The 55,000-nt window shown below is 67.1% G+C and carries 60 protein-coding genes and 1 tRNA gene (2 of these 61 cut by a window edge); 29 read left to right on the top strand and 32 right to left on the bottom strand.

Features of this window, described 5'->3' with window-relative positions; all coding sequences use genetic code 11:
* Positions 1-11, top strand: a tRNA-Ile gene (locus KIT25_03570) (it extends 65 nt beyond the left edge of the window).
* A gap of 100 nt (positions 12-111) precedes the next feature.
* Here KIT25_03570 and KIT25_03565 read toward each other — a convergent pair.
* From KIT25_03565 to KIT25_03530, 8 genes are all read right to left on the bottom strand, one after another.
* Positions 112-1,329, bottom strand: a complete 1,218-nt coding sequence (locus tag KIT25_03565; protein UYN96034.1) for an MFS transporter — start codon at positions 1,327-1,329, stop codon at positions 112-114.
* A 6-nt stretch (positions 1,330-1,335) separates the two neighbouring features.
* Complete coding sequence (locus KIT25_03560; GenBank protein ID UYN96033.1) at positions 1,336-1,974, bottom strand: trimeric intracellular cation channel family protein; 639 nt, start codon at positions 1,972-1,974, stop codon at positions 1,336-1,338.
* On the bottom strand, positions 1,971-2,501 hold the full coding sequence (gene ppa / locus KIT25_03555) for an inorganic diphosphatase (GenBank protein ID UYN96032.1): 531 nt from the start codon (positions 2,499-2,501) through the stop codon (positions 1,971-1,973). The genes KIT25_03560 and ppa overlap by 4 nt, the downstream gene beginning before the upstream one ends.
* The gene (locus KIT25_03550) at positions 2,498-2,884 is read right to left on the bottom strand and encodes a hypothetical protein (protein UYN96031.1); all 387 of its coding nucleotides are present in this window, start codon (positions 2,882-2,884) and stop codon (positions 2,498-2,500) included. The genes ppa and KIT25_03550 overlap by 4 nt, the downstream gene beginning before the upstream one ends.
* A 90-nt stretch (positions 2,885-2,974) precedes the next feature.
* Positions 2,975-3,289, bottom strand: coding sequence for a hypothetical protein (locus KIT25_03545; protein ID UYN96030.1), 315 nt, complete (start codon positions 3,287-3,289; stop codon positions 2,975-2,977).
* A gap of 1 nt (position 3,290) precedes the next feature.
* Positions 3,291-3,608 carry a YggT family protein gene (locus KIT25_03540; protein ID UYN96029.1) on the bottom strand — a complete coding sequence of 106 codons (318 nt, stop codon included), beginning with the start codon at positions 3,606-3,608 and terminating at the stop codon, positions 3,291-3,293.
* 88 nt (positions 3,609-3,696) lie between these two features.
* Positions 3,697-5,499 carry a cation acetate symporter gene (locus KIT25_03535; protein ID UYN96028.1) on the bottom strand — a complete coding sequence of 601 codons (1,803 nt, stop codon included), beginning with the start codon at positions 5,497-5,499 and terminating at the stop codon, positions 3,697-3,699.
* A 17-nt stretch (positions 5,500-5,516) separates the two neighbouring features.
* A complete protein-coding gene (locus KIT25_03530; protein ID UYN96027.1) occupies positions 5,517-5,783 on the bottom strand; it encodes a DUF4212 domain-containing protein in 267 nt (88 codons plus the stop codon).
* A gap of 229 nt (positions 5,784-6,012) precedes the next feature.
* On the opposite strand from KIT25_03530, the gene KIT25_03525 reads away from it, so the two are divergent.
* From KIT25_03525 to KIT25_03510, 4 genes are all read left to right on the top strand, one after another.
* Entirely contained in the window at positions 6,013-6,618 is a 606-nt protein-coding gene (locus tag KIT25_03525; protein ID UYN96026.1) for a hypothetical protein, read from the top strand.
* Positions 6,615-7,277: a 3'-5' exonuclease gene (locus KIT25_03520; GenBank protein UYN96025.1), complete on the top strand. Its 663-nt coding sequence runs from the start codon at positions 6,615-6,617 to the stop codon at positions 7,275-7,277. Before KIT25_03525 ends, KIT25_03520 begins: the two co-directional genes overlap by 4 nt.
* 3 nt (positions 7,278-7,280) lie before the next feature.
* Entirely contained in the window at positions 7,281-8,738 is a 1,458-nt protein-coding gene (locus KIT25_03515; GenBank protein UYN96024.1) for a CBS domain-containing protein, read from the top strand.
* Between the two features lie 74 nt (positions 8,739-8,812).
* Complete coding sequence (locus KIT25_03510) at positions 8,813-9,400, top strand: response regulator transcription factor (GenBank protein UYN96023.1); 588 nt, start codon at positions 8,813-8,815, stop codon at positions 9,398-9,400.
* Positions 9,401-9,427: 27 nt separating this feature from the next.
* Here KIT25_03510 and KIT25_03505 read toward each other — a convergent pair whose 3' ends face one another.
* On the bottom strand, positions 9,428-12,820 hold the full coding sequence (locus KIT25_03505; GenBank protein ID UYN96022.1) for a PAS-domain containing protein: 3,393 nt from the start codon (positions 12,818-12,820) through the stop codon (positions 9,428-9,430).
* Between the two features lie 76 nt (positions 12,821-12,896).
* On the opposite strand from KIT25_03505, the gene ettA reads away from it, so the two are divergent.
* A complete protein-coding gene (gene ettA, locus KIT25_03500; GenBank protein UYN96021.1) occupies positions 12,897-14,573 on the top strand; it encodes an energy-dependent translational throttle protein EttA in 1,677 nt (558 codons plus the stop codon).
* Between the two features lie 144 nt (positions 14,574-14,717).
* On the opposite strand, the gene KIT25_03495 is transcribed toward ettA, so the two are convergent.
* Complete coding sequence (locus KIT25_03495) at positions 14,718-15,359, bottom strand: rRNA adenine N(6)-methyltransferase family protein (protein UYN96020.1); 642 nt, start codon at positions 15,357-15,359, stop codon at positions 14,718-14,720.
* A 152-nt stretch (positions 15,360-15,511) separates the two neighbouring features.
* Between KIT25_03495 and KIT25_03490 the strand changes: the two genes are divergently transcribed.
* From KIT25_03490 to KIT25_03475, 4 genes are all read left to right on the top strand, one after another.
* Complete coding sequence (locus KIT25_03490) at positions 15,512-15,688, top strand: hypothetical protein (protein ID UYN96019.1); 177 nt, start codon at positions 15,512-15,514, stop codon at positions 15,686-15,688.
* A 63-nt stretch (positions 15,689-15,751) separates the two neighbouring features.
* The gene (locus tag KIT25_03485; GenBank protein UYN96018.1) at positions 15,752-15,979 is read left to right on the top strand and encodes an isoprenylcysteine carboxylmethyltransferase family protein; all 228 of its coding nucleotides are present in this window, start codon (positions 15,752-15,754) and stop codon (positions 15,977-15,979) included.
* A 135-nt stretch (positions 15,980-16,114) separates the two neighbouring features.
* A complete protein-coding gene (locus KIT25_03480; protein UYN96017.1) occupies positions 16,115-17,872 on the top strand; it encodes an NAD(P)/FAD-dependent oxidoreductase in 1,758 nt (585 codons plus the stop codon).
* A gap of 11 nt (positions 17,873-17,883) precedes the next feature.
* Entirely contained in the window at positions 17,884-18,210 is a 327-nt protein-coding gene (locus tag KIT25_03475; GenBank protein ID UYN96016.1) for an NIPSNAP family protein, read from the top strand.
* A gap of 85 nt (positions 18,211-18,295) precedes the next feature.
* Here the strand turns inward: KIT25_03475 and KIT25_03470 are convergent, their stop codons facing one another.
* Positions 18,296-19,102, bottom strand: a complete 807-nt coding sequence (locus tag KIT25_03470) for a sugar phosphate isomerase/epimerase (GenBank protein UYN96015.1) — start codon at positions 19,100-19,102, stop codon at positions 18,296-18,298.
* Between the two features lie 92 nt (positions 19,103-19,194).
* On the opposite strand from KIT25_03470, the gene KIT25_03465 reads away from it, so the two are divergent.
* Entirely contained in the window at positions 19,195-19,830 is a 636-nt protein-coding gene (locus tag KIT25_03465) for an NAD(P)H-binding protein (protein ID UYN96014.1), read from the top strand.
* 12 nt (positions 19,831-19,842) lie between these two features.
* Here the strand turns inward: KIT25_03465 and cysE are convergent, their stop codons facing one another.
* The 3 genes from cysE to KIT25_03450 all read right to left on the bottom strand — a co-directional run bounded on the left by cysE (position 19,843) and on the right by KIT25_03450 (position 22,206).
* Positions 19,843-20,652 (bottom strand): serine O-acetyltransferase, encoded by an 810-nt coding sequence (gene cysE, locus KIT25_03460; protein UYN96013.1) that lies wholly within the window; start codon positions 20,650-20,652, stop codon positions 19,843-19,845.
* 101 nt (positions 20,653-20,753) lie between these two features.
* On the bottom strand, positions 20,754-21,368 hold the full coding sequence (locus KIT25_03455; GenBank protein UYN96012.1) for an ABC transporter substrate-binding protein: 615 nt from the start codon (positions 21,366-21,368) through the stop codon (positions 20,754-20,756).
* Between the two features lie 34 nt (positions 21,369-21,402).
* Positions 21,403-22,206, bottom strand: a complete 804-nt coding sequence (locus KIT25_03450) for a VacJ family lipoprotein (GenBank protein UYN96011.1) — start codon at positions 22,204-22,206, stop codon at positions 21,403-21,405.
* Between the two features lie 184 nt (positions 22,207-22,390).
* On the opposite strand from KIT25_03450, the gene KIT25_03445 reads away from it, so the two are divergent.
* Genes KIT25_03445 through KIT25_03425 form a run of 5 tightly spaced genes read left to right on the top strand, consistent with a single transcriptional unit; the run spans position 22,391 to position 28,712 of the window.
* Positions 22,391-23,374, top strand: a complete 984-nt coding sequence (locus tag KIT25_03445) for a methyltransferase domain-containing protein (GenBank protein ID UYN96010.1) — start codon at positions 22,391-22,393, stop codon at positions 23,372-23,374.
* Positions 23,371-24,294, top strand: a complete 924-nt coding sequence (metF, locus tag KIT25_03440; protein UYN96009.1) for a methylenetetrahydrofolate reductase [NAD(P)H] — start codon at positions 23,371-23,373, stop codon at positions 24,292-24,294. Before KIT25_03445 ends, metF begins: the two co-directional genes overlap by 4 nt.
* On the top strand, positions 24,291-25,358 hold the full coding sequence (locus tag KIT25_03435) for a homocysteine S-methyltransferase family protein (GenBank protein ID UYN96008.1): 1,068 nt from the start codon (positions 24,291-24,293) through the stop codon (positions 25,356-25,358). The genes metF and KIT25_03435 overlap by 4 nt, the downstream gene beginning before the upstream one ends.
* Positions 25,358-27,982 (top strand): methionine synthase, encoded by a 2,625-nt coding sequence (metH, locus tag KIT25_03430; GenBank protein ID UYN96007.1) that lies wholly within the window; start codon positions 25,358-25,360, stop codon positions 27,980-27,982. The genes KIT25_03435 and metH overlap by 1 nt, the downstream gene beginning before the upstream one ends.
* Complete coding sequence (locus tag KIT25_03425; GenBank protein UYN96006.1) at positions 27,972-28,712, top strand: sulfite exporter TauE/SafE family protein; 741 nt, start codon at positions 27,972-27,974, stop codon at positions 28,710-28,712. The genes metH and KIT25_03425 overlap by 11 nt, the downstream gene beginning before the upstream one ends.
* 110 nt (positions 28,713-28,822) lie before the next feature.
* On the opposite strand, the gene KIT25_03420 is transcribed toward KIT25_03425, so the two are convergent.
* Positions 28,823-28,981 carry a hypothetical protein gene (locus tag KIT25_03420; protein ID UYN96005.1) on the bottom strand — a complete coding sequence of 53 codons (159 nt, stop codon included), beginning with the start codon at positions 28,979-28,981 and terminating at the stop codon, positions 28,823-28,825.
* A 148-nt stretch (positions 28,982-29,129) separates the two neighbouring features.
* Positions 29,130-29,915: a fumarylacetoacetate hydrolase family protein gene (locus tag KIT25_03415; GenBank protein UYN97811.1), complete on the bottom strand. Its 786-nt coding sequence runs from the start codon at positions 29,913-29,915 to the stop codon at positions 29,130-29,132.
* A gap of 85 nt (positions 29,916-30,000) precedes the next feature.
* On the opposite strand from KIT25_03415, the gene KIT25_03410 reads away from it, so the two are divergent.
* Positions 30,001-30,708, top strand: coding sequence for a hypothetical protein (locus KIT25_03410; protein ID UYN96004.1), 708 nt, complete (start codon positions 30,001-30,003; stop codon positions 30,706-30,708).
* On the opposite strand, the gene KIT25_03405 is transcribed toward KIT25_03410, so the two are convergent.
* A complete protein-coding gene (locus KIT25_03405) occupies positions 30,709-31,338 on the bottom strand; it encodes a MarC family protein (protein UYN96003.1) in 630 nt (209 codons plus the stop codon).
* Entirely contained in the window at positions 31,339-32,142 is an 804-nt protein-coding gene (locus KIT25_03400) for an HAD-IIB family hydrolase (GenBank protein ID UYN96002.1), read from the bottom strand.
* Here KIT25_03400 and purB point away from each other — a divergent pair.
* On the top strand, positions 32,141-33,610 hold the full coding sequence (purB, locus tag KIT25_03395) for an adenylosuccinate lyase (GenBank protein UYN96001.1): 1,470 nt from the start codon (positions 32,141-32,143) through the stop codon (positions 33,608-33,610). The two genes, KIT25_03400 and purB, sit on opposite strands and share 2 nt — an antisense overlap.
* A 25-nt stretch (positions 33,611-33,635) precedes the next feature.
* Here purB and KIT25_03390 read toward each other — a convergent pair whose 3' ends face one another.
* From KIT25_03390 to KIT25_03375, 4 genes are all read right to left on the bottom strand, one after another.
* Complete coding sequence (locus KIT25_03390; protein ID UYN97810.1) at positions 33,636-34,952, bottom strand: TRAP transporter large permease; 1,317 nt, start codon at positions 34,950-34,952, stop codon at positions 33,636-33,638.
* Positions 34,952-35,431: a TRAP transporter small permease subunit gene (locus tag KIT25_03385; GenBank protein UYN96000.1), complete on the bottom strand. Its 480-nt coding sequence runs from the start codon at positions 35,429-35,431 to the stop codon at positions 34,952-34,954. The genes KIT25_03390 and KIT25_03385 overlap by 1 nt, the downstream gene beginning before the upstream one ends.
* A gap of 21 nt (positions 35,432-35,452) precedes the next feature.
* Positions 35,453-36,502, bottom strand: a complete 1,050-nt coding sequence (locus KIT25_03380) for a TRAP transporter substrate-binding protein (protein ID UYN95999.1) — start codon at positions 36,500-36,502, stop codon at positions 35,453-35,455.
* Between the two features lie 74 nt (positions 36,503-36,576).
* Positions 36,577-36,903: a DUF1476 domain-containing protein gene (locus KIT25_03375; protein ID UYN95998.1), complete on the bottom strand. Its 327-nt coding sequence runs from the start codon at positions 36,901-36,903 to the stop codon at positions 36,577-36,579.
* A 155-nt stretch (positions 36,904-37,058) separates the two neighbouring features.
* Here KIT25_03375 and KIT25_03370 point away from each other — a divergent pair, with 155 nt between their 5' ends.
* The 3 genes from KIT25_03370 (at position 37,059) to KIT25_03360 (ending at position 39,379) form a co-directional block, all read left to right on the top strand.
* The gene (locus KIT25_03370; GenBank protein UYN95997.1) at positions 37,059-37,595 is read left to right on the top strand and encodes a hypothetical protein; all 537 of its coding nucleotides are present in this window, start codon (positions 37,059-37,061) and stop codon (positions 37,593-37,595) included.
* A gap of 117 nt (positions 37,596-37,712) precedes the next feature.
* Complete coding sequence (locus tag KIT25_03365) at positions 37,713-38,669, top strand: glycosyltransferase family 2 protein (GenBank protein UYN97809.1); 957 nt, start codon at positions 37,713-37,715, stop codon at positions 38,667-38,669.
* Positions 38,670-38,674: 5 nt separating this feature from the next.
* Positions 38,675-39,379 carry a class I SAM-dependent methyltransferase gene (locus KIT25_03360; GenBank protein UYN95996.1) on the top strand — a complete coding sequence of 235 codons (705 nt, stop codon included), beginning with the start codon at positions 38,675-38,677 and terminating at the stop codon, positions 39,377-39,379.
* Here KIT25_03360 and KIT25_03355 read toward each other — a convergent pair.
* Positions 39,376-40,497, bottom strand: coding sequence for a ferritin-like domain-containing protein (locus tag KIT25_03355; protein ID UYN95995.1), 1,122 nt, complete (start codon positions 40,495-40,497; stop codon positions 39,376-39,378). The genes KIT25_03360 and KIT25_03355 overlap by 4 nt on opposite strands.
* A gap of 140 nt (positions 40,498-40,637) precedes the next feature.
* Here KIT25_03355 and KIT25_03350 point away from each other — a divergent pair, with 140 nt between their 5' ends.
* The 6 genes from KIT25_03350 to grxD all read left to right on the top strand — a co-directional run bounded on the left by KIT25_03350 (position 40,638) and on the right by grxD (position 45,222).
* Positions 40,638-41,402, top strand: coding sequence for a phosphoribosylaminoimidazolesuccinocarboxamide synthase (locus KIT25_03350; GenBank protein ID UYN95994.1), 765 nt, complete (start codon positions 40,638-40,640; stop codon positions 41,400-41,402).
* A gap of 8 nt (positions 41,403-41,410) precedes the next feature.
* Positions 41,411-41,653, top strand: coding sequence for a phosphoribosylformylglycinamidine synthase subunit PurS (gene purS, locus KIT25_03345; GenBank protein UYN95993.1), 243 nt, complete (start codon positions 41,411-41,413; stop codon positions 41,651-41,653).
* Positions 41,653-42,342 (top strand): phosphoribosylformylglycinamidine synthase subunit PurQ, encoded by a 690-nt coding sequence (gene purQ, locus KIT25_03340; protein ID UYN95992.1) that lies wholly within the window; start codon positions 41,653-41,655, stop codon positions 42,340-42,342. Before purS ends, purQ begins: the two co-directional genes overlap by 1 nt.
* Before the next feature lie 113 nt (positions 42,343-42,455).
* Positions 42,456-44,594 (top strand): phosphoribosylformylglycinamidine synthase subunit PurL, encoded by a 2,139-nt coding sequence (gene purL, locus KIT25_03335; protein UYN97808.1) that lies wholly within the window; start codon positions 42,456-42,458, stop codon positions 44,592-44,594.
* A gap of 16 nt (positions 44,595-44,610) precedes the next feature.
* Positions 44,611-44,847, top strand: coding sequence for a BolA family transcriptional regulator (locus tag KIT25_03330; protein UYN95991.1), 237 nt, complete (start codon positions 44,611-44,613; stop codon positions 44,845-44,847).
* A 33-nt stretch (positions 44,848-44,880) separates the two neighbouring features.
* Positions 44,881-45,222 carry a Grx4 family monothiol glutaredoxin gene (gene grxD / locus KIT25_03325; protein UYN95990.1) on the top strand — a complete coding sequence of 114 codons (342 nt, stop codon included), beginning with the start codon at positions 44,881-44,883 and terminating at the stop codon, positions 45,220-45,222.
* A gap of 40 nt (positions 45,223-45,262) precedes the next feature.
* Here grxD and KIT25_03320 read toward each other — a convergent pair whose 3' ends face one another.
* The 4 genes from KIT25_03320 to KIT25_03305 all read right to left on the bottom strand — a co-directional run bounded on the left by KIT25_03320 (position 45,263) and on the right by KIT25_03305 (position 48,740).
* Positions 45,263-45,613, bottom strand: coding sequence for a hypothetical protein (locus KIT25_03320; protein ID UYN95989.1), 351 nt, complete (start codon positions 45,611-45,613; stop codon positions 45,263-45,265).
* Positions 45,614-45,924: 311 nt separating this feature from the next.
* Entirely contained in the window at positions 45,925-46,788 is an 864-nt protein-coding gene (locus tag KIT25_03315) for an IclR family transcriptional regulator (GenBank protein ID UYN95988.1), read from the bottom strand.
* Between the two features lie 46 nt (positions 46,789-46,834).
* The gene (locus KIT25_03310) at positions 46,835-47,749 is read right to left on the bottom strand and encodes a dihydrodipicolinate synthase family protein (protein ID UYN95987.1); all 915 of its coding nucleotides are present in this window, start codon (positions 47,747-47,749) and stop codon (positions 46,835-46,837) included.
* 223 nt (positions 47,750-47,972) lie between these two features.
* On the bottom strand, positions 47,973-48,740 hold the full coding sequence (locus tag KIT25_03305; protein ID UYN95986.1) for a dioxygenase: 768 nt from the start codon (positions 48,738-48,740) through the stop codon (positions 47,973-47,975).
* 67 nt (positions 48,741-48,807) lie between these two features.
* Between KIT25_03305 and KIT25_03300 the strand changes: the two genes are divergently transcribed.
* Positions 48,808-50,379 (top strand): ABC transporter substrate-binding protein, encoded by a 1,572-nt coding sequence (locus KIT25_03300; protein ID UYN95985.1) that lies wholly within the window; start codon positions 48,808-48,810, stop codon positions 50,377-50,379.
* 46 nt (positions 50,380-50,425) lie between these two features.
* Here the strand turns inward: KIT25_03300 and KIT25_03295 are convergent, their stop codons facing one another.
* Complete coding sequence (locus KIT25_03295) at positions 50,426-51,010, bottom strand: flavodoxin family protein (protein UYN95984.1); 585 nt, start codon at positions 51,008-51,010, stop codon at positions 50,426-50,428.
* 143 nt (positions 51,011-51,153) lie between these two features.
* On the opposite strand from KIT25_03295, the gene KIT25_03290 reads away from it, so the two are divergent.
* Positions 51,154-51,534: a helix-turn-helix transcriptional regulator gene (locus tag KIT25_03290; protein UYN95983.1), complete on the top strand. Its 381-nt coding sequence runs from the start codon at positions 51,154-51,156 to the stop codon at positions 51,532-51,534.
* 9 nt (positions 51,535-51,543) lie between these two features.
* Here the strand turns inward: KIT25_03290 and KIT25_03285 are convergent, their stop codons facing one another.
* The 4 genes in view from KIT25_03285 to KIT25_03270 are tightly spaced (at most 18 nt apart) and all read right to left on the bottom strand, a layout consistent with a single transcriptional unit that may run on beyond the window.
* Positions 51,544-52,929: a TRAP transporter large permease subunit gene (locus tag KIT25_03285; GenBank protein UYN95982.1), complete on the bottom strand. Its 1,386-nt coding sequence runs from the start codon at positions 52,927-52,929 to the stop codon at positions 51,544-51,546.
* Positions 52,929-53,501: a TRAP transporter small permease subunit gene (locus tag KIT25_03280; GenBank protein UYN95981.1), complete on the bottom strand. Its 573-nt coding sequence runs from the start codon at positions 53,499-53,501 to the stop codon at positions 52,929-52,931. Before KIT25_03280 ends, KIT25_03285 begins: the two co-directional genes overlap by 1 nt.
* A gap of 18 nt (positions 53,502-53,519) precedes the next feature.
* Positions 53,520-54,905: a TRAP transporter large permease subunit gene (locus KIT25_03275; protein UYN95980.1), complete on the bottom strand. Its 1,386-nt coding sequence runs from the start codon at positions 54,903-54,905 to the stop codon at positions 53,520-53,522.
* Positions 54,906-54,917: 12 nt separating this feature from the next.
* Positions 54,918-55,000: the end of a TRAP transporter small permease subunit gene (locus tag KIT25_03270; protein UYN95979.1), read on the bottom strand. It continues 478 nt past the right edge of the window; only the last 83 of its 561 coding nucleotides appear in the window; the start codon falls outside the window, past its right edge — the gene reads right to left on this strand; its stop codon occupies positions 54,918-54,920.

The following is a 55,000-nucleotide window of genomic DNA, read 5'->3' as shown; positions in this document are numbered from 1 at the left end:
CGGGCCTACCATTCGCCCTGGCGTGCCTATAGGCGCCCGGAGATTGGGTTTGGGAGCAGCATGGCGCGCGTTGCCACTCGTCGATGCCGTCGGAACAAAACATCCACCCCATCAGATCCGGCGCCACAACGGAAAAGTCGCGGCGAGCACGACCAGGCCTAGGGCGCCGGTCAGCGCCGTCGCGTGGTGCGCGCCGATCCGATCGGCCAGCCAGCCCAGCCAGACGAAGCCGAGCGGCCCGGTGCCGATGCAGACCGAAAGCACGCCGAGGACCCGCGAGCGCATGTCGGGCGGTGCGGCAAGATAGACGATGGTCGCCTGCAGGGTGGCGAAGGCGGCGCCGCCCAGCCCGGTCACGACCAGGGCGATGCCGGCCCAGACCGGGTCGGTCGCCATCGCGAAGACGATCAGTGCCACCATGTAGCAGGCGACTCCGCCGACATAGGTGCGCGCATACCAGCGCGTGCTGAGGACGACGGCGAGGATCATCGCCCCGAGGAAGGCACCGAGCCCGTCCAGGCTCGCCAGGATGCCGACGCCCTCCGGGCCGAGCTGCAGCCTGTCGCGCCCGATCACCGGGATCATGCTGGTGAACGGCCAGGCGAAGACGTTGTAGATGACGGTGACCACCAGGGTCGCCGTCAGCCGCTTGTCGGCCAACACCATGGTCAGCCCCTCGCGCGTGCTGGCCAGCATGCCGGCGCCGGCGGGCGACGAGGGAATGCGCGCCCTGACCGCGAGGCAAGCCGCGATTGCCGCGGCATACATCGCCACACTCAGAAGGAAAGCCCCCTCGATGCCGATCGTCACCAGCAACACGCCGCCGACGGTCGGGCCGACCATGCGACTGGCGTTGCTGGCGCCGACGTCGAGCGACATCGCCCGGCTCATCTGCTCGCGACCGACCACTTCGCCGATCATCATGCGTCTCAGCGGATTGTCAGTTGCCCAGCCGCAGCCGTTGACGAAGCTGGCCACCGCCAAGTGCCAGACTTCGAGCGCGTCGAGCCAAGCGACCGTGGCGAGGATCCCCGAGGTCGCGGCCATGAGAGCGATCACGGCGATCAGCGTCAGGCGCCGGTCGAGGCGCTCGGCGAGGGTGCCCAGGAACGCGCCGAACAGGCCCATGGGCAGCAGCCTCAGCATGGTCATCATGGCGACCAGGAAGGCCTGCTCGGTGATCTGGTAGACGACAATGCCGACCGCGACCGTCTCGAGCCAGCGCACCGTGAAGACGATCAGGCCGACAAACCACAGCCGCCAGAAATCCGGCGCACTGGCGCCCAGCATGCGCCGGAGGCCGGGCGAGGGATTCTTGCGAACGGCCACGGGGGTCTAGCTGCCGTCGCCGCCCCAGCGCGAGACCGGCGCGCGCCAACCGCGAAAGACCGCCATCAGGCGCAGGAAGAGGCAGGCCGACGCGCCGACCAGCATCGCCACCGCGGCGTCGACGTCGAAAGCATCGCCCAGAGCCACGGTGGCGCCGGCGGCGAGCGCCGCGACGGCATAGAGGTCGGTGCGCAGCACGAACGGCACGTCGCCGGCGAGCAGGTCGCGCAGCATGCCACCGCCGATGCCGGAGATCATGCCCAGCATCGCCGCCAGCAGCGGGTTGATGCCGAAATCGAGCGCCTTCTGCGTGCCCGTGACGGCGAACAGCGCGAGCCCGACGGCATCGAGCACCAGCACCGGCCGGTTGAGGGTGCGCACCACGGGATAGAGGAAGAAGGCGACCAGGCCGCCGACGGCGGCGATCGCCAGCACATGCCAGTGCCTGATCGCCATCGGCGGCACATCGCCGATCAGCAGATCGCGCGTCACGCCGCCCGCCACCGCGGCGATTCCGGCCAGGAACAGCACGCCGAAGACGTCGAAGCGCTTCTGCACGCCGAGCGCCCCGCCACTCAGCGCGAAAGCGAAGGTTCCCGCAGCATCGACCAGCGGCAGGAGGAGCGGCGCATGCGGCGCGCTCATCGCCGCCGAGCCCTCTCGATCGCCTCGGAAATCAGCCGCCTCGCCTCCTCGGCGTCGCCCCAGCCGAGCAGCTTCACCCACTTGCCGGGTTCGAGATCCTTGTAGTGGATGAAGAAGTGCTCGATCTGCTCGCGCGTGATTTGCGGCAGATCGGCGAAGCTCCTCACGTGGACGTAGCGCTGCGTGAGATGCGGCGAGGGTACCGCGATGATCTTCTCGTCACCGCCGCCGTCGTCTTCCATGCGCAGGACCCCGATCGGCCGCACGTTCATCACCGCGCCTGGGAGGATGGGGCGGGTGTTGGCGACCAGCACGTCGATCGGATCACCGTCGTCGCTGAGCGTGTGCGGCACGAAGCCGTAGTTCCCCGGGTAGCGCATCGGCGTGTAGAGGAAGCGGTCGACGACCAGCGTGCCCGCTTTCTTGTCCATCTCGTACTTGATGGGCTCGCCGCCGATCGGCACCTCGATGATGGTGTTTACGTCGTCGGGCGGGTTGCGACCGATGGCGATGGCATCGATGTTCATGGCGTACCAGTCCGCAGCGGACTGCCGACGGCGAGACTGATGGCGCACGTCACCAGCGCGACGTACGCCGCCAGCCGGGCATGGCGGAAATAGACGTCGGCCAGCGCGCCGCCAATCATCGTCTGCAGCCGCTCTCGCGGCAGGGCCGGGGCGTCCTCGATCATCAGCCACACTTCCGTGTGGCGGTAGTTGCGCGAACGCGCCCGCCAGCCGCGCCAGAACAGCACGACGGCGGCGATCGTCATCGACAGGGCGCCGACGCGCACGGCGATGCGCGGCTCTCCGGAGAAGCCGACCATGGCGGTGACAATGGCCATCAGGCCGAAGCCGCAACCGCGCCGCACCGACAGCTCGGCGTAGCGCCTGATGTCGTCGTAGCTCATGACGCGACGATAGCGCGGCCGCCCGCCCGGACCAACGACATCACGACTCCCTGAACGTGCACGGGCAAACTGCGTTGGGCGTGCAGAGAATCAGCCCAAGGCGTGCCGCAATGCCGGCGCCGCCAGCAGTGCTGCGCCGGCGATCCAGATGTACATGGCGACGTTGCTGTCGGCTGCGGGCTTGGCCAGGCGTTCGTAGAGCGCGGCCGGTATCCCGGAAAACAACAATGTGCCCGAGGCGACCAAGATCGAGCTGAAGAACAGCACCCAGCCGACCGAGCGCGGGAAGATTTCCGGCATCAGCACGGCCGCAATCGGCAGGGCGACGGCGAGGAACGGCGAAAACAGGCCGTTCAACGCACTGATCCCAACCACCGTGAACAGGAGAAAGTTGCGATCCATCACGTCAACCGCCCGTCCCCGGCCGCGGCGTCAGCCCAAACTGGTAGAGCACCATGAAGAACACGACCCGCAGCATCGCCACCCAGAAAGCGGCGGCGGGCGCGATCGCGATGGGCGGCAGCGCCGACGGCGTCACGTACGCCACCGGCCGGTAGATCCAGTCGGTCAGCCAGCGGAACGAACGGTAGATGTAGTTGGGGCTGTCCGGCGGCAGGAAAAAGCCCAGCATCAGCCGGCCGAACAGGCAGTAGAAGACGAGCGACAGGAAGTAATTGGGCAGATGGAAGTACCAGTAGCTCCACCAGATGTCCTGCGATGCCAAGTGCCGCTCCCTTGCACCGACTGTAGCGCGATGCCCAAAAAAGAACAGGACCCCGAAGGGCCCTGTTCGCTCGGTCTTGGTCCTGCGTTCAGGTGGTCACGCCCCTGGGTACGCGGATCGAGTCGACGAAGTCCTGCATCTCCTTCGACGGCTCGGGCGTCATCAGGCTTACGATCCAGGTGACGATGAACGCCACCGGCAGGCCGAACAGCGCCGACGAGATGTTGCGGATGCCCCACCACAGGTCGGTGCCGAACATGCCCTTGAAGGTTTCCGGCGCGTACCGGGTCATGACCAGGTAGAAGAGACACACCGCGAAACCCGACATCATGCCGACGATGGCACCTGTCTTGGTCGTGCGCTTCCACCAGATGCCGAGCACCAGCGGCGCGAACAGGCCGGCCGCCGCGAGCGAGAAGGCCCAGGCCACCATCTGGATGATGCCCGAGGGCCGCGTGCCCGCCACCGCCGCCGCGATGATCGCGACGATGACCAGCAGCGAGCGCGCCACTAGCAAACGACGGGCCGTCGAGGCCTTGGGGTCGATCATCTTGTAGTAGACGTCGTGGCTGAGCGCGTTGGCGATGGCCAGCAGCAGGCCGTCGGCGGTGGAAAGCGCCGCGGCGAGGCCGCCCGCCGCCACCAGGCCCGACACCACGTACGGCAAGCCGGCGATCTCCGGCATCGACAGCACGATGATGTCCTGGTGGATCCTGAACTCGGCGAGCTGGAGGATGCCGTCCTTGTTGGTATCCGTGATGGTCAGCAGGCCGCCGACCTGGGACCAGTTCTGGACCCACGCCGGGAGCTGGGCGATCGGCTGGCCGATCACGTTCTGGTAGACCTCGAGCTTCGCGAAGGCGGCATAGGCCGGCGCCGTGAAGTAGAGCAGGAAGATGAAGAAGATCGACCATGCCACCGAGGTGCGCGCCTCGCGGACGCTGGGCGTGGTGAAGTAGCGCATCAGGATGTGCGGCAGCGATGCCGTGCCGACCATCAGGCAGAGCACCAGTGCCCAGAAGTTGTTGAATTCGGTCCAGGTGAACTGGCCTTGAGCGTTGGTGAAGGACCCGACGAAGTGCTTGGCGACACCGAGCTTGTTCTCGAGCTCGGTGATCTGCTCGAGTGCCCGGCCGTAGGTCAGTTCGGGGATCGGGAATCCGTAGTGCGAGGTCGACAGCCAGACCACCGGTACGAGGTAGGCGATGATCAGGATGATGTACTGCGCCACCTGGGTCCATGTGACGGCCCTCATGCCGCCCAGCATCGAGCACACCAGGATGCCGAGCAGGCCGACGAAGATCGCGACCTCGAAGGGAATGCCGAGGAAGCGCGAGGTAATGATGCCGATGCCGAAGGTCTGCGCGACGATGTAGGTGAACGACGCCGCGAACAGCACGATCACGCCGCACAGCCGCGCGGCATTGCCCTCGTAGCGCGTGCCGAGGAAGTCGGGCACGGTGAACTGGCCGAACTTGCGCAGGTAGGGCGCCAGCAGAATGCCGACCAGCACGTAGCCTCCGGTCCAGCCCAGCACGTAGCCCAGAGCGTTGTAGCCGCCGAGATAGATGCCGCCGGCCATCGAGATGAAGGAGGCGGCGCTCATCCAGTCGGCACCGGTGGCCATGCCGTTGTACAGCGCCGGCACCTTGCGGCCGGCGACGTAGTACTCTGACAGGTCCATGGTACGCGACAGGATGCCGATATAGGCGTAAACGGCGATCGTCAGGAACACGAAGGCGTAGCCGATGATCTTGTTCGGCACACCCATCTGCTCCAGCACGGCGAGGATCAGCGTGAAGCCGATGAAGCCGCCGGCGTAGCCGCCGTAGATCTTGCCCAGATTGTTGATGAAACTGCCGCCGGAAGCGGTGGTGTTGGTATTGGCCATTTCTCCCCTCCTCCGGATCAGTCTTCCTGGACGCCGAATTCTTCGTCGATCTTGTTCTGCGAGATCGCGTTCCAGGCGCACAGCACGACGAAGGCGATCAGCGATCCCTGCGCGGCCATGTAGAAGCCCATCGGGAAGCCCAGGATCTTGATACCGTTGAGCTGCACCGCGAAGAAGTGCACGACGAAGCTGAAGAAGATCCACAGCACGAAGATCGTCCACATCAAACGCGATGTCTTGGTCCAGTACTTCTGCATTTGCGCAGCGTCGAGTTTCTGAGCCATGCCCGTTACTCCTCCTCAGTTCCTTGTTGCGTCAGCCACAGGGGCGCGTGTCGTTGCGTCGGAAACGGCCGACGAAGAAAGACGAAATCTGGACACGCAGCGCATGCTCTGCCTTGTCCTCCCACAATCGATGGCGCCGTGACGCGGCGCTCCTAGCTTCTTGGCCCGAAAAGAGTACTCTGCCTCGGCGTCGCCACAATCAGACCAAAGTCGAACACTGATCCACACGATGCTGTCGTTCTTCAAAGCGTTCCTGCCCAGGCCGAAGGTCCGCAACGTCGCTGCGTTGCAACAATTCCTCGACGGCGAGGCGGCCCATCTGGCGCAGCGCACCGTGATCGACTTCGCCCGTAACGAACTGGGCAGTCTCAGCGCCCATGCGTTCGCCGATCCGCGCTTCCAAGCCAAGCTCGCAGTGTCGCGCTGGGAAGGCTTCGCCAGCGCGCTCGCCGACATGATCGTGCTCGTGCACGCTTGCCTGCAGGCGGCGGGGGCTCCGCGCCCACAACTCGACGTGCGCCTGGGCGATCTCTACGCGGCGATCTTGGCCGACCATCCCGTGCCGGAGCACCGACCGCAGGGATGGGACGCTGAGATCACGACCCTCCGTGGCCGTCTTTCCGCGCAAGCCGGAACGATCGATCCGCAGGGGTACGCCGCGAAGACAGGCGGGCTGGTGTTCAAGACCCTGCCCTTCGCGCCACGCGATCCGGTCGAGAACCGCATGGTGCTGTGCAACGCCTTTGCCTTCGGCCTGATCGCCTTCAACGATCGCCTGCGCCGGCTGCTGGTGGCGCCTTCGGTTTGCGACGACCTCGTCGCCGCGGGGCCGTGACCCTCGCCCGCTTGTTCGGCCGCTATCTGCGGCGTGCCGACCCGTCGGGGCACTGGAACGGCCTCGCCCACACGCCGCTCGATCGCCTGCCCATGGTGGTGATCGACTGCGAAACCACCGGCCTCGACGCCCGCCGCGACCGCATCGTCTCCTTCGCCGCGGTCCGCATCGCCGAAGGCCTGCACATCGTCGAGCCGCCGACGCTCGACCTGCTGGTCGATCCTGGCATCGAGATCCCGGCGCGGGCCACCGCGATCCACGGCATCGAGCGCTCGCATCTCGCCGACGCGCCGACCTTTTCGCAGGCCTTCCCGTCGATCGCGGCGGCCCTGTCCGGCGCGGTCGTCGTGGGCCATTTCGTCGGCTTCGACCTCGCGATACTCGGCCGCGAGGCGGCGCGCGCCGGCCGGCCGTGGCGCGAGCCGCCGAGTTTCGACACCGCAAGTTTGGCGGCAGCGTTCGGCCACCGGCCCGAGCACAACGACCTCGAAGCCCTGCTCGGGCAGCTTGGCGTCGATCCTGCGGGACGCCGCCACAATGCCGCCGACGACGCGCGCATGGCCGCCCGCCTTTTCGTCGCCCTCGCCCATCGGCTGATCGGCCAGGGCCGCGGCACATACGGCGGCATCGCCGCCGCCCATCGCGCGCCGCCGCGTTGAACCATGGACACCGCGGCGCTCGAGCGGCTCGACTCGTTTCCCTACCGCCACCACGCGGCGGAACTGATGACGCAGCCCGTCGTCACCATCGCGTCGACGCTGCCGATCGCCGATGCCGCGCGGATGATGAGCGAGCGGCGCATCAGCTCGCTCGTGATCGTCGACGGCGACGGGCGCCTGCACGGCATCCTGACCGAGCGCGACGTGCTCAGGCTCGCCGCCGGCCACGCCGCGCTGACCGGCCCGGTCTCGTCGGCGATGTCGAGTCCGGTACACGCCATCGAGCCCGACGCGCCCATCTACCGCGTCATGGCGCGCATGGCGCGGCTGGTGGTGAGGCACCTCGTCGTGGTCGACGATCACAACCGGCCGGTCGGCATCCTGACCGCGGCCGGCCTCCTGAAGCAACGCGCCCAGATCGCCCTGACTCTGGGCGACGAGATCGCCGTGGCGCCCGACAGCGCGAGCCTGCGCGCCGGCCACGACAAGCTGCCCGGCCTGGTGCGCGCGCTGCACCGCGAGGAGGTGACGGCAAGCCAAATCTCGGCGGTGGTCGCCGGCATTACGCGCGACCTCACCGCGCGCGCCGCCGAGCTGGCGCTCGCGGAGATGAAGTCGACCGGTCAGGGCGAGCCCCCCGCGCCGTGGTGCCTTCTGGTGCTGGGTTCGGCCGGCCGCGGCGAGTCGCTGCTGGCGCCCGACCAGGACAACGCCCTGATCCACGAGGGCGGCGAGCGCGACGATACCTGGTTCACGACCTTCGCGGAGCGCCTCAACCGGGTGCTCGACGAAGCCGGCGTGCCCTACTGCAAGGGTGGCGTCATGGCCAGGAACGCGCCGTGGCGCCACTCGCTCGGCGCTTGGTGCAACCTGATCGATGAGTGGATCGCGCGGCCACAGCCCGCAGCGCTGCTCGGCGTCGACATCTTCTACGACTTCGTCGGCGTACTGGGCGACCGGCGGCTGGCCGGCGCGCTGCGTCAGCATGCCGTACGCGCCGCCGCGCGCTCGCCGACGTTCCTGCGCCTGCTCGCCGCCGCCAGCGAGGAGGTGCCGAGCGCCACCGACCTGCTCGGCCGCCTGCGCACCCAGGGAGGGCGCATCGACCTCAAGCTCCACGGCCTCTTTCCCATCGTTGCCACGGCGCGGGTCGCGGCGTTGGCCTGGGGATCGAGCGCGACCTCGACCGACGCACGGCTTGCCGAGGCGGCGGCGAAGGGCGCACTCGAGGAGGAAGCCGCCCGGTCGCTCGTCGAAGCGCGCGGGGTCATCGTGGAGACCATCCTCGAGCAGCAGCTCGCCGACATCGCCGCCGCCCGCACGCCCGACAATCGGGTCGATCCGGGCCGGCTCGGCCGGCGGGCGGCCTCGCGGCTGCGCAGTGCCCTGGCGGTGGCCGCCAGAACGCCCGCCCTCCTGCACGATATCCTGAGCAATCGTCCGATCGCGGGCACGTCTTGACGTTGTATGGCCGCGAAGACCAAGCTTCGCCCATTGTGGAGGCTCCCTCCTTTCTGATCGCCGACGATCATCCCATGGTGCGGGATGCCCTCGCCTCGGCGCTGGCGCAGGCTTTCGCGGGCGCCCGCATCGCCACCGTCGCGACGCTGGCCCAGGTGCAGGCCGAACTTGACCGCGAGCCCGAGACCGACGCCCTCTTGCTCGATCTCGACATGCCGGGCATGGCCGGGCTGACCGGCCTCGCCCTGCTGCGCGCCGAGCATCCGATCGTTCCCATTATCGTGGTGTCGGCGGCGCGCGAGACGCAAACGGTGCGCCGTGCCTACGAGTTCGGCGCATCGGCCTACATCGACAAGTCGGCGTCGCTCGACGAGATCGTGGGCACCGTGACGGCGGTCCTCGACGGCGAGGTTTTCGCCCCGCCGGCGGAAGCCGAGCCCGCCGACAGCTTCGCCCAGCGCGCCGCCCAGCTCACGCCGCAGCAGTGGCGCGTGCTCGCGCTGATGGTGCACGGCGACCAGAACAAGCAGATCGCCCACAAGCTCGGCGTCGGCGAGGCCACCGTGAAGGCGCACGTGACGGTCATCCTGCGCAAGCTCGGCGTGCGCTCGCGCACCCAGGCCGTCATCGAGGCGCGCGGTCTCGCCTTGCCGGCATCCTGAGCCGCCGGCCGCAGGGCGCGCCACGCCTCAGGCGGTCATGCCGATCATGCGGCCGCGCAGACGCAACAGCGCACGCAGCGATGCCGGCTTGACCGGCTTGTGCAGCAGCTCGACCTGCTGGGCGCGCGCGCGCAGGCGCAGGGTCGGGTCACGGTCGGCGGTGACCAGGGCGGCGGTCACCGGCTGGCCCCACTTGCGGCGCAATACGGCAACAACCTCGAGCCCGTCGGGTCCCTCGTCGAGATGCAGATCGGCAAGGACGAGATCGGGCAGTCGCCCGATCCTCGCGATCTGGTCGAGTGCGTCCTGCAAGGTGGCCACGCTGACGACCCTGCAGCCCCAACCGCCGAGCAGCGCCGCCATCGCCTCGCGCACCCTCACCTCGTTGTCGATGCACAGCACGAGGCTCTCCGACTCGATCGTCGGCGTCGTCTTCATGACGGGGGCGCTGACCGGCGAGGCGACGACGGCGGCGACGCGCGGCACCGTCACGGAGAAGGTCGAGCCCTCGCCCGGCGCCGAGGCGATGCCGATCGGCAGATCGAGCATCCGCGCGATGCGATCGACGATGGCGAGGCCGAGACCCAGCCCGCGCTCCTCGCGCGGTGCCTCGTCCTCGGGCTGCAGGCGCACGAACTCGTCGAAGATCACCGACTGCTTGTCGCGCGCGATGCCCGGCCCGTTGTCGCGTACCTCGATGCGAAGTTCCTCGCCGACACGCCGGCAGCCGACCAGCACGCGCGGCGGCCGCCCCTCGGAACGGCCGTAGCGCAGGGCGTTGCTCAGCAGGTTCTGCAGGACGCGGCGCAGGAACGCCGGGTCGGTCAGCACGAAGGCCCGGGTCGGCACGACCACCAGCTCGATGCCACGCTGCGCGGCGACCGGCGCGAAGGCGGTGGCGAGCGATTCGAACAGCGGCTGCAGGGCGAACGGCCGCTTCTCCGGCTTGAAGGCGCCGGCGTCGAGCTTGGAGATGTCGAGCAGCGCGTCGAGCAGCGATTCGACCGCGCCCAGACTGGTGTCGATCTTGCCGCCGAGATCGTTGCCGGGGTCGCGGTCGAGCAGCGCCGCAGTGAACAGGCGCGCGGCATGCAGCGGCTGCAGCAGATCGTGGCTGGCGGCGGCGATGAACCGTGTCTTGCCGAGGTTGGCGGCCTCGGCCTCGGCGCGACTCGCCTCGAGCTCGGCGGTGCGCTCGATCACGCGCTGCTCCAGCGTCTCGGCCGCCTGGCGCAGCTGACGGTCGCTGTCGCGCAGCGCCTGGGCGGTGCGGACGCGCGCTGTCACGTCGTTGCAGGTGGCGACGAAGCCGCCGCTGGGCAGCGGGTCGAGGCGCAGCTCGACGACGCCCCCGCCGGGCGTGGCGACCTCGTGTGTCTCCGACGCATGGGGCCGCCGCAACAGCGGATGGTCGAGGGCGAGCAGGGTCGCGAAGCGGTCGTTGGAGATCTCGAGCCGCCCCTCGTTGTCGAAGGCGGCAATCCCCATGCCGACATGGTCGAGCGTGTTGCGCAGGATCTCGTAGTTGTAGCTGATCGCCTGCGAAGCCTCGTCGATGATGGCGCGCGCACTGCGCGGCAGCAGCAGGCCACGCCTGCCGAAGGCGGCGACGATGATGCGCGCCGACGCCGCGCCCAGGGTGCCCGACAGCAGCCGCTCGGTCCGGCCGAGCGCCGTCTCGAGCGAGAGCGCTTCGCCCGACAAAGCCGCGGCCGCCCGCTCGACGCCGACGAAGCGCGCGAGCAGCTGGCGCAGTTCCTCGATGCGCGCCATGTCGGCGGGCGAGCGCGGCGCCGGCTGCTCGGTTCCCGTTTCCGGCGCCTCGGGGCCCAGCACGAAGGCCTCGGCCTGCTCGCGATCGCGCGCCAGCGGCCGCACCAGCAGCGACACGCCGACCAGCAGCGCGGTGTTGACCAGAATGCAGACGACGAAGCCCTGCCCGACCGAATCGAGTTCGGCGAAGGGGCCGGGCAGGTAGGGTTGCAGCGGCGCGCCCTGCCGGCTGCCCGACGTCTGGTGCAGGGTCGGCAGCAGGAGCGCGTAGAGCCATACGACGAAGCCGCCGACCAGGCCCGCGACGACGCCGTAGCGGTGCGCGCCGCGCCAGTAGAGGCCGAGCACGACGCCGGGCGCGAAGTTGGCAACGGCGCAGAAGCTGATCATGCCGATGCTGGCGAGCGGCAGGTAGCCTGAGATGATGCGCTCGTAGGCGTAGCCCGCCATCAGGATCAGCACGACCGCGGCGCGGCGCACGAAGACCACCAGCGGGCCCAGGTCGCGCGGCGCGGCGGCCTGCTGCAGGGTGGCCTGGCGGCGCAGCACGTAGGGCATGACCAGCTCGTTGCCGATCATGCCCGACAGCGCCATGCAGGCCACGATTACCATCGAGGTCGCGGCCGACAGGCCGCCAATGAAGACGAAGACCGACAGCCAGCTCTGGCCGTGCGTCAGCGGCAGCTGCAGCACGTAGAGGTCGGGGCTGACCTGCGGCCCGAGGATCAGCAGGCCGGCGGCCGCGATCGGCACGACGAACAGGTTGATCAGCAGCAGGTAGAGCGGGAACAGCCAGCGCGCCGTGCGCAGGCTCGCCGGATGGCCGTGCTCGACCACGGCGACATGGAACTGGCGCGGCAGGCAGAGGAAGGCCATGCCCGACAGCAGCGTCATCACCACCCACGACAGCGGCGAGCCCTCGCGCGTCACGCGCTCGGCGATGCCCGGCATCTCGTTGACCCGCGCCACCAGGTCGGCCGGCCCGTCGAACAGCACCCACAGCACGAACGGGCCCATGGCGAGGATGGCCAGCAGCTTGACCACCGATTCGAAGGCGATCGCCAGCATCATGCCGCGATGCTGCTCCGACGCCTGCACGTGGCGCACGCCGAACAGGATGGTGAACACCGCCATCAGGGCCGCCACTATCAGCGAGGTGTCGGTATGGACTACGCCGGGCAGGCTGCCGGGCAGCGGCGTCGGCGCGGCGATAGTGCTGAAGGTCGACGACACCGCCTGCAGCTGCAGCGCGATGTAAGGCAGCACGCCGAGCGTGGCGAACAGCGTCGCCGTGACGCCGACGGCGCGGCTCTTGCCGTAGCGCGAGGCGAGGAAGTCGGCAATCGAGGTGACGTTGTGCTGTTTGGCCACCCGCACCATCTTGCGCAGCATCGGATAGCCCAGCACCACGAGCAGCGCCGGGCCGGTGTAGATGAAGATGAAGTCGATGCCGGCGGTGGCGGCGCGGCCGACGCCGCCGTAGAAGGTCCACGACGTGCAGTAGATGGCGAGCGACAGGCCGTAGACCGCCGGCGCCATCGAGCTCGACGACCAGTCGCGGGCGTAGCGGTCGCCGAAATAGGCGACGGCGAACAGCAGCCCGAGATAGGCCAGCGACAGGGCGAGGACGGTGGGTTCCGCCAGCATACGTGCGCGTTTTCTCCCTGCGGCATTGAACCCCGCCGGGCGGGTCGCTACAAGCGCGGCACACTGGGGAATCGATATGGCTTCGTATCAGTACATTTACGTGATGAAGGGTCTGAACAAGACCTATCCGGGCGGCAAGCAGGTCCTGAAGGACATCTGGCTGTCCTTCTTCCCCGGCGCCAAGATCGGCGTGCTCGGCCTCAACGGCTCGGGCAAGTCCACCCTGCTGCGCGTCATGGCGGGCAAGGACGACAACTTCACCGGCGAGGCGTGGGCCGCCGAGGGTGCCAAGGTCGGCCTGCTTGAGCAGGAGCCGCAACTCGACGCCAAGAAGGACGTGCTGGCCAACGTCATGGACGGCGCCGGCGAGATGGCCCGCCTGCTGGGCCGCTTCGAGGAGGTGTCGAACGCCTTTTCCGATCCCGACGCCGACATGGACAAGCTGATCGCCGAACAGGCCGAGCTGCAGGAGAAGATCGACGCCGGCGACGGCTGGGATCTGCAGCGCACGGTCGAGGTGGCGATGGACGCCTTGCGCTGCCCGCCGGGCGACGCCGAGGTTGACAAGCTGTCGGGCGGCGAGCGCCGCCGCGTGGCGCTCTGCCGGCTACTGCTGTCCAAGCCCGACATGCTGCTGCTCGACGAACCGACCAACCATCTCGACGCCGAATCGGTGGCCTGGCTGGAGCGCCACCTCGCCGAATTCCCCGGCACCGTCGTCGCCGTGACCCACGACCGCTATTTCCTCGACAACGTGGCGGGCTGGATCCTGGAACTCGACCGCGGCCAGGGCATCCCGTGGGAGGGCAACTACTCCTCCTGGCTGAAGCAGAAGGAGCAGCGGCTCGCCCAAGAGGAGAAGGCCGCCGACACGCGCCGCCGCACTCTGCAACGAGAGCTGGAATGGATGGGCACCAGCCCGTCGGCGCGGCGCTCCAAGAGCAAGGCACGCATCGCTGCCTACAACCAGATGGTCGAGGAGGAGCAGAAGGCGACGCTCGACACGGCGCAGATCGTCATTCCGGCTGGCCCTCGGCTCGGCGACCACGTCATCGAGGCCGACAAGATCTCCAAGGGCTTCGGCGACCGTCTGCTGATTGACAACCTCTCCTTCAGGCTGCCGCCGGGCGGCATCGTCGGCGTGATCGGCCCCAACGGCGCCGGCAAGACGACGCTGTTCAAGATGATCACCGGCCAGGACAAGCCCGACTCAGGCTCCTTCTCGGTCGGCCCGACGGTGAAGCTCGGTTACGTCGACCAGAGCCGCGAGACGCTCGATCCCAACAAGACCGTCTGGGAGGAGCTGTCGGGCGGGCTCGACATCATCAAGCTCGGCAACCGCGAGGTCTCGAGCCGCGCCTACTGCGGCTCGTTCAACTTCAAGGGCGCCGACCAGCAGAAGAAGGTCGGCCAGCTCTCGGGCGGCGAGCGCAACCGCGTCAATCTGGCGAAGATGCTGAAGAGCGGCGCCAACGTGCTGCTGCTCGACGAACCGACCAACGACCTCGACGTCGACACGCTGCGGGCGCTCGAGGAGGCGCTGGTCGACTTCGCCGGCTGCGCCGTGATTATCTCCCACGACCGCTGGTTCCTCGACCGCATCGCCACCCACATGCTGGCCTTCGAGGGCGACAGCCACGTCGAGTGGTTCGAGGGCAACTTCCAGGACTACGAGGCCGACAAGAAACGCCGCCTCGGCCACGATGCCGACCAGCCGCACCGCATCAAGTACAAGCCGCTGGTGCGGAAGTAGGTCCCGGCGTCGTCCACGCCGCCGTCCACAACGCGCGGACGGATCGGATGCCGATGGCGCAAGGGTTTCGGGCCGATCGTCCACGAATCCACGCCATCCCGCGGCGTCCACGGAATCCACGCCGTCCACCGAATCCACGCAATTTCATGTCGCGCGGACGAACGGCCATTCCCGCTGGACGAAGGCGGCGTAGGACGCGGCCATCGCCGCCGGCAGGAGTGGCGGGTCGCGGCGCCGGATCGCGAGCAGCCCGCCATCGACCCGCGGCACCGGCCGGAAGGCGCTGGCCGGGAGGCGGCGGACGAGAGCGACGTCCCACCACGGCGCCCAGGCGGTCGAGAGGAGAGTCGTGGGCGGTTGCGCCGCGCGCTTCAGCGCCACCTCCCACTGCACGACCACGTCGGCGCGCTGAAGCGGCAGCGCCGGATCGTCGAGCAGGCGGCGGAAGATGTCGGTGGTGCGGCCGAACGGCAGCGAGCCCAGCACGCGGAACGGCCGGCGCGGCAGGTCGAACGCCAGGAAGTCGCGCTGCACGACCCGCACGCCGCGCAGCTCCTCGCGCAGGCGCCCCGCCCAGTGCGGATCGGGCTCGACCGCGATCAGCCGCACGCCGCGCCGCACGAGCGCGCGCGTGAACGCGCCCGAGCCGGCGCCGACCTCGATGACGAACTCGCCGGGGACTAACTCAGCCTGATCGACGATCTGTTCGGCAGTCGCGGGATCAAGAAAGTTCTGGCCGAGCCGGCGCCGCCGCCAGTCCCGGTCTGTCCGCCGCCGGGCGGACACGGAAGAACACCATGGTCATAGTAAATAGATAGCATACATAAGCCCTGTCGTCCTGAGCGAAGCGATGGACCTAGCAGGACAATCAGCGACTCCGTTGCCAATGCGAGATCCTTCGCTTCGCTCAGGATGACAAGAGGCCATGGAGGAGTGTCATGAGCGACACGGCAGACATCGCCGTCATCGTCCGCCCGCCACTCGCCTGGGCGCTCGCCATCGTAGTCGGCCTGGCGCTCGACTGGCCGCTGCCCCTGCCTTTCATGCCGACGGCACTGCCGGCGGGCTGGCTTGGCGCTGCGGTGTTCGCGTTGGCCTTCGCGCTCGCGGTGTGAGCGATCGCCACCATCACCCGCGCCGGCTCGAACGTACCCACCAACCGGCCGACCACGGCCATCGTGATCGCCGGGCCCTACCGCTTCACGCGCAACCCGATCTATCTCGGCATGATGGTGGGGCAGGTCGGACTCGCCATCGCCTTCGACAGCCTGTGGCTGCTGGTGACGCTCGTGCCCTTCGCCCTCGTCCTGCGCTACGGCGTGGTGGCGCGCGAGGAGGCCTACCTCGAGCGCAAGTTCGGTGACGACTACCGCCGCTTCCGCGCGCGTGTGGGGCGGTGGGTGTAGTGCGACCGACTCGCGCAGATTGCCGTCTTGCTTCTGAAGGCCGAAACGGAATGGACTTATGACGTCGGTTCAGGGGGTCGTCGCGGCCGCTCTTGCTGTACTATTCCCACAGCGCACAGCAGCAGGAGAAAAGGGATGGACGGCCTGGCGATCGACGCCTCGGCGAGAGCGACGGCGCAGCACTGGCTCGACGCGTTTTCAAAGGCACTGGCATCCGGCGACCGGGGACGCATCGCGGCACTGTTCGCCGATGAGTGCCATTGGCGCGACGTCCTCGCCTTCCACTGGGACCTGCATACGTTTTCCGGCGCCGCGGCGATCGCCGACCGGCTGACGCCCACGATCGCGAGCCGGGCGCCGCACTCCGTCCAGCTCGCGGCCGACCGCACGCCGCCGCGGGTCGTGACGCGCGCCGGCACGAAGGCCATCGAGGCGATCTTCACCTTCGAGACGAAAGTCGGTCCGTGCACCGGCGTCGTCCGGCTGGTGTCGGAAGGCGGCGGCAAGCCGCGCGCCTGGACCCTGATGACGTCGCTCGCCGAGATCCGCGGCCACGAGGACCCGGCGAACGGCAAGCGCTGGCAGAACGTCGACTGGAAGCGCAACTTCGGCGGCGAGAACTGGGCGGATCGCCGGCGCAAGGCCCAGGCCTTTGAAGACCGCGATCCGGCCGTGCTCGTCGTTGGCGCGGCGCAGGCCGGCTTGATGGCGACGGCGCGGCTGTCGATGCTCGGCATCGACACGCTGACGATCGATCGCGAGAAGCGGATCGGCGATTCGTGGCGACGGCGCTATCACGCGTTGACCCTGCACAACGAGACGCGGGTCAACCACTTCCCCTACATGCCGTTCCCGCGCTCATGGCCGGTCTTCATCCCCAAGGACATGCTGGGCAACTGGTTCGAGCTTTATGCGGAGGCGATGGAGCTCAACGTCTGGACGGGCACCGAGCTTCGCTCCGCCCGCTACGACGACGCGGTCAAGCGCTGGACCGTTACGCTCAAGAAGGCGGACGGCAGCGAACGGACCATGCATCCGCGCCACGTCGTGTTCTGCAACGGCGTCAGCACCATCCACAAGATGCCCGACCTGCCCGGCCTGAAGGAGTTCCGCGGCACCGTCCGCCATTCCGGCGATTACGGCAGCGGGCTCGACTGGAAGGGTAAGCGCGCGCTGGTGCTGGGCACCGGCACGTCGGGCCACGACGTCGCGCAGGATCTCGCCGTGTCGGGCGCCGCCGAGGTCTCGATCATCCAGAACGGTGCGACGCTGGTCGTCAGCCTCAAGGAGGCGCAGGCGCCCTATGCGCTGTACGACGAGGAGATCCCGTTCGAGGATCTCGACCTGCTGGCGACCTCGTTCCCCTTCCCGATCTACAAGCGCTCGCACCAGCAGATAACGATCCGCAACGCCGAGGCCGACAAGGAGCTGCTGGACGGCCTCAGGAAGCGCGGCTTCAGGCTGACCTTCGGCCCCGAGGGCGAGGGCTGGCAGATCATGTACGGCAACCGCGGCGGCGGATACTACTTCGACGCCGGTTGCTCGCAGATGATCGTCGACGGCAAGGTCGGGCTCATCCAGTTCGCCGACATCGCGCGGTTCGGGCCCGAGGGCGCCTATATGAAGGACGGCACGGTCCGGAAGGCCGACCTGATCGTGCTGGCGACGGGCTACGAGGGCCAGAAGGAGGCCGTGCGGCCGATCCTGGGCGACGCGATCACCGACCGCATCGGGTCGGTCTGGGGCTTCGACGCCGAAGGCGAGCTGGCCGGCATGTGGCGGCCCACCGGGCAGCCCGGACTGTGGTTCCTCGCCGGCGGCCTCGCGCAATGCCGCATCTACTCCAAGGTGCTGGCGCTGCAGATCAAGGCGCGCGAGCTGGGCATTGTCTGAGGGGAAGACACATGGCGCTCTACGAACTCCGCACCTACACGCTGCATGTCGGCAAGATGGCCGAGGCGGTGAAGCTCTACCAGCAGTTCGGCTATCCGGCGCTGGAGAAAGGCGGCTTCGCGCGGAAGCTGGTCGGTTATTTCCAAGCCGACACCGGCACCATCAACCAGCTCGTGCATCTGTGGAAGTTCGACGACGATGCCGACCGGCGCAGACACTGGTCGGGCCTGGGCACCCATGCCGACTTCGTCGACGGCTTCGCCGTCAAGTTCCGCCCGCTGGTGGCGACGCAGGAGGTCAAGCTGCTGACCGCCGCGCCCTGGGGTCCGCATCCATAGGCGGAAGTCGGGCCAGTGAAGAATCGTCACGCAGCGGTGGGATAGATGCGCTCGTCCTTCAGCCGAACGACATTCGGACGATGGGCTAGCCGAAGGCCTTGGCCAGCGCCTGCTTCGTCGCCTGGGCGCCCTCGCGCGCGGTGTCGGCCGCCGGCTTGTTCCAGTGCGCGGGGTTGGGCGCCTCGTAGCTGAGGTAACCCGTGTAGTTCTTCTCGGCGAGCAGGCGGAACAGGCCCGACCAGTCGGCGACCCCCCTGCCGGGCGGCAGGCGGTCGACGGGCGGCGGTCCGTTGGGCGGCGCATCGGGCACGTCGCTGTACTGGACATAGAAGATCTCAGATTCCGGCATGTCCCTGAAGCCGGCGCCCGACCGGCCGCCGCGCTGCAGGTGATAGGCGTCGAGCAGCACGCCGACGCTCGGCTGGCCGGCCCGCTTCACCGCGTCGCGCACGATCTCGAGCGTCTTCATCACCGGATGCTGGAACTGGTACTCGACGGCGAGCCGCAGCTTGTGTTCCGCCACGATCGCGCCGGCGCGCGCGATGTTGGCAATGGCGTCGTCGAGGCTCGCCTCGCCCGGGCCGATGGCGGTCATCAGCATGGGGCAGCCGAGCGCCACGGCGTTCTCGCAGGTCTCGCGCATCACCTTGAACAGCCGCTCCTGCTCCTCGCCCTTGCGCGAGAAGACCCAGCCATACTCGACGCCCATGCAGGCGACCGGCAGGCCGCTCTTCCTGACCAGCCCGATCGCGTCGGGGTCGCGCGTGAAGTCGACGCGGCGCAGCTCGATGGCGTCGAAGCCACCTGCCCTGGCCGCCTCGAGCGCGCCGGCGAGCGGCGTGGTGTCGACCGTCCAGGTATGCAGCGCGAGGCCGCGGAACTTGTGTGTCATGGCGCCGATCCTCTTCCTCTTTGCCCGGGTTTGCCGTCCCGACGATGATAGGATGTCCGGGCGATGAAGTCCTGCACACCGAACTGAACGCCATGCGCATCCTGCTTCTCGGCGCGAGCGGCAGCGTGGGCCGCCGGCTCATGGCTCAGGGCGTGGAGCGCGGCCACACGATTCGCGCGCAGACGCGGGACGCCGCACGCCTGGCGGACGCCCCGGCCGCGGTCGACGTCGTGGCCGCCGACCCGACCGACGCGGCGGCGCTTCGGGCCCTCGTGGCCGGTCGGGAGGCCGTCGTGATGACGCTCGGTGCGGCGCCCGGACGACGGACGACCCTCTTCTCCGACGTCACTGCGAAACTGATCCCGGCGATGATGGCCGAAGGCATCCGCCGCCTGGTCGCCATCACGGGTGTCGGCGCGGGCGAGACACGCGGCCATGGCGGCCTGATCTACGATTGGATCGTCTATCCGCTGTTCACCCGCCCCCTCTACGAGGACAAGGACCGCCAGGAGCAACTCATCCGACAGTCGGGCCTCGACTGGGTGATCGTGCGGCCGGCGCCGTTCTCGGCGACCGCCGGAGCGACACCGCTTCAGGTCGTGACCGACGTGACGCCACAGACACGGCTGGTTCGCATTACCCGCGACGAGGTCGCGCGCTTCGTCCTCGACCAGCTCGCCAACGACCGCCACCTGCGCAAGGCCGTCTTCATCGGTCACGCCGCCTGAGCGGGCGGGGCCTCAGATTCGCTGGTCCATCTCGAGCGCGGGCTCGGGAACATCGACGCAGCCGATGATGCGCGCCGGCACGCCGGCCGCGGTGCAGCCGGCCGGCACCGGCTCGAGCACGACCGAGCCCGCGGCGATCTTGGCGCAGGCGCCGATCTCGATGTTGCCCAGCACCTTGGCGCCGGCGCCCAACAGCACACCGCGCCGCACCTTGGGATGGCGATCGCCGCGCTCCTTGCCGGTGCCGCCGAGCGTCACGCCGTGCAGCATGCTCACGCCGTCCTCGACGACGGCGGTCTCGCCGATCACCACGCCGGTGCCGTGGTCGATGAAGATGCCCTTGCCGACCACGGCGCCGGGATGGATGTCGAGCCCGAACAGCGCCGAGGCGCGGCTCTGCAGGTAGTGGGCGAGCGCGTGCCGACCCTGCAGCCACAGCCAGTGCGCGGCGCGATAGGTCTGCAGCGCATGATAACCCTTGAACCACAGCAGCGGGTCGAGATGCGAGGTGCAGGCCGGGTCGCGGTCGGTGACGGCGACGATGTCGAAGCGCGCGGCGAGGCCGATGTCGGGATCGACGGTGAAGGCCTCCTCGAAGATCTGGCGGATCAGCGCCGCCGGCACCTCGGTCGTGCCGACCAGGCGCGCGAGGTGATAGCTCAGCGCGCCCTCGAAGCGCGACTGGCTGAGCACCGTGGCGTGCAACATGCCGGTCAGCACCGGCTCGCGCGCAGCGGCCGACTGGGCGGCCTCGCGGATCCTGGTCCACACCGGATCGACCGAGCGGTGCTCGGCCGGATTCTTGACGACTGCGCTATCCATGGCGCTCTCCTCGACCCCGGCAACCCGGGGCGGACAAGACGCCTCCCGGACCGAATTTTACGCTTGCCCTGCCGCCGGCGCAAACCGGACGGCGGCATCCGCTACTGGCGGGCGCCGCGGGCCTCCAGCTCCTGCACCAGGGCGTCGACCTTGCCGCCGTGCTGCTGGATGTAGGAATTGAAATCGGACCGTCTAGTCATGACCATGCTGACGCCCTCGATCTTGACGTCGCTGATGCGCAGGCCCTGGCCGCGGTCGCGCACCTCCCATTCGATCTTGATCGGCTCGCCGCTCGTCTGGTTGAGCCGCGAATCGACCATGAAGACACCATTGGGCCGGCTCGCGACCCGGCCCAGGGCCAGGGTCTGTCCGCCATACTGGCCGAAGCGCTCGCTGTAGGCGCGCGCCTCCGCGCCCGCCGCGGCCTTGAGGAAGCGCTCGCGCAGGTCCTCGGGCGTGCGTTCCCAGTGCGTGCCGAGCGCCGAGCGGCCCATGTAGGCCAGGTCGAACTCCGATTCGAGGACCTGGCGAATGCCGGCCTGGCGGTCCGCGCCGGTCTTGCTCTTCACCAGGTCGATGACCTTCTGCGACACGCCCTGGATCAGCCTGGCGGCATCGTCGGCGGTCGGCTGGGCCGCCGACGGCCATGCCGCGAGACAGAGGGCGCCGGCGACGAACAGGCATGCGGCATGACGACGAAAAGCGAGCAGAGGCACCGTTCGCTCCCTACGGAATGAGTTGCCTTGAGTCCTATCGTACCAACGCGAGATTGTCGCGACGGTTCAATTCGCCCCGCGCGCCCGCCTTCTCCCGCTTCTCGCGGATGGTGTCGGCGCGTTGCTGGGTGTAGGCCGATTTCAGCGCCGCGTAGTAGTCGACGCTGTTCTTCTCGAGATCGTCGAGCGCGAACATGGTGCGCGAGCGCGTGTCGACCGCCATGGCGGCATAGCGTGCGCCGACGGCGATCCATTCCCAGGCATCGGTGCCGCTGTTGAATACCGTGAACAGTCCGAACGGATCGACCGCGGTGTCGATCACGAGGCCGACGCCGTCGCGCGCGTTGCTCGGGCCGGCCACCGGCAGCACCAGATAGAAGCCGCCGTTCTCGGGCTCGACGCCGGCATAGTAGCCGATGGTGTTGCCCATGCTCTCCTTGGTGCGCGGCAGGCCGATGGCGCTCGCCACGTCGAAGATGCCGACGATGCCGACCGTCGAGTTCACGATGAAGCGCGCGAGCGTCGTGGCGGCGCGGCCGGGATCGCCCTGCACGACCTCGTTGATGGCGGTGACGGGTTCGCCGAGGTTGTTGAGCAGGTTGGTCAGGCCCTTCTGGGCCGGCGCCGGCACCCAATCGCGATAGAGGACCGTGATCGGCCGGAGGGCGATCATGTCGACGGCGCGGTTGATGGAGAAAATGAAGCGGTTGGGCGTCTCGATGGGATCCCAGACGTCGGCCGTGCCGGTGTCCTGATAGGAGCCGCAGCCTCCGACGAGGGCGGCCGAAGCCACCACGACGAGAAGGGAACGGCGCGCCTTGGCCACTACTCGATGCATGACAAATCCGACCATCCGGCCATTCCTGAAGGGCGGCTGTTTGCCGCTGTTGGGTAACAGTCTTGCACACGCAAACTACGGTTTGAAGTGCATAGGCCCAAACGGTCGAGGCTTGTGGCATTCCCGCCGCACCCGTGCGCAAAATGGACTTGCAAACATAAAGATATGCTTATATTCATAAATCATGGATCATCTTTTGACGCTCCTAAGGGCGGTCGCCGAGGACACGCGGTTGCGAATCCTAGCGCTGGCGGCGCGCGAGGATCTGACCGTCAGCGACTACGTCCACGTCCTCGGCCAAAGCCAGCCGCGCGTGTCACGCCACCTGAAGCTCCTGGTCGAGGCCGGCGTGCTGGAACGCTTTCGCGAAGCGCAATTCACGCGCTTCCGGCTGGTGAGCGGCGGCGACGACGCGGTGCTGGTGCGTGAATTCGTGCGCCGGCTCGACGCCAGGCATCCCCGGCTCGCCGGCGATCGCGCGCGGCTCGACGGGCTGCTGCAGCGCCGCCAGACTGCGGCGGTCCGCTTCTTCCGCGACAACGCCCAGCGCTGGGACGAACTTCGGGCGCTGCACGTCGCCGACCGCGAGATCGAGCGCGCGCTGGCGCACCATCTGCCGCCCGTCGCACGCCGTCTGCTCGACATCGGCACCGGCACCGGCCGGCTGCTGGAGGTGCTCGCGCCCAAGGTCGAGCGTGCGGTCGGCGTCGACCAGTCGCGCGAGATGCTGGCGCTCGCCCGCGCCAACCTCGCGCGCGCCGGCATCGACAATGCCGAGATCCGCCAGGCCGATATGTACGCCCTGCCCTTCGAGGCGGAGAGCTTCGACGCCGTCACCATCCATCACGTGCTGCACTATGCCGACGACCCGGCAGCGGCGCTGGCCGAGGCGGCGCGCGTGGTGCGGCCGGGCGGCGTCGTGCTGGTGGTCGACTTCTCGCCGCACGACCTGGTCGAGCTCAAGCGCGAGCATGCCCACGTCCATCTCGGTTTCGCCGACAACCAGGTGCAGGGCTGGCTGAAGAGCGCCGGCCTGCAGCCGCTCGAGCCCTTGCACTTCCCCGGCCGACGCATCATGACCGGCATCTGGCGCGGCGAGCGCGAGCTGCCGGCGCGCGCCGGCGCCGCCCGCTCGCCCGCGCTCACCGTCCAAGGAGTATCGCGATGAGTCCCGACACGGGCCCGCTCCCTCCCGGCCCGCTCAGCGTGGCCGCCGCCGAGTTCCCGGCGCGCGCACCGCAGCGGCTCGAGGTCTCGTTCGAGTTCTCGCCGCCCAAGACCGAGACGGCCGAGCGCACGCTGTGGGAGACGGTGACACGGCTGACGCCGCTGCGGCCGACTTTCTTCTCCGTCACCTACGGCGCCGGCGGCTCGACGCGCCAGCGCACGCACGAGACGGTGGCGCGGCTGAAGCGCGAGACCGGCATCGACGCCGCCGCGCACCTTACCTGCGTCGGCGCGACCTGCGGCGAGATCGACGACGTCGCGCGCGCCTATTGGGATGCCGGCATCCGCCACATCGTCGCGCTGCGCGGCGATCCGCCGCCCGAGATGGGCGGCAGGTACCGCGCCCATCCGGGCGGCTACGAGAACGCCGCCGCGCTGGTGGCGGGGCTGAAGAGGATCGGTGAGTTCCAGATCAGCGTCGCGGGGTATCCGGAGAAGCATCCCGATTCGGCCGACGCCAAGGCCGACCTCGACAACCTCAAGCGCAAGGTCGATGCCGGCGCCGATCGCTGCATCACCCAGTTCTTCTTCGAGGCCGACGACTTCCTGCGCTTTCGCGACGCCGCCGCCGCCGCCGGGATCGACGTGCCGATCGTGCCCGGCGTCATGCCGGTGTCGAACTTCAAGGGCATCCTGCGGATGGCAGGGCTGTGCGGCTCCAAGGTGCCGGCCTGGCTCGCCAGCCTGTTCGACGGCCTCGACGACGACGTCGAGACGCGCCGCATGATCGCCGCCACGGTGGCCGGCGACCTGTGCCGCCGGCTGCGCGACGAGGGCGTCGACCGGTTCCACTTCTACACGCTCAACCGCGCCGATCTCACCTTCGCGATCTGCCATCTCCTGGGAGTGCGCAAGCCGTGACAAACGCCGACACCCGTGCCGGCAAGGCCGATCTGCTGCGCGAGATCGCCGCCGAACGCATCCTGATCAAGGACGGGCCGTACGGCACCGCCATCCAGAACTACAGGCTCGACGAGTCGGGCTATCGCGGCGGCCGCGACTTCGCGCAGGACCAGAAAGGCAACAACGACCTCCTGAACCTGACGCGGCCGGAGATCGTCGGCGAGATCTGCAACGCCTACATCGAAGCCGGCGCCGACGTGCTGGCGACCAACACCTTCAATGCCAACGCCATCAGCCAGGCCGACTACGGCCTGCAGGACCGCGCGCGCGACATCAACGTCGCCGCGGCGCGGATCACGCGCGCCTGCGCCGACGCCGCGACGGCGAAGGATCCGGCCAAGCCGCGCTTCGTGGTCGGCGCGCTCGGGCCGACCAACAAGACCCTCTCGGTGTCGCCCAACGTCAACGACCCGGGCTACCGCGCCGTCAGCTTCGACGAGGTCAAGGGCATCTACCGCGAGCAGATCGACGGCCTGCTGGAAGGCGGCGTCGACTTCATCCTGATCGAGACGGTGTTCGACACCTTGAATGCCAAGGCCGCGATCGTCGCCGCCGACGAGGCGGGCGAGGCGCTGGGCGAGATCGTGCCGGTGATGGTGTCGATGACCCTCACCGACCTCGCCGGCCGCAACCTGTCGGGCCAGACGGTGGAGGCCTTCTGGCATTCGGTGCGCCACGCCCGGCCGCTGACGATGGGCCTCAACTGCAGCTTCGGCGCCACCGAACTGCACCCCTACGTCAGCGCGCTGAACCCGCAGGTCGACGGGCTGGTCTGCGTCTATCCCAACGCCGGCCTGCCCAACGAGCTCGGCGCCTACGACGAGCCGCCGGCGATGACCGCCAAGCTGGTCCGAGGCTGGGCCGAGAATGGCTGGCTGAACATCGTGGGCGGCTGCTGCGGCACGACGCCCGCCCACATCAAGGCCGTAGCCGAGGCGGTGAAGGGTCTCAAGCCGCGCCAGTGGCACGCGCTTCCCCCGGCGCTACGGCTTAGCGGCATGGAAGCGGCGAGTTTCATGTGATGGCCGAGCGTACCGCGACCTTCATCAACATCGGCGAGCGCACCAACGTCACCGGATCGGCCAAGTTCAAGAAGCTGATCCTGGAGGGCGACTATGCAGCAGCGGTCGAGGTCGCGCGCCAGCAGGTCGAGGCCGGCGCGCAGATCATCGACGTCAACATGGACGAGGGCCTGCTCGACGCCGAGAAGGCGATGGACACCTTCCTGAAGCTGATCGCCTCGGAGCCCGACATCGCCAGGGTGCCGATCATGATCGACAGCTCCAAGTGGAGCGTGATCGAGGCCGGCCTGAAGTGCGTCGCCGGCAAGCCGATCGTCAACTCGATCTCGATGAAGGAGGGCGTCGAGGCCTTCATGGACCACGCCCGCAAGGTGCGCCGCTATGGTGCCGCCGTGGTCGTGATGGCGTTCGACGAGAAGGGCCAGGCCGACACCCTTCAGCGCAAGGTCGAGATCTGCGAGCGCGCCTACCGGATCCTGGTCGAGCAGGTCGGCTTCCCGGCCGAGGACATCATCTTCGACCCCAACATCTTCGCCGTCGCCACCGGCATCGAGGAGCACGACAACTACGGCGTCGACTTCATCGAGGCGACGCGCGAGATCAAGAAGCGCTGCCCGCACGTCAAGATTTCGGGCGGCATCAGCAACCTTTCTTTCTCGTTCCGCGGCAACGAGCCGGTGCGCAAGGCGATGCATTCGGTGTTCCTCTACCACGCCATCCAGGCGGGCATGGACATGGGCATCGTCAACGCCGGCCAGCTTGAGGTCTACGATCAGATTCCGGCCGAGCTGCGCGACGCCTGCGAGGACGTCATCCTCAACCGCCGATCCGACGCGACGGAACGGCTGTTGGAACTCGCCCCCAAGTACAAGGGCACCGGCGAAACGGTCGAGACACGGGACGCCGAATGGCGCTCCTGGCCGGTCGAGAAGCGGCTCGAGCATGCGCTCGTCAAGGGCATCGACCAGTTCGTCGTCGCCGACACCGAGGAGGCGCGCCGGCAGATCGCGCGGCCGATCGAGGTGATCGAAGGGCCGCTGATGGCCGGCATGAACGTAGTCGGCGACCTGTTCGGCGCCGGCAAGATGTTCCTGCCGCAGGTGGTGAAGAGCGCGCGCGTGATGAAGAAGGCGGTCGCGCACCTCCTGCCCTACATCGAGGCCGAAAAGACCGAGACGTCGAAGCCCAAGGGCAAGATCGTCATGGCGACGGTCAAGGGCGACGTCCACGACATCGGCAAGAACATCGTCGGCGTGGTGCTCCAGTGCAACAACTTCGAGGTCATCGATCTCGGCGTCATGGTGCCGTTCCAGGAGATCCTGAAGGCCGCCAACGACAACAAGGTCGACATGATCGGGCTCAGTGGCCTGATCACGCCCTCGCTCGACGAAATGGTGACGGTCGCCGAGGAGATGACGCGGCAGGGCTTCAAGGTGCCGCTGCTGATCGGCGGCGCCACCACCTCCAAGGTCCACACCGCGCTCAGGATCGCGCCGCGCTACGAGGGCACCACGGTGCACGTGCTCGACGCCTCGCGCGCCGTCGGCGTCTGCACGGCGCTCACCTCCGAGTCGGGCGCCCAGGCCCGGGATTTCGCCGACAGGGTGGCGGCCGAATACGAGGCGATCCGGATCGAGCGTGCCGACCGCGGCCAGGAGAAGCTGGTGCCGCTCGCCGCCGCGCGCGCCAACGGCTTCCGCATCGACTGGTCGGGCTACGAGCCGCCGCGGCCGGCCTTCACCGGCACGCGCCTCTTCTCGGAGTATCCGTTGCACGAGCTGGTCGAGCGCATCGACTGGACGCCGTTCTTCCGCGCCTGGGAGCTGGCCGGCACGTGGCCCTCGATCCTTGACGACGCCGTCGTCGGCGAAAGTGCGAAGAAGCTCTACAGCGACGCGCGCAAGATGCTCGACCGCATCGTGCGCGAGAAGTGGCTGACGGCGAAGGGCGTGGTCGGATTCTGGCCGTGCCGCCGCGAAGGCGACGACGTCGTGCTGTTCGAGGACGACACCTTCACGAAGGAGGTTTCACGGCTCTTCTTCCTGCGCCAGCAGATCGAGAAGCGCAGCCCACGCGCCAACATGTGCCTGGCGGACTTCATCTCGCCCAGGGCCGACTGGATCGGCGGCTTCGCCGTGACGGCGGGCCACGGCATCGACGAGCATCTCGCGCGCTTCCGCGCCGACAACGACGACTATTCTGACATCCTCCTGAAGGCGCTGGCCGACCGCCTGGCCGAGGCCTTCGCCGAGCGGCTGCACGAGCGCGTGCGCAAGACGCTGTGGGGCTACGCGCCCGACGAGGCGCTCGCCAACGACGAACTGGTCCGCGAGAAGTATCGCGGCATCCGGCCGGCCCCGGGCTACCCCGCCTGCCCCGACCACAGCCAGAAGCCCGAGCTGTTCCGCCTGCTCAATGCCGGCCAGAACGCCGGCATGACCTTGACCGAGAGTTTCGCCATGCTGCCGACGGCCGCCGTGTCGGGCTACTACTTCGCCCACCCCGACGCGCAGTATTTCGGCGTCGCCCGCATCGGCCGCGACCAGGTCGAGGACTATGCCAGGCGTCGCGGCCTCCCGCTCGAGCAGGCGGAGAAGTACCTCCGGCCGAATATTGGGTATTGACCCACTCCTGACGTACTTCCTCGTGCTGGCGGTGGGCTACGCCGCCGGCATCGTCAGCGGCATCGTCGGCACCGGCGCCACCATCATCCTGCTGCCAGTCCTGGTTTTCGTGTTCGGGCCGCGCGAGGCGGTGCCGATCATGACCGTCGTCGCGCTGATGTCGAACGTCGCCAAGATCACCTCGTGGTGGCGCGCGGTCGACTGGCGCGCCACGGCGGCCTACGCCGCGGGCGGCATTCCCGCCGCGGCGCTCGGTGCCCGCACCCTGCTGGTGCTGCCTGAGCGGGCCGTCGACGTGGCGCTGGGCGTCTTCTTCTTGGCGATGATCCCGGGCCGGCGCTGGCTCGCCTCGCACAACATCACGCTCGGCTTCGCAGGGCTCGCTCTCGCCGGCGCCGTGATCGGCTTTCTAACGGGCATCGTCGTCTCGACCGGGCCGCTCAGCGTACCGGCCTTTGCCGCCTTCGGCCTGACGAAGGGAGCCTTCATCGCCACCGAGGCGGCGGGCTCGCTGGCGCTCTATGTCAGCAAGGCCGCGACCTTCCACACCTTCGGCGCGCTGCCGGTCGACATCCTGGTCAAAGGGCTGATCAGCGGCACGTCGGTAATGGCCGGCAACTACACCGCGCGCCTGGTCGTCGAGCGGCTGAGCGTCCACACCTTCACGCGCCTGCTCGACGGCGTGATGCTGGCTGCCGGCCTGTCGCTCCTATGGGCGGCGGTGCGATAGGTTGCCGTACGGCTTTTCCTTTGCCGCGGTTGAACCGGCCGTGATCGAGGCAGTCGAAGCGGTATCGAGTGAAGCGAAGCGCCATAGAGACGTCTCGAAAAGCAGCTTCGCTAACCCGCAGCGTGATGCTTTTGTCTCATCGGCTTCAATTCGTCGGCCGTGAGATGAGCAGCCAGCGGTTCATCGCCAATCATCGAGAATTCGACGCGATACACCAGTCGACGGCCTCTGGCGATCAGGCCAACGACTTCAGTAATAGTGCCGTCCACGTCCGACAAACCAAATCGAAATTGAACCCGGGCAGGTCACACGTGTTGCGCCAATCCCTGACGGTCGATAGTTGAAGAACGGTCGCTGCACCTCGTGGAAACAATTGGATGTTTTGAAAGTCCTGGTGCGCAGTGGCGTTGCGATACCTCACGCGCCCTGCGTGACGACGTTGCGCAGCACGCCGACCTTCTCGATCTCGACCTCGCAGACGTCGCCGGGCTTCAGCCAGGGCTGCGGGCTGCGCGCCATGGCCACCCCCGAGGGCGTGCCGGTGATGATGATGTCGCCCGGCTCGAGCGTCATGATCTTGCTGAGCTCGTGCACCAGGGTCGGCACATCGAAGATCAGGTCGTCGGTGTTGCTGTCCTGCATGACCTCGCCGTTGACGCGGGTCATGATCCTGAGCGGCGCGCCGCCCGGTGGCAGCTCGTCGGCCGTGACGATGTCGGGACCGAAGCCGCCGGTTCCGTCGAAGCCCTTGCCGAGGGTGAACTGGCCGCCCGACTTCCTCTGCCAGTCGCGCACCGAGCCGTCGTTGAAGCAGGCATAGCCGGCGATCACGCCGAGCGCCTTCTCCTTCGGCACGTTGCGGCACTTCCTGCCGATTACCACGGTGAGCTCGGCTTCCCAGTCGAGCTGCTCGGAGTGGCTCGGCCGGGGCATCTTGCCGTTGTGGGGCGTCAGCGTGTTGTTGAACCGGCAAAACACCACCGGATAGGCGGGAATCGGGCTGCCGGTCTCCTCAGCGTGCTTGCGGTAGTTGAGCCCAATGCACAAAATCTTCCCCGGATTGGGGATCGGCGGCAGGTACTTCGCCGACTTCTCCGAGACGGTGGCGCCCTTCTTGGGCTTGGCGCAGGCCTTCAGCACCGCCTGCTGCATCTTGCGCCCGCCCGCCAGGATCTCGACCACCGACTTGGGTCCGCGTGGCATTTGCTTCGACAGATCGACGACCTTGCCGTCGCCGAGCTTGACCCCCACGGCGGGCTTGCCGCCGCTCACGATGGTGCAGAGACGCATGCTGTTTCCCCCTTGCCAGAAATCGCCTTCATCGGGCCGGCGCGTAAAGTCCTCCGTCCCGCGCAGGCGGTCAAGCGTCGCGCCGCTCGCGCTGTCGCTCGCCGTGCTGCTCGCCGGACCGGCGCCGGCTGCCGCCCAGCAGGTGGCCCCGCTGACCACGTCGGACGGGCGTGTCGCCTGCCAACAGGGCATGACCGGCATCGGCCGGCCGCCGGCCTGGAAGGCCGTGGCCGAGAAGGAGGCGCTGGGCGGCTGGGCATTGGCCGAGACCGCCGGCGACGCCACCTATCAACGCTTTCCCCTCTGCATCTCGATCCAGACCGCGGCGCTGGATATCGACGCGACCCTGAGATTCAAGATCGTCTCGGGAACGCGCGAGCAAGCCGCCGGCTTGGTGCTGCGCGCCCAGGACGCGAACGACTACTACGCAGTCATGGTGAGCGCGCGGGACAAGTCGGTGCGGCTCTACCGCATGCGCGGCGGCAAGCGTGCACAGCTCGGCTCGGCGACCGCCGACATCGCCATCGGCCGATGGCACGCCTTGCGGGTCGTGGCCCGGTGGGATCGCTTCGAGGTCTGGCTCGACGGCGCGGCGCAGTTCGGCCTGAACGACCGCAGCCTGGTTCACGCCGGCACCGTCGGCGTGCTCAGCCAGGCCGACAGCGTCGTGCATTTCGGTTCGCTGACGGTGGCGCCACCGCCCTGATCAAGCGATGCCGAAGCTGATCTTGATGGCGATGACCATGTTGTGCACGGCGATGCTCGCCAGGATCAGGCCGAACACGCGGCTCACGATCTCGATTCCAGAGCGGCCGAGGACGCGCGAGATCAGTCCGGCGCCGGCATAGAGGGCGAAGAAGCCGACGAGACAGAGCACCAGGATCAGGGTCGTGGTCGCCTGCTCGCCGAGCGAACGCACCTTGTAGTCGGTCAGCAGCACCACGGTCAGGATCGCGCCGGCGCCGGCGATCCCGGGGATCGCCAGCGGATAGACCGCGCGCTCCAGCAGGGTGGCGGTTGGCGGCATCGCGGCCACCTCTTCCGTCACCTTGCCGAGCACCATCTTGAGCCCGAACAGCAGCAGCACCAGCGACCCGGCGAGCTGGAACGACGCAACGGGGATGTGGAGTGCGCTGAGCAGAAGCTGGCCGGCAACGATGAAAAACACCAGCACCGCGAAGGCGATCGCAAGCGCATAGACCGCCACCACGAGCGCATCGCGCCGCGACAGGCCGGCCGTCGCCATGATGAAGAGCGGCACCGTCGCGACGGGATCGAGAATGACGAAGAGCGTGACGAATTCGTAGAGGAACGAATCGATGAAGGTCGGCGCCATTCAGTCTCCCCTCTTGGCCACAATCAGCGCTTCCGCGAGTTCGACGAAGCCCGCGCCGGAGCGCGCCGTCGTGATCCAGCGCGGCAGGTGCGGCATGGCATCGGCAAAGTCTCGCACGTTCGCCACGCCGACGGCATTGGGAAAGTAGCCGAACATCGGCGAGTCGTTGGGTGAATCGCCGGAATAGACATAGCGCTCGCGCGCAGCCCCGAGATCGACGCCGAACAGCTCGCGCATCATGGTCTTCGACGTGGTGAGCTTGTCGTAGTCGCCGAACCAGCCGTTGACGTGGATCGAGCTCACCTTGGCATGCGCCCCGTGCTTCTCGAACACCGCGACGATGCGATCGACCTCGGCGCGCGGCAGGGCCGGCACGTCCTCGCAGAAATCCACGGCCAGGTCGGCCAGTCGGTAAGGCTGATCGGAGGCGATCCCGCAACCGCTGACGGCACGCAGGACCTCCTCCCGCACCGCCTCGAGCCGACGCCGACCTTCCGCGCGCTCCGCGTCGGACTGGACGAAACGGGTCCGGAGCTTGCCCGCCGACTTGTCGAGCCACATCCAGAAGGCGCCGTTCTCGCCGACCACGGCGTCGACCGGCCAGAAACGGGCGATGTGGTCGCACCAGCCGGCCGGCCGGCCGGTCACCGGAACGACCAGGAATCCCGCCTCTTTCAGTGCCTCCAGCGCGCCGTAGGCCCCGGCGGTGAGGCGGCTGGCCGTCGACACCGTCTCGTCGATGTCGGTGAGAACGCCTTGGACCGAGGCAAGGACGGAGCGAGGGCAGTCGGAAAGCGGCATCATGGTGGGACACTTCTTAACATGGCAATCCGGGCCGTTCGGGACTAAAAGCCGGGCCATGCGACGCCTCGAACCACTCACGGCCATAAGCCCTGTCGACGGCCGCTATCGCGCGACCACCGAGCCGCTTGCGGCGTATTTCAGCGAACACGCGCTCATGAAAATGCGCGTCACCGTCGAGTGCGAGTATCTCATGGCGCTCTCGGAGACAAAGGGCGTCGGCATGCGGCAGCTTACGTCGGACGAGAAGGCGATGCTTCGCGCGCTGCCGCATATCGACGTCGACGACGCGCAGATCATCCAGAAGATCGAGCGCGAAGGCCATGACGGAATCCCCGCGACGAATCACGACGTGAAGGCGGTGGAGTACTTCATCAAGCTCAAGCTCGGAAACTCGAGCCTCACCGACGTGCTCGAATGGGTGCACTTCGCCCTCACGTCGGAGGACGTGAACAGCACCGCCCATGCCCTCGCGCTTCGCGGAGCGCTCGAAGAGGTCATGCTGCCGGCGCTCGACAAGGTAAAGAGCGCGATCGTCAGCCTTGCCCGGGAGCATGCCGATACGGCCATGCTCGCGCGCACCCATGGCCAGAGTGCGACGCCCACGACCTTCGGCAAGGAGATGAACGTCTTCGCGAGGCGCCTCGAAAGGCAGGTCGAAGCTCTCATGAGGCGCCCCGTCCTCATGAAGTGGGGCGGACCCTCGGGCAACTACAACGCCCAGATCGTGGCATTTCCGAAGATCGATTGGTTGGCCTTTGCGCGTTCCTTTGCGGAAAGCCTGAATGCGGACGACACCGGCAAGGCGCATGTCGTACGCCTCGAGCTCAATGAGGTGACGACCCAGATAGAGCCGCACGACACATTCGCCGAGATGTTCGACAACGTGCGCCGTATCAACACGATCCTCCTCGATCTGTCGCAGGACATGTGGCGGTACATCTCGGACGGATGGGTCACGCAGAAGCCGAAGGAAGGCGAGATCGGCTCGTCGGCCATGCCGCACAAGGTGAATCCGATCGATTTCGAGAATGCGGAGGGCAATTTCGGCATCGCCAACGCGCTCTTCGAGCATCTCTCGAGGAAGCTGCCGGTGTCGCGCCTGCAGCGCGATCTCTCGGACTCGACCGTGGCACGCACCTTCGGCACCGCCTTCGCGCATTCGCTGATCGGCTATCGCGCGCTCGGGCGCGGCTTCGGCAAAGTCAGCGTGAATCAAGCTGCGCTTCGCGACGCGCTCCTGGCGCATCCGGAGGTGCTCGCCGAAGCGATACAGACGGTGCTGCGCGTCGCCGACGTGGAGATGCCATACGAGAAGCTGAAAACGCTCACCCGCGGCAAGCAGGTAACGATGGAAGACCTCGCCTCCTTCATTGACGGCCTCGACATAAACGCCGACATGAAGGCGCGGCTCAGGGCGCTTCGTCCCGAGAACTACACAGGCCTCGCCGGCATGCTTGCCAGGAAGTGACGGCCCCTGGCTGTCACAACGGCTTCTAAGTCAGCAGACGCACCAGGCCGAGCGCCAGCACCGGGAAGAAAACGACCAGGACGAGGCGCACGAGGTCGGCGGCCAGGAAGGGCAGCACGTTGCGGTAGATGCGGGTGAGCGGGACGTCGCGCGCGATCGCCGACACGACGAACACGTTCAATCCGATCGGCGGGGCGGTGAGGCCGACGCCGACGACGATCAGCACCAGAATCCCGAACCAGATCGCAACCTCGTCCGGCAACATGCCGAAGTCGAGAGACTGGATGATCGGAAAGAAGATGGGCAATGTCAGCAGGATCATGGCGAGTTCGTCCATGATCGCGCCGAGCAGGATGTAGAAAAGCAGGATCAGCATCAGAACGCCGTAGGGCTCGAAGCCCCCGCCGCCGATCCATTCGGCGACGGCGACGGGAAGCTGCGACAGCGCGAGGAAGGCGTTGAAGATCTCGGCACCGAGCAGGATCAGGAAGATCATGCCGGACGTCTCGGCGGTCTGCAGCAAGGCGCCTTTCAAGCCCTGCCAGCGCAACCCGCCCAGCAGCACGGCCACGGCCAGCATGGCGATCGCGCCGACCGCGGCGCCTTCGGTCGGCGAGAAGACGCCGCCGTAGATGCCGCCGAGCACGACGACGGCGACCAGCAACGCGGGCCACACGGCCGCGATGTCCCTGACACGGTCGGCATGCGAAGCGCGCGGCAGCGCCGGGCCGAGCGCGGGCCGTTGGGCCACGATCAGGGCGATGACGCCGAAATACAGCAGCACCGCGAACAGCGCCGGCACGAAGGCAGCGATGAAGAGCTTGGCGATATTCTGCTCGGTGGTGATGCCGTAGACGACCAGGATCACCGACGGCGGAACCAGGATGCCGAGCGTTCCACCGACCGCGACGACTCCGGTCGCCAAGCCGTTGTCGTAGCGATATCGCGCGAGCTCGGGCAGCGAGGCGCGCGCGAAGGTCGCGGTGGTCGCCACCGACGAGCCGCAGATCGCGCCGAACGCAGCGCAGGAGGCGACCACGCCCATCGCCAGCCCGCCGCGGCGATGGCCGACCAGGCTCGAGGCGGCGCGGAACAAGGCCGTCGACAGGCCGGACTTTTCGGCCAGCGCGCCCATCAGGATGAAGAGCGGGATGACCGAGAGCGTATAGTTCGAAAAGTGATGGTAGGGCGTTGCCTTGACGTAGTTGAGGAAGGTTCCCCAGCCGGCGATCCAGGCGTAGCCGCCGGCTCCGACGACGAGCAGGGCCAGCCCGATCGGCATGCGCGCCACCATCAGCGCCAGCATGACCGCAAAGCCCAGGAGGCCCGAGGACGGCTCCATCACGCGCGCGTGCCGAACCGACCGGCCGCTGTTGCCAACGCCGCGAGCGCGAGCAGCCCGGCCATGGCCGAGCAGGCGGCGATGGCCCAGCCCGTGGGTAGTCCGAGAATCATCGTGCCGGTGTGCGAGGCGATGGCGTCGCCGGCCCCGATCGCGAGGCGCCACGCCAGCAGCGCCGCGGCGGCCCCGTAGACGAGGTCCCAGAACGCATCGATGCCCGAAGTCACGCGCTCGGGCAGCCACGTGGTGAAGGTATCGACCAGGATGTTGGCGCGGCGCAGCTGGGCATGCGGCAGGAACGAGAAGATGGCCAGCGCGACGGCCATCTGCACCATCTCGAAGTCACCGGACAGGCCGTGCGACGTCGTCCAGCGCAACAGCACGCTCGCCGTCACGACCGCGGCGATGCACAGCGAAAGCGTTGCGCCCGCCAGGGCGAGCATCGCGCCCAGCCGTTCGGCCGTCCGGGTCCAGGCCACCTCCGACGTGCCCGGGATCGCTCAGGCGACCTTGTACTTGGCGACCAGCGAGCGTACCGATTCGACCAGCTTGGCGCCGTCGATGTTGCGCTCCTTGACCGAGGCGATCCAGGCCTCGATCACCGGCTGGGTCGTGCGCCGCCAGCGCGCCGCTTCCTCCGGACGGATCACCGTGATCGTGTTGCCGCGCTTGGCAACCATGTCGGCCACCACGACGCCGGCCTCGTCCCACACCTTGCCCGCCATCTCCGCCGCGGCCATGCCCGAGTTGGCATCGAGCACCTTCTTGAGGTCGGCCGGCATCTTCTCGTAGCTGCCCTTGTTCATGGCCAGCACGAACGTCGCCGTGTAGAGCGTCGGCGAGCCCGGGATCTCGGTGTGGAACTTCACGAGTTCCTGCACCTTGATGGCAGGCACGACCTCCCACGGCACGACGCAGCCGTCGATCACCTTCTGGGCCAGGCTTTCGGGAACCTGGGGGATCGGCATGCCGATCGCACTGGCGCCGAGCGCCTTCAGCGCCTCGCCGGCCTGCCGCGTCGGGAAGCGCAGCTTCAGGCCCTTGAGATCCTCCATCGTCTTGACCTGCCTGTTGGCGTGGATCAGCCCGTGATCGTGCGCCCAGAAGCAGATCGGATGAACCTCGCGGAACTCCTCCTTGAGGTACATGCCGGCGAATTCCTGCACCGCCTTGGAATTGGCGCCCGCGCGCTTCTCGGCCACGAACGGCAGCTCGATCGCCTCGATCGACGGGAAGCGGCCCGGCGTGTTGCCGGGCAACGTCCAGACGATGTCGACCACGCCGTCGCGCGCCTGGTCGTAGAGCTGTGGCGGCGCACCGCCGAGTTGCATCGCGGGGATGACGTTGATCTTGATGCGGCCGTTGGACTCGGTCTCGATCTTGCGCGCCCACGGTGTGAGGAACTTCTGATGCGGATTGGACGCCGCCGGCAGGAAATGATGCAGCTTGAGCGTCACCTCGGCTGCCTGGGCATGGCCCTCGCGCAACACCGCCGGTGCCGCGACAAGGCCGCCGGCGAGCGCCAGCATCTTTCGACGATTGACCCGCATCTCCGCCTCCCTGGAGTCGACCTATGGGCGGCAGGCTAGCATGCTCGCGCAACGCCCGAGTAGCGCGGCGAAAGTCAGTGGACCTCGGACATGACCTGCTGCTTGGCCTCGGGCATCAGCCGCTCGGCGTGCTTGCGGATCGTGTGCTCCTCGGTCGGCTTGCCGGCCGCGGCGAGATCCTTAACCAGCTTTTCGACGACATCGGAATCGCCCGGCTTCTCGAAGTCGGCCATCACGACTTCCTTGGCATAGGCCTCGGCGGCCTCGCCCGTCTTGCCCATCAGCCCGGCAGCCCACAGACCCAGCAGCTTGTTCTTGCGCGCGTTGACCTTGAACTGCAGTTCCTGGTCATGCTCGAACTTCTTCTCGAAGGCGTTCTCGCGGTCTTTGAAAGAGGTCATGCCCGCTCCGAAATAGGCGCTCTGTCACGCTGTTATATTGTGTCGCGTATATAGCGTCGCGCTCTTTTTCTTTCTACCTTGTCTTTCTGTTTTTTGGGGTTGCGTGGCTTTGAAGTACTGGCAATTTAGCGACAGCAACTGCAGGGGGACGATCAATGACCAGACACGAGCACACTCGCGATTGCGGCTGCCTCGCCATGCTCGGCCGCCGAAGCCTTTTCGGTCTCGGCGTCGGCGCCGCCGCCGTCGCCGCGTCTAGACCTGCCCTGGCGCTCGACGATGGCTACGAGGCGATGCTGCTCAAGTGCATCGACCCGCGCTTCACCACCAACACCTGGGCCTACATGGCCTCGCGCGGCTGGCAGAACCTCTACAGCCAGTTCAACATCGCCGGCGGTCCGATCGGCGTCGTGGCCCCCGCCTTCAAGGACTGGCACAAGACCTTCTGGGACAATCTCGGAATCTCCATCCAGCTGCACAACGTCAAGCGCGTGGTCGGCATCACCCATCGCGACTGCGGCGCCGGCGCGGTGGCCTATGGCGATCGCATGAAGACCGACAAGGCGTTCGAGACCAGGATGAACATCGAAGTGCTGCACCAGTTCCGGGCAGAGACGCTCAAGCGGCATTCCGCGGTCGTCGTCGAGCTCGGCATCATGGAGCTGTCGGGCGCGGTCGAGGTCGTTAACTGACACACGATGGTGTAAGGTCGGGGCGTGCCTGACTCGCCCCTTCCCCTGCCCGTGGCATCGGGCGACGCGCTCGAGCGGCAGCTCGCCGCCCAACGCCAGCGTCGCCCGGCCGACCCGCTGCTGTCGCTGGTCGTGCCGGTGTTCAATGAGGAGGAATCGATCGACCTGTTTCTGGCGTCGGTCGAACCCTTCCTGTTGTCGGCGAGCCTGCGCTTCGAGATCGTCTTCGTCAACGACGGCTCGCGCGACAATTCACTGGCGCGGCTGCTCGACTGCAGCGCCCGGGACCCGCGCGTGCGCGTCGTCAACCTGTCGCGCAACTTCGGCAAGGAGGCGGCGCTCACCGCCGGCATCGACCATGCGCGCGGCGACGTCCTCGTGCCGATGGACATCGACCTGCAGGATCCGCCCGAGCTGATCGGCCCCTTCGTCGAGCGCTGGCGGGAGGGCTACGACATCGTCTATGGCGTGCGCACGGCCCGCACCTGGGACACCGCCGCCAAGCGCCTGTCGGCCGGGTGGTTCTACCGGGTGTTCAATTCGATGTCGCCGGTGCGCATCCCGGCGAATGTCGGCGACTTTCGCCTGGTCGATCGCCGCGCCGTCGAGGTGCTGCGCCAGTTGCCGGAGCGCAACCGCTTCATGAAGGGACTGTTCGCCTGGGTCGGCTTCAATGCCGTCGGCGTTCCCTACGAAAGGCCGCAGCGCGCCGCCGGTTCGAGCAAGTTCAACCTGTGGCGGCTCTGGAACTTCGCGCTCGACGGCGTGGTGAGCTTCTCGACCGTGCCGCTGCGCGCCTGGTTCTATGTCGGCGTCGTGATCGCGGCGGTATCGGTGCTCTACGCCCTGTTCATCGTCACTCGCGTGTTGATCTTCGGCATCGATACGCCAGGCTATGCCTCGCTGCTGATCGCCGTCCTGCTGATGGGCGCCATCCAGCTGCTGTCGCTCGGCATCATCGGCGAATATCTCGGCCGGCTGTTCCTCGAGGTGAAGGGCCGGCCGATCTACGTCGTCGAGGGCGTCTACTCGGAGGGCGCGGCCGAGCCGCCCCGGAGTTCACCCAAGACCTGATCTCGATGGATCTCAAGGAAGAGGACATCCTCGGCGGCGCCATCGGCGCGCACTGGTACTACCGTTCCAAGGCGGCGGCGCTGCGGCGCATGGTGGCGCCGCTGGGCGCCCGGCGCCTCCTCGACGTCGGCGCGGGTTCGGGTTTCTTCTCGCGCTACCTGCTGGCCGAGTCGGGCGCGCAGTCGGCACTCTGCGTCGACACCGGTTACGAGGCCGACCGCGACGACGCGGTGTCGGGCAAGCCGGTGCTCTACCGCCGCCGCTGCGGCCCGACCGATTGCGACCTCGTGCTGATGATGGACGTGCTCGAGCATGTTGACGACGATCGCGGCCTGGCGCGGACCTATGCCGGCTGCGTGCCGGGCGGCGCGCATTTCCTGGTGACGGTGCCAGCCTTCCGCTTCCTATGGAGCGGCCACGACGTCTTCCTCGAGCACAAGCGGCGCTATCGCCTGGGCGAGATCGAGCAGGCGTTGCGCGAGGCGGGCCTGGAGATCGTGCGCGGCGCCTACTACTTCGGCGCGATTTTCCCGCTCGCTGCCGCGGTGCGGCTGGCCGCCCGCGGCGACACGCAGCCGAAGAGCAGCCTGAAGAAACACGGCGCCGTCACCAACGCGCTGTTGACCGCGATCTGTGCCGCCGAGCTTCCCCTGCTTGACGTCAACCGGCTCGCCGGTCTCTCGGCTTTCGTGCTGGCCCGGAAGCCCTAGGCGGCGACGACTACGTCTTTGCTGCCGATGCGGCGGCGCTTGGCGTTGATCTCGCGCAACACCGACAGCATTTCGTCGGCGACAACGTCGCCGGGGATATCCTCGCCCTCGGCCTTGAGTTCGTCCATGTCGACCCACACCGCGTAGAGCGGCGCGGTGCGCGGCGTGATGATGCCGGCATGCAGCAGCGTCTTGATCAGCACGCGAAAGATGTTGGTGCTTTCCTTCAGCTGCTCGCGGCGGTCGTCGTCGCTGAAGCTTTCCTTGACCGCGTCGCGCACCCATTCCCAGTCGAGGCCGTACTTGGCGTAGATGACCTGCTTCTGCTCGGTGTTGATCAGGTTGAACAGCAGCATCTGGAAGAGCTGGGCCGACCAGTCCTCGACCTTGCGGTGCTCGTCGGCGTTGAGGTGACGGATGGTCTTGGAGGCCCACAGCCGACCGAAGCGGTGATGGAAGGCCTCGTCGCTCATCACCAGCTGGACCAGCCGGCGCAGCACGGGATCGTTGGTCTTGGCGTTGAGCGTGGCAAAGGCGCCCATGGCGATGCCCTCGACCATCATCTGCATGCCGACCACCTTCTTGTAGACCTCGGGCGTGCTGACCAGCTCGCCGAGCACGGTGGCGATGGTCTGGCCGACCGGCAGGGGCCGGCCCCAACGCTTGGCGATGTAGCGCGTGAAGCCGGTGACGTGGCGCGCTTCCTCGCGCGCCTGGTTGGCGGCGTATTCCTGGGCGCCGGGATCGAGCAGGATGTGGCAGAGGCTGGCCGACAGCGACAGGGCGCCCTGTTCGCCGTGCAGCAGGTTCGAGATCGACCAGTGCGTCACGTCGTTGGAGAGCTGGATCTTCTGCCCCTCGTCGAGCCGGTCGGCGACCGCGCTGCGCAGCTCGATCACCGTCTCCTCCGGCATGATCGGCGTCGTCGTCATGTCGAATGACTGGTCGAAATCGATGTAGCTCTTGTCCAGCGGGTCCCAGAAATGATCGTGGGTCGCCGAGATGATGGCGTCGAACGCGTCGGTCCGCCGCCCGTAGCGCGGCACCTCCAGCATCGCCGGAAAATCTTCCGGGGCGACGGCGTCATAGGCCTTGTCGTACGTGATCTGTTGGGCCATGTGGGGCCTCCAATCCAGCCACGAATATGACGTTTGCGTCATCTTTTTCAATGGATTTTTCCCCAGTCCCGGGCCATGGGGTTTCCGCCATAGTCCGGCCCAATGATGGACGGCCCCGGCCTTCCATCGAGGAGCAGTGAATGTCCCGCCGCCGCCGCATCTACGAGGGCAAGGCCAAGACCTTGTTCGAGGGGCCCGAGCCCGGGACGATCGTCCAGCACTTCAAGGACGACGCCACCGCCTTCAATAACCAGAAGAAAGGCACGATCACCGGCAAGGGGGTGATCAACAACCGCATCTCCGAGTTCCTGATGATCAAGCTCGGCGAGATCGGCGTGCCGACCCACTTCATCCGCCGCATCAATATGCGCGAGCAACTCGTCCGCCAAGTCGAGATCATCCCGCTCGAGGTGGTGGTGCGCAATGTCGCAGCCGGCTCGTTCGCCACCCGCTTCGGCCTGGAGGAAGGCACGCAGCTGCCGCGCTCGATCATGGAGTTCTTCTACAAGAACGATGCGCTGGGCGACCCCATGGTCACCGAGGAGCACATCACCGCCTTCGGCTGGGCGACACCCCAGGACCTCGACGACATCGTGGCACTCACTTTGCGGGTCAACGATTTCCTGTTCGGCCTGTTCCTCGGTTGCGGCATCAAGTTGATCGACTTCAAGATCGAGTTCGGCCGCCTATATGAGGACGACATGGTCCGCATCGTGCTTGCCGACGAGATCAGCCCCGATTCGTGCCGGCTGTGGGACCTGCGGACCAACGAGAAGCTCGACAAGGACCGTTTCCGCCGCGACCTCGGCAAGGTCGAGGAGGCCTATCAAGAGGTGGCGCGCCGGCTCGGCATCCTGATCGACCAGGGACCGGGCGACGTGCGCGGCCCGACGACGCTCCAGTAAGAGGCGAGATGAAAGCCAGAGTTCATGTGACGTTGAAGAACGGTGTGCTCGACCCCCAGGGCAAGGCCATCGGACATTCCCTCAACCGACTGGGTTTCCCCGAGGTGGGTGACGTCCGCCAGGGCAAGTTCATCGAGCTGGAGCTGGCGGAGACCGACAAGGCCAAGGCAAAGGCCCGCGTGGAGGAGATGTGCCGCAAGCTCTTGGCCAACACGGTGATCGAGAACTACTCGATCGAGCTGGTGGGCTGATGAAGGCTGCGGTCCTCGTCTTCCCCGGGTCCAACCGCGAGGGCGACGTCGCGCAGGCGATCGAGCTGGTTACCGGCCGCCAGCCGCAGATGATCTGGCATGGCGAAGGCAGCTTCGAGAAGACCGACCTGATCGTGCTGCCGGGCGGCTTCTCCTATGGTGACTACCTGCGCTGCGGCGCCATGGCTGCGCAGTCGCCGGTGATGGCCGAGGTCAAGAAGCGCGCGGCGCAGGGCGTGCCGGTGCTGGCGATCTGCAACGGCTTCCAGATCGCCGCCGAGGCGGGCCTGGTGCCGGGCACGCTGATGCGCAACTCGCACCTCAAGTTCGTCTGCACCGACGTGCACCTGAAGGTCGAGACCAGCCAGAGCCTGTTCACCAACCGCTATCAGGCCGGACAGGTGATCAAGGTCCCGGTGGCGCATGCCGAAGGCAACTATTTCGCCGACGACGACACGCTGAAGCGGCTCGAGGATCGCGGCCAGATCGCGTTCCGCTACTGCGCGCCGGACGGCAAGGTCGACGGCACCGGAAATCCCAACGGCTCGATCCGCAACATCGCCGGCGTGTTCAACGAGACCAAGACGGTGATGGGCCTGATGCCGCATCCGGAAAATGCCGTCGAACCGATGTTCGGCGGCACGGACGGAAAGGCATTGTTCGAAGGCTTGGTGGATGCGTTGTCGTGATCGCTGAAGAGAAGAATCCCCCGGTCAAGCTTCCCAACGAGCCGCCGATCACGCCCGAGGTCGTCGCCGAGCATGGCCTGGCGCCGGACGAGTACGGGCGCCTGCTCAAGATCATGGGCCGCCCCCCGACCATGGTTGAGCTCGGCATCTTCTCGGCGATGTGGAGCGAGCACTGCTCCTACAAGTCGTCCAAGGTGTGGCTGAAGAAGCTGCCGACCACGGCCCCCTGGGTCATCCAGGGTCCGGGCGAAAATGCCGGCGTGATCGACATCGGCGACGGACAGGCCGCTATCTTCAAGATGGAGAGCCACAACCATCCGTCCTACATCGAGCCCTACCAGGGCGCCGCGACCGGCGTCGGCGGCATCCTGCGCGACGTCTTCACCATGGGCGCACGGCCGATCGCCAACCTCAACGCGCTGCGCTTCGGCGAACCCGCCCATCCCAGGACGCGCCATCTCGTCTCGGGTGTGGTCGCCGGCATCGCGGGCTACGGCAACTGTATGGGAATCCCGACAGTCGGCGGTGAGACCAACTTCCACGCCGCCTACAACGGCAACATCCTGGTCAACGCCATGACCGTGGGCATCGCGCCCACCGACCGCATCTTCTATGCCGCTGCCGCCGGCATCGGCAATCCGCTGGTCTATGTCGGCTCCAAGACCGGCCGTGACGGCATCCACGGCGCCACCATGTCGTCGACCGAGTTCAACGAAGACAGCGAGAGCAAGCGGCCGACCGTGCAGGTCGGCGATCCGTTCGTCGAGAAGCTGCTCCTCGAGGCCTGCCTCGAGTTGATGGCGACCGACGCCATCGTCGCCATCCAGGACATGGGCGCGGCCGGCCTTACCTCGTCGTCGTTCGAGATGGCGGCCAAGGGCGGACTGGGCGTCGTGGTCGAGCTCGACAAGGTGCCGATGCGCGAGACGGGCATGAATCCCTACGAACTCATGCTGTCGGAGAGCCAGGAGCGCATGCTGATCGTGCTCAAGCCCGGCCGCGAGGAACTCGCCCGCAGGATCTTCGAGAAATGGGAGCTCGACTTCGCCGTGATCGGCCGGCTGACCGACACCGAGCGCATGGTGTTGACCTGGCATGGCGACGTGGTCGGCAACATCCCGATTCCGCCGCTGGTCACCGAGGCGCCGGTCTACGAGCGGCCGTGGAAGCTGACGGCGCTGCCGGCCGTGCTCGATGCCGCGAAGGTGCCGGCACCGAAGGACTGGAACGCCTCGCTGCTGAAGCTGATGGGCTGTCCCGACCTCGCGAGCAAGTCGTGGATCTGGCATCAGTACGATCATCTCATCATGGGCAACACGGCGATCCGCCCGCAGGACGGCGACGCAGCCTTGGTGCGCGTGCCGAAGAACGGCCACGGCACCACCCACAAGGGACTCGCCATGACCAGCGATTGCACGCCGCGCTACGTCCAGGCCCACCCCGAGACCGGCGGACGGCAAGCCGTCGCCGAGGCCTGGCGCAACATCACCGCGGTGGGCGCGCGGCCGCTCGCCGTCACCGACAACATGAATTTCGGCAATCCGCAGAAGCCCGAGATCATGGGCCAGTTCGCCGGCGCCATCATGGGCATGGCCGAGGCCTGCAAGACGCTCGACTTCCCCGTCGTGTCGGGCAACGTGTCGCTCTACAACGAGACCGAAGGCAAGCCGATCCTGCCGACGCCGACGATCGGCGCAGTCGGCGTGATCGACGACATCGCCAAGGCGGTCGGCTTGCGGCTGACGCAAGGCGGCCTTGGCATCGTGCTGATCGGCGAGACGAAGGGCTGGCTCGGCCAGTCGCTCTACCTGCGCGAGGCCTGCGGCCGCGAGGAAGGCGCGCCGCCGCCGGTCGATCTCGCGGTCGAACGCCGCAATGGCGATTTCGTTCGCAGCCAGATCGACAAGCGGCGGGTCGCGGCCTGTCACGACCTCTCCGACGGCGGCCTACTCGTCGCGCTGGCCGAGATGTGCATTGCCGGCGGCACCGGCGCGGAGATCGGCCTGCCGCCTGGAAACGCCATGCCGCCGCACGCGTTTTTGTATGGCGAGGATCAGGCCCGCTATCTCGTCGCCTCGGGCGTGCCCGACGACGTCCTGGCGGAGGCGAGAGCGGCCGGCGTGCCGGCTGTCCTCCTGGGTTATTCCGGCGGCCCGTCGCTCGTTGTCAGGGGCCTGCTGTCGCTGCCGCTTGCCGACATCGAGGCTGCCCACGAGGGGTGGCTGCCGGGCTACATGAACGCCACGGAATAGCGAGGAAACCAGCATCATGCCGATGGCCGCCGAAGACATCGTCCGCCTCATCAAGGAAGGCATTCCCGACGCCCAGGTCGACATGCACGACATGGTCGGCGACGGCGACCACTGGGCGGCCACGGTGGTTTCGGCCGCCTTCGCCGGCAAGACCAAGATCCAGCAGCACCAGATGGTCTACCGGGCCCTCGGCGAGCGCATGGGGGGTGTGCTGCATGCCCTGAAGCTCACCACCATGGCGCCGAAGGCCTGATCACCCTATATTGAAGCAAATCAGGAGATCACCATGAGCGAACCCGAAGTGTTCGGCCGCATCCGCGACGAGATTGCCAGGAACGACGTCCTGCTCTTCATGAAGGGCACGCCGGTCTTCCCGCAATGCGGCTTCTCCGCCGCCGTGGTCGAAGTGCTGAGCGAACTCGGCGTGAAGTTCCACGGCATCAACATCCTTGTCGATGCCGAGCTGCGTCAGGGCGTCAAGGAGTTCAGCCAGTGGCCGACCATCCCTCAGCTCTACGTCAAGGGCGAGTTCGTCGGCGGCTGCGACATTGTCCGCGAGATGTTCGAGACCGGCGAGCTCGAGCAGCTCCTCAAGGAAAAGGGCGTCCAGCTCGCGAACGCCGCCTGATCGATTCTCCGGCGTGCCGTTGCGCCGCCGCGAGGTGGCGTCAGCCGGCGACGAGGTAGATACCCGTCGCGAGGAGGCCGATGCCGAGCGAGATCATTGTCGTGATGACAAGCGCGACCGTCGTTGCCAACGCATCGGTGCCGGCGATTTGTGACGTCTTGCCGTGCTTTGGCATCGCCACTCTCAAGGCAACTCCGCCGATCACGAGGCTGGCGGTACCAATCAAAAGCTGAGTCATCTGTCCCCCGATCCGGCTCGCAGCACTCGATTCGAACTCTGGGCGAACTCGGATCGCCGGCCATGTTGCCAGCGACTCGATCGAACGACCATGTTTTAGGTTGCAGAGAGTGTGCGATGCACACGCAGTGAACTGCAGATCGACTGCGTTCACCGATAGCTGACGACCTCATACTCGATGCCGTCATGATCGAGAAAGTAGAAGCGACGTCCCGGCGCGTAGTCGCCACGTGCGAACGGCGGCGCATCCGCAGTGCGCTCGACGACAAAATCGACATGCTCGAGCGCACGCGCGACCTGCTCGACGGCTGCATCGGCTGTGGCTGCCTCTCGCTGCAGCGCGCCGGCTCTACAATCCCGGCGACCGCGCCAGCCGTGCCGGCGCCGGCCCGCGCTTCCTGCTGGGCGACAGGGCCCGGGATTTCGAGGAGCAAAGCGGATAGCGCCGGGGCGCGCCGCAGGCGCCTACCCTTTCATCGCCTGCTGCAGCAGATCGAGCGCCGCCACGACCTTGAACCGCTCGCTCTGGCGCTTCGCCAGAATCGCCTCGTCGTCGCGGCAGCCCAGCCTCGCCGAGATCTGACGGGCGTGCGCGACGACCAGCTCGGCGAACTCGGGCACGCGCTCCCGCGGCACGCGCCGCATCGTCCCGCTCGCACTGATGGCGGCGAAGACGCGGCCGGCGGTGTTGCGGATCGGCGCGGCGACGCAGCGCACGTTGGGCTCGTGCTCGCCGTCGTCGATGGCGAAACCGCGCTCGCGGATCAGCGCCAGTTCCGCGCGCAAGGTCGGCGGATCGACGATGGTGCGGGCGGTGAAGCCCGGCAGGCCGAGCGCGATGACGCGCTCGATCACGGCCTCTGGCTGGAAGGCGAGCGCGGCCTTGCCGACGCCGGTGCAGTGGCAGGGCGTCGCCTCGAGCAGGGTCACCGTGTTGAGCGACCGCGCCCGGTCGTTGACCCGCTCGACGAAGACCATTTGCGTGCCGTCGAACAGGCAGAGATGCACGGTCTCGCCGGAGAGCCGCGCCAGGGTCTCGACGAACGGCCCGGCCTCGCGATGCAGCGGCAGGGTGGTGATGGCCGAGCTGCCGAGTTCGAACAGCTTCAATCCCAGCCGGTAGCGCTCGCGACTAGCCTCCTGCTCGAGCAGGCCGACCGCACGCAGGCTGTCGGCCAGGCGATGCACCGTGGTGCGTGGCAGGCCGGTCTTGCGCGCGATCTGCACCACCGTGAGCTCGGGCTCGCGGGCCGAGAAGCACTCCAGCACCTGCATCAGCTTGAACAGCGACTTCAGGTTCTGGCGGTGGTCTGGCTTGGCTTCGTCCATCCTTGCTCCCTTGGCGCTGTGGACCTGGAGATCCACGGTCCCAGAGCTATTCCGCCGCCACCGCGAGCTGGGCACCGTCGAGTTCGAGCAGGTGCTTCAGCGCCACCGCGATCGCCGACTGCTGCGCGGGCGTGGCGGCAGGCATGGGCGCGCGCGGCAGGCCGGTGTCGCAGCCCTGCAGCTTGAGCGCGTGCTTCACGCAAGCCGGGAGGTTGTCCCCCACCATCGTGTTCCACAGCCGGAGCAGCCGCTTGTGCAGCTCGAGCGCGCGCGCATGGTCGCCCGTCTGCACGGCGTTCCACAGCGCCGCGCAGGCCGCCGGCGCGGCGGCCGGCAGGGCCGCGATCGTGCCCTGAGAGCCCAGCGCGAAGGACGGATAGAGGAGCGCGTCGACCGCGGTCAGGATCACCTTGCCCTTCGGCACGTCGAGCACCAGGTCGGCCATCAGCTTGAGGTCGCCGGCGCTCTGCTTGACGCCGACGATGCCCGGCAACTCCCGCATCAGGCGCAGCAGCAGGGGCGGACTGAGATAGTTCCAGGGAATGACGTTGTAGATGACGATCGGCGGCTTCACCGATTCGCAGAGCGTCCTGAAGTGGCGGACGGTCGCCTCCTCGTCGGGCTTGAAGAGGTAATGCACCGGCGTGATCTGCAGCGCCGCCACGTCGAGGGACTCGATCGCCCGCGCCCGCTGGATCGCGTCGCGCGTCGAGTTGGCGATGATGCCGGCGACCACCGGCACGCGGCCCTTCACCTCCTCGACGCAGGCCGTCATCAGCCGGCGGAATTCCTCCAGCGCGATCGTGTGGCCCTCGCCGGTGCTGCCGCCGACGCACACGCCATGGACGCCCTGGGTCAGCAGGAAGCGGATCTGTGCGCGGAAGGCCTTTTCGTCGATTTCGCCCTCGGCGGTGAACGGCGTCGTCACCGGCGGGATGATGCCCTTGAGCTCGGTCGACATGGTGTCCTCTCCTTTGTCCGTTATCCGAACATCATGGAACGTCGATCCTCTCCAGATCGTCAATAAATGGCGTCAGATTCGTCCGCAATACGGACAAACCTGAAAGGAAAATCGCAAGGACTGTGTGGAATCGCAAGGACTGTGTGGAAACGAGGACGAATCGGCAAAAACCCTGTGCCATCGGCATCCAACCAGTCCCCATCCGATGGACCTAGGAGAGGACTCAGGTCTCGAAGGCGTAGGCCGCCATGGAGAGATTGCCGGACGTGAAGCTGCGATGGAGTGGCCGGCCCTTGGCGCCCGGACCGGCCGCGCCGAAGGCGACATGGAGCGGCAGGAGATGTTCGTCCGTCGGATGGGCCTCGCGCGCATACGGCGCGCGCGTGCGGGACTCGGCGAGCGCCGTCTCGTCGCCGCGCGCCACCGCATCCGCCAGCCAATCGTCGAATTCCCTGGCCCAAGGCTCGGGCTCGACGTCGTGCCGGCCGCGCGCCAGGCGGCGCAGATTGTGGGTCGCGCTGCCGCTGCCCAATACCAGCACCCCCTCCTGACGCAACTCTGCCAAGCGCCGGCCGATCGCGATGTGATGGGCGGGCGTCAGATGAGGCTGCACCGAGAGCTGGAAAATCGGGATGTCGGCGGCCGGCCAGCCCAGCATCGCCGGCACCCAGCCGCCATGGTCAAGGCCATAACCGGGATCGCAATCGGCGTCGATCAGGGCGGCGACGCGGCGGGCGAGTTCGGGCGCGCCGCTGGCGTGGTAGTGCAATCGATAGAGCGCGTCGGGAAATCCGTGGAAATCGTGGATGGTCTCGGGCCGCGCCGAGATCGAGACAGCCGGCCGCTCGGTGTTCCAGTGCGCCGAGACGGCGACGATCGCCGTGGGTCGCGGCAACAGCGCGCCGAGGCCGGCGAGGAAGCGGCGGGCCGGCAGATCCTGCAGGATCAGCAGGGGCGACCCGTGGGAGACGAAGACGGTCGGCATCGACATTGCTTTATTCCTCTCGCTGCTCATGGCAGCCTCTGGGCGATCAGGCAACGGCAGGAAGGGACGAGACATGCATTTCGTGCGGAATTTGGCGGGTTTGGCGGCGGGAGCGGCACTGCTGCTGTCGGCGCCTGCCATGGCGCAGTCGACCTTGCGGCTGGTGGCGCATTCTGATCTCAAGGTGCTCGATCCGATCTGGACCACCGCCTACATCACGCGCAACCACGGCTACATGATTTACGACGTGCTGTTTGCGCGCGACGCCAACGGCGATATCAAGCCGCAGATGGCCGAGAAGGCCGACGTGTCGGCCGACAAGCTCACCTGGACGATCACGCTGCGCGACGGCCTGGAGTGGCACGACGGACAGCCGGTGACCGCCGAGGATTGCGTCGCCTCGATCAAGCGCTGGGCGGTCCGCGATTCGCTCGGCCAACAGATGATGACCTTCGTCGGCGAGATCAAGGCGATCGACGCCAAGACCTTCCAGATCGTGCTCAAGGAGCCGTTCGGCCTGGTCCTGCAGGCGCTCGGCAAACCGTCGTCGAACGTGCCGTTCATGATGCCCAAGCGCGTCGCCGAGACCGACCCGGGCAAGCAGATCGCCGACTACACCGGCTCCGGACCCTTCATCTTCAAGAAGGACGAGTGGAAGCCCGGCGAGAAGGTCGTCTACGTCAAGAACCCCAAGTACAAGCCGCGCGCCGAGCCGCCTTCGATGCTGGCCGGCGGCAAGGTCGCCAAGGTCGATCGCGTCGAATGGCTCGCCATCTCCGACCCCTCGACGGCGGTCAATGCGCTGCTCAGTGGGGAGATCGACCTGATCGAATCGACGGTGCCCGATCTCAGGCCGGTGCTGCAGTCGGACAAGAACGTGGCGCTGTTCACGTTCAACAAACCGGGCAGCCAGGTGATCATGCGCATGAACCACCTGCATCCGCCGTTCGACAACCTCAAGGCGCGACAGGCGGTGCAGTATGCGATCGCCCAGCAGGACTTCCTCCAGGCGCAGGTCGGCAACCCCGAGCTCTTCGAGGTGTGCAACGCACCGCTGGTGTGCGGCTCCCCCAACGAGAAGAAGTATGGCGACCTGCTGATCAAGCCCGACCTCGAGAAGGCCAAGGCGCTGCTCAAGGAGAGCGGCTACGACGGCAAGCCGATCGTCATTCTGCACCAGACCGACCTGCAGTCGTCGAACCAGCTCCCGCCGGTCGGCAAGCAGGCGCTCGAGCGGGTCGGCTTCAAGGTCGACCTCCAGGCGATGGATTGGCAGAGCGTCGTGTCCCGCCGCGCCCGCAAGGAGGCGCCCGACAAGGGCGGCTGGAACATCTTCTACACCACCACCGTCGCGATCGACGCCGACAACCCGGCCAGTAATTCCTTCACCAATGCCGGCTGCGAGAAGGGATGGTTCGGCTGGCCGTGCGATCCCGAGATGGAGAAGCTGCGCTCGGCCTATGCGCGCGAGACCGACCCGGCCAAGCAGAAGGCGATCGCGCAGCAGGTGTCCGACCGCGTGATCAGCCAGGCGCACTACATCACGCTCGGCCAGTACCGGGCCTACTCGGCCTATCGCAAGGATCGGCTCGACGGCTGGATCGAGGCACCGGCCGCGGTGTTCTGGAACATCAGCAAGAAGTGACGCGACGGGCGCTCCCATTATGGGAGCGCCCGTCCCCATCCGTGCGTCAGGCGGCCTGCGCGAGCGGTGCTTCCTTCCAGCGATGCGCCGCTTCGGCGACCCGTCGCCCCAGCGCCTCCATGGTGCGGAAGTCGGAGGCCGCGATGCCCTCGACGCCCTGATCGGCGTTGGCCTGCGCCATGGCGCCGACCGAGGCGCCGAGCCGGTTGAGGTCGTCATTCGAGCCCTTGGAATGGTTGAAGCCCGGCGGCAGGCCGAGGCCAACCCACACCATGCCGTGCTGCAGCGCCAGAGTGAGCATCTGGTAGAGCGTGTTATGCTTGTCGCCGTTCCACGCCGCCGAGGCGGTGAAGGCCGCAGCGAGCTTGTTGCGCCAAGCACCCTCCATCCAGCGCTTCGACGTCCAATCCTTGAACTTTGCGAACTCGGCGGAGACGCCGCCCATGTAGGTCGGACTGCCGAAGACGATGGCGTCGGCGGCGTCGAGCTCCCCGGCATTGGCTTCAGCCTGATCGACCGGCACGATGTGCACCTCAGTCCCGGCGACCGAGCGGGCGCCCTTTGCGACGGCCTCGGCGAGCGATTTGGTGTGCCCATAGTTGGAGTGGTACACGATGGCGACGTTCGTCATGGTTCTCTAATTCCTTGAAATAACTGGAGAATTTCTATTCAAGTTACCCCAGCATGATTGATTACACAAAGTGACTGGCAAGACATGGGAACTGGACTATATATTCAACAGTAGGTACCGATTCGTAACTCTGGATGAGCACCATGACCGAGTTGGACGAACGCAAGCAAGGCGCCTCATGCCCGATGGACTTCATCCTGCGCATGCTGATGGGGCCGTGGACGACATACATCCTCTACAACCTGCGCACGCATGGCCCGCAGCGCTTCGGCGAGTTGAAGCGCCGCGTCACCGGCATCTCTGCCAAGATGCTGACCGAGCGATTGCGGACGCTCGAAGCGGCGGGCTTGGTGAAGCGCGACTACGAACCGACGATTCCGCCCAAGGTCACCTATTCGCTGACGCGCCGCGGCGACGAGCTCGACGAGGTGCTGGGCAAGCTCGCCGAGATCGCGGTTCGATGGGAGGCCGAGGATGCGGCGCGACGGGCGGTCAAGGCGGCCGAACTGCAGGCGGCGGAGTAGCGCGTCGTTTCAATCGAGCAGGCCGGTCACCCGCGGCAGCCACAGCGACAGGTCGGGAAAGTAGATGCAGAGCAGCAATCCCACGACCTGCAGGAGTAGGAACGGGTACATGCCACGATAGACGTCGGTCATGCTGCAGTCCGGCGGCACGGTGCCCTTCATGTAAAACAGGGTGGCGCCGAACGGCGGCGACATGAACGAGGTCTGCAGGTTGACCGCCACGATGGTGGCGAACCATGCCATGAAGGCACCCTTCTCGGCGCCGATATGTGCCGAGAAATCCATGCCGGCGAGGATCGGCGCGAACACCGGCAGCACGATCAGGCAGATCTCGATCCATTCGAAGGGAAAGCCGAGCAGGAAGACCAGCACCATCACGAAGGTCAGCATCTCCCATGGCGTGTCGACGCCGAGTTTGTAGAGGAAGCTCAACATGAGCTCGTCGCCGCCGAGTTCGCGGAAGATCAGCGAGAAGCCGGTCGCGCCCAGCACGACCATGAAGACCAGCCCGTTGGCGCGGCAGGCGTCTCGGATCGCCTCTTTCATCATCCGCATGCCAAAGCGGCCGTTCATCCATGCGATCAGGATCGCGCCGGCGCAGCCCACGCCGGCGCTCTCCGTCGCCGTCGCGAAACCCGCGAAGATCGAGCCGAGCACCACGACCATGAGCGTCGTCATGGGCATCAGCCCGCGCATGATGACCTTGAACATCTCGCCGGCGGTCTGCGGGCCCGAATCGCGCGGCAGCTTGGGCGCCCATGTCGGCTTGGCGAAGGCCACGCCCCAGATATAGACGAGATAGAGGCCCGACAGCAGAAAGCCCGGAACAGTCGCAGCGGCGAACAGCGCACCGACCGAGGTGTTCAGCATCTCGCCCATGACGACCAGCATGATCGAGGGCGGGATGAGGATGCCGAGCGTGCCGGCCGAGCCGATGGTGCCGATCGACAGGCGCTTGTCGTAGCCGGCCTGCAGCAAGGGCGGCAGGGCGATCAGCGACAGCAGCACCACCGAGGCGCCGACCACGCCGATCGGCGCGGCGAGGATCGTTCCCATGACCATGACGGCGACGGCGAGACCGCCCGGCGTGCGCCGCAGCATCACCTGTGAGGCGTCGAGCATGTCCTTGGCGACGCCGCTGCGCTCGAGCAGCGCCCCCATGAAGATGAACATCGGCAGCGAGACCAGCACCGGGTCGACGGCCACCCCGCCCCACATGCGCAACAGGATGCTGTGCAGCTTCACAAGGTTGAAGTCGCCCAAACTCCAAGCGATCAGCGCGAATACGAGCGCAGTGCCACCCAGCACGAAGGCGACAGGGTAGCCGCAGAAGATGACGAAGAACATCGCCACGAACATGACGAGGGCGAGGTTCTCGGCGAGCCAGGCGAGCATCACATCGGATCCGCGGCGTGCCTGAGTTTGATGTCGGCGCGCGCCGCTTCCTGCGGTCCGCCGAACAGATGGACGACCAGCCGCAGCAGCACCGCCACGATCGCGGCAACCAGCAGCCACAGGCCGAAGATGAACAGGCCCTTGATGATCCAGCGATAAGGCAGGCCGATCACGGCCTCGGAGCTCTCGCCCGTGGCATAGGAGACGGCGACGAAGCCCAAGCCATACCAGGCCACGATGAAAGCGTAAGGCAGTGCGAAGGCAAGACAGCCGACGATCTCAATCCACGCGCGGGTGCGCAGCGGCCTGTGGGCGGTGACCGTGTCGACGCGCGGATGAACGTTCAGGACGTAGCAATGGCCCAGCCACATCGCGAACAGCACCGTGTGCAGGTGCCATTCGAGTTCCTGCAGCCGGGTCGAGCCCATGCCGGGGATCTGATAGCCGAGCTTGCGGCTGAGGACGTCGAAGCAGATGACGACCATCAGCACGACCATCAGCCAGCCGGTCCACTCGGCGATCGCGCGCAGGACACGCTCGATCGCCGCGGCCAAGGTCAGCAGGACGGCCATTTGATGGCCGTCACACCATCAATCCAGGTAACCGAACTCCCGTGGTAGCCACAGGGCGATGTCGGGCCACATGATCACCGCGGTCAGAGCTATGATCTGCAGGGTCACGAAGGGAATGATGCCGCGATAGATATGCTGCATGGTCACCGACTTCGGCACCGTGCCCTTCATGTAGAACAGCGCGAAGCCGAACGGCGGTGTCAGGAATGCCGTCTGCATGTTCACCGCGATGAGAGCGATGAACCAGATCATGAATTCCTTGTTGGTCGCCAGATGAGGCTCGAAGTTCATCTGTTTCAGGATCGGCGCGAAGATTGGCAGCACGATGAGGCAAATCTCGAGCCAATCGAAGAAGAACCCCATGACGAAGACCAGCACCATCACGAAGATCAAGATCGGCCAGCCCTCATGTAGACCGAGCGCCTCGAGAATCTCGGCGACCAGGTCGTCGCCGCCCAGTGCCCGGAACACGAACGAGAACAGCGTCGCACCGAAGATGATGAAGAACACCAGACCGTTGGTGATCGCGGAGCTATCGATGACGTCGCGCATCATCTTCCAGCTCAGCCGCTTGTTCCACCAGGCAAGAATCAACGCGCCAGCGACGCCAGCGCCGCCGGCTTCCGTCGGCGTTGCGAAGCCGGCGAAGATCGAACCCAGGACGACCGTGATCAGGAACGCCGGCGGAAGGAAGCTGCGAAGCACCAACCGCAGCAACTCCATGCTGCCCTGCGGGCCGACCTCCGATTTCAGGGGCGGCGCGAGATCCGGCCGGATCGTCGCCACCGTCGCCTGGTAGAGAATGAAGATGGACGACATCACCAAGCCGGGAATGACCGCGGCGACGAACAGGGTGCCGACCGAAATCGTCATCAGGTCGCCGATGATGACCAGCATGATGCTGGGGGGAATCAGGATGCCCAGCGTGCCCGCCGAGGCGATGGTGCCGACGCTGAGTTCCTTGCTGTAGCCCGCAGCCAGCATCGTCGGCAACGCGATCAGGGTCAACATGATCACCGACGCACCGACGATGCCGGTGCTGGCCGCCATGATGGTGCCCAGGATGGTCACAGACATGGCGAGCCCGCCCGGAATGCGCCGGGTCAGGATCTGCAATGCCTTCAGGAGCTCGTCCGCGACGCCGGATCGTTCGAGAATCGTCCCCATGAACACGAACATGGGCACCGCGATCAGCACCTGATTCTGGATCGCCTGACCCCAGATTCGCGGAATCAAGCTGCCGAGCTGGGCCGGCCGAAAAACGTCGAAAAACATGCCGAGCACGGCAAAGCCCAGCGCCACGCCACCCAGCACGAAAGCGACCGGAAAACCGATGAACATGATCCCGGTCAGCGCCAGGAACATGATCACGGCGAGATGGTCGGCAAGCCAATCGATGAACATGACCGTCTCCCCTCAGTGTTGCGCAACTGGCGCCGCCGCCCGAGCCGCCAAATCCGGCGGACCGAACAACTGCACCAGCTTGCGCATGAGGACGG

Origin of the sequence: Enhydrobacter sp. (genome assembly GCA_025808875.1) — a bacterium.
Lineage (GTDB): Bacteria > Pseudomonadota > Alphaproteobacteria > Reyranellales > Reyranellaceae > Reyranella.
Note: the sequence above shows the minus strand (reverse complement) of the source record. Positions and strands in the feature narration are given on the sequence as shown.

Excerpts from the sequence above, each read along its gene's own strand:
- purB (UYN96001.1), top strand. The coding sequence starts at position 32,141 with ATGGTGGGACACTTCTTAACATGGCAATCCGGGCCGTTCGGGACTAAA.
- KIT25_03405 (UYN96003.1), bottom strand. The coding sequence starts at position 31,338 with ATGGCGCCGACCTTCATCGATTCGTTCCTCTACGAATTCGTCACGCTC.
- KIT25_03290 (UYN95983.1), top strand. The coding sequence starts at position 51,154 with ATGACCGAGTTGGACGAACGCAAGCAAGGCGCCTCATGCCCGATGGAC.
- grxD (UYN95990.1), top strand. The coding sequence starts at position 44,881 with ATGAGCGAACCCGAAGTGTTCGGCCGCATCCGCGACGAGATTGCCAGG.
- KIT25_03310 (UYN95987.1), bottom strand. The coding sequence starts at position 47,749 with ATGTCGACCGAGCTCAAGGGCATCATCCCGCCGGTGACGACGCCGTTC.
- purQ (UYN95992.1), top strand. The coding sequence starts at position 41,653 with ATGAAGGCTGCGGTCCTCGTCTTCCCCGGGTCCAACCGCGAGGGCGAC.
- KIT25_03280 (UYN95981.1), bottom strand. The coding sequence starts at position 53,501 with ATGGCCGTCCTGCTGACCTTGGCCGCGGCGATCGAGCGTGTCCTGCGC.
- metH (UYN96007.1), top strand. The coding sequence starts at position 25,358 with ATGGCCGAGCGTACCGCGACCTTCATCAACATCGGCGAGCGCACCAAC.
- KIT25_03350 (UYN95994.1), top strand. The coding sequence starts at position 40,638 with ATGTCCCGCCGCCGCCGCATCTACGAGGGCAAGGCCAAGACCTTGTTC.
- KIT25_03490 (UYN96019.1), top strand. The coding sequence starts at position 15,512 with ATGAGCGACACGGCAGACATCGCCGTCATCGTCCGCCCGCCACTCGCC.
- KIT25_03390 (UYN97810.1), bottom strand. The coding sequence starts at position 34,952 with ATGGAGCCGTCCTCGGGCCTCCTGGGCTTTGCGGTCATGCTGGCGCTG.
- purS (UYN95993.1), top strand. The coding sequence starts at position 41,411 with ATGAAAGCCAGAGTTCATGTGACGTTGAAGAACGGTGTGCTCGACCCC.
- KIT25_03445 (UYN96010.1), top strand. The coding sequence starts at position 22,391 with ATGGATCATCTTTTGACGCTCCTAAGGGCGGTCGCCGAGGACACGCGG.
- KIT25_03480 (UYN96017.1), top strand. The coding sequence starts at position 16,115 with ATGGACGGCCTGGCGATCGACGCCTCGGCGAGAGCGACGGCGCAGCAC.
- KIT25_03305 (UYN95986.1), bottom strand. The coding sequence starts at position 48,740 with ATGTCGATGCCGACCGTCTTCGTCTCCCACGGGTCGCCCCTGCTGATC.
- KIT25_03315 (UYN95988.1), bottom strand. The coding sequence starts at position 46,788 with ATGGACGAAGCCAAGCCAGACCACCGCCAGAACCTGAAGTCGCTGTTC.
- KIT25_03375 (UYN95998.1), bottom strand. The coding sequence starts at position 36,903 with ATGACCTCTTTCAAAGACCGCGAGAACGCCTTCGAGAAGAAGTTCGAG.
- metF (UYN96009.1), top strand. The coding sequence starts at position 23,371 with ATGAGTCCCGACACGGGCCCGCTCCCTCCCGGCCCGCTCAGCGTGGCC.
- KIT25_03300 (UYN95985.1), top strand. The coding sequence starts at position 48,808 with ATGCATTTCGTGCGGAATTTGGCGGGTTTGGCGGCGGGAGCGGCACTG.
- KIT25_03550 (UYN96031.1), bottom strand. The coding sequence starts at position 2,884 with ATGAGCTACGACGACATCAGGCGCTACGCCGAGCTGTCGGTGCGGCGC.
- KIT25_03410 (UYN96004.1), top strand. The coding sequence starts at position 30,001 with ATGCTGTTTCCCCCTTGCCAGAAATCGCCTTCATCGGGCCGGCGCGTA.
- KIT25_03355 (UYN95995.1), bottom strand. The coding sequence starts at position 40,497 with ATGGCCCAACAGATCACGTACGACAAGGCCTATGACGCCGTCGCCCCG.
- KIT25_03535 (UYN96028.1), bottom strand. The coding sequence starts at position 5,499 with ATGGCCAATACCAACACCACCGCTTCCGGCGGCAGTTTCATCAACAAT.
- KIT25_03400 (UYN96002.1), bottom strand. The coding sequence starts at position 32,142 with ATGATGCCGCTTTCCGACTGCCCTCGCTCCGTCCTTGCCTCGGTCCAA.
- KIT25_03360 (UYN95996.1), top strand. The coding sequence starts at position 38,675 with ATGGATCTCAAGGAAGAGGACATCCTCGGCGGCGCCATCGGCGCGCAC.
- KIT25_03330 (UYN95991.1), top strand. The coding sequence starts at position 44,611 with ATGCCGATGGCCGCCGAAGACATCGTCCGCCTCATCAAGGAAGGCATT.
- KIT25_03465 (UYN96014.1), top strand. The coding sequence starts at position 19,195 with ATGCGCATCCTGCTTCTCGGCGCGAGCGGCAGCGTGGGCCGCCGGCTC.
- KIT25_03470 (UYN96015.1), bottom strand. The coding sequence starts at position 19,102 with ATGACACACAAGTTCCGCGGCCTCGCGCTGCATACCTGGACGGTCGAC.
- cysE (UYN96013.1), bottom strand. The coding sequence starts at position 20,652 with ATGGATAGCGCAGTCGTCAAGAATCCGGCCGAGCACCGCTCGGTCGAT.
- KIT25_03285 (UYN95982.1), bottom strand. The coding sequence starts at position 52,929 with ATGCTCGCCTGGCTCGCCGAGAACCTCGCCCTCGTCATGTTCGTGGCG.
- ettA (UYN96021.1), top strand. The coding sequence starts at position 12,897 with ATGGCTTCGTATCAGTACATTTACGTGATGAAGGGTCTGAACAAGACC.
- KIT25_03475 (UYN96016.1), top strand. The coding sequence starts at position 17,884 with ATGGCGCTCTACGAACTCCGCACCTACACGCTGCATGTCGGCAAGATG.
- KIT25_03505 (UYN96022.1), bottom strand. The coding sequence starts at position 12,820 with ATGCTGGCGGAACCCACCGTCCTCGCCCTGTCGCTGGCCTATCTCGGG.
- KIT25_03560 (UYN96033.1), bottom strand. The coding sequence starts at position 1,974 with ATGAGCGCGCCGCATGCGCCGCTCCTCCTGCCGCTGGTCGATGCTGCG.
- KIT25_03510 (UYN96023.1), top strand. The coding sequence starts at position 8,813 with ATGGTGCGGGATGCCCTCGCCTCGGCGCTGGCGCAGGCTTTCGCGGGC.
- KIT25_03295 (UYN95984.1), bottom strand. The coding sequence starts at position 51,010 with ATGACGAACGTCGCCATCGTGTACCACTCCAACTATGGGCACACCAAA.
- KIT25_03275 (UYN95980.1), bottom strand. The coding sequence starts at position 54,905 with ATGTTCATCGATTGGCTTGCCGACCATCTCGCCGTGATCATGTTCCTG.
- KIT25_03515 (UYN96024.1), top strand. The coding sequence starts at position 7,281 with ATGGACACCGCGGCGCTCGAGCGGCTCGACTCGTTTCCCTACCGCCAC.
- ppa (UYN96032.1), bottom strand. The coding sequence starts at position 2,501 with ATGAACATCGATGCCATCGCCATCGGTCGCAACCCGCCCGACGACGTA.
- KIT25_03415 (UYN97811.1), bottom strand. The coding sequence starts at position 29,915 with ATGCCACGCGGACCCAAGTCGGTGGTCGAGATCCTGGCGGGCGGGCGC.
- KIT25_03450 (UYN96011.1), bottom strand. The coding sequence starts at position 22,206 with ATGCATCGAGTAGTGGCCAAGGCGCGCCGTTCCCTTCTCGTCGTGGTG.
- KIT25_03380 (UYN95999.1), bottom strand. The coding sequence starts at position 36,502 with ATGCGGGTCAATCGTCGAAAGATGCTGGCGCTCGCCGGCGGCCTTGTC.
- KIT25_03530 (UYN96027.1), bottom strand. The coding sequence starts at position 5,783 with ATGGCTCAGAAACTCGACGCTGCGCAAATGCAGAAGTACTGGACCAAG.
- KIT25_03370 (UYN95997.1), top strand. The coding sequence starts at position 37,059 with ATGACCAGACACGAGCACACTCGCGATTGCGGCTGCCTCGCCATGCTC.
- KIT25_03525 (UYN96026.1), top strand. The coding sequence starts at position 6,013 with ATGCTGTCGTTCTTCAAAGCGTTCCTGCCCAGGCCGAAGGTCCGCAAC.
- purL (UYN97808.1), top strand. The coding sequence starts at position 42,456 with ATGGGCCGCCCCCCGACCATGGTTGAGCTCGGCATCTTCTCGGCGATG.